This window comes from Cohnella cellulosilytica (assembly GCF_042431195.1).
In the GTDB taxonomy this organism is placed as follows: domain Bacteria; phylum Bacillota; class Bacilli; order Paenibacillales; family Paenibacillaceae; genus Cohnella; species Cohnella cellulosilytica.
The window spans coordinates 1-57,671 of sequence record NZ_JBHMDN010000042.1 but is presented as its reverse complement, the minus strand read 5'-3'; the positions used below and the strand labels follow the sequence as shown (position 1 = coordinate 57,671).

Sequence of the window (57,671 nt, the reverse complement as noted above, 5' to 3'; positions counted from 1 at the left end):
ATATCGCCGGAAGACAACGTAATCTCGCTGAACTTCACAACCTTGCCGGAGCTGTCCACTTCATACAATGCAATATGTTTGTTCGTTGTTGCGTCAACGCCCGAGATGTCGTTGCCCGCCGTATAGCTGCTCGCTCCGCTCGGCACGGCATCGCCGACATTTGGCTTCGGCGTGCTGCCGGACGTTACCAGCACCTTCAACTGGTTGCCGTCTCCCGCCGCCACTCCGGTCACCTTGGTCGTTCCCGGCTGCGCTCCCGGCTGGGCCGTCGGCGTCGTCCCGAAACCTGGGGCCGGAACAGTACCGCCTCCTCCCTCCGCCGCGTTTACGGTTAGCGTAAAGGATTGTGTAGCGTCGTCCGTCGGCGTCCCGTTAGAGGCCGTTACGGTGAAGGGATAACTGCCCGCACCGACAGTTCCGGCAACCGTTAGGAGACCGGTCGATGGGTTTATACTCACACCCGCCGGGGCGCCGTCCAGGGTATACGTAATAGTCCCGGTTCCCACAGCGATCACTTGGAACGTACCGCCAGAGCCAGACGTGACAGAAGTGCTATTCGGTGAAGTGATATTGGGCGCGCTCGCCGTTTTCACATTAAGCGTAAAAGATTGCGCAGCATCTTCCTCCGGCGTCCCGTTAGAGGCCGTTACGGTGAAGGGATAACTGCCCGCATCGACAGTTCCGGCAACCGTTAGGAGACCCGTCGATGAGTTAATGCTTACACCTGCCGGAGCGCCTGTCAGCGAATACGTGATCGTCCCGCTTCCCGTGGTGGCGTTCACCTGGAACGTACCACCCAAGCCGGACGTGACAGATGCGCTATCCGCCGAGGTGATCTTGGGCAAGGCGCTATAGAACACCGTGATTGGCACTGCCGAGCCGCTTGGCATAGTGAATGTTACAGAAGCATTGTACATATCTCCCGGAAGGATAACGCTGCTTGACCACATCATGAATTTGTAGCCTGCATTGGGATTGGCGGTCAGTGTGACAGTCCCCCCTGTTGTCGCTTTTGCCGGGCTTGCCTTGGGATTTCCGCTCCCTGCCGGATTAACGAAGAAGATAACGCTAGCCGATGCCACGGAAAGCCCAAAGCTTTGCGTAACGCTACCCTCTTCGTTTGAGGCCTTAACGGTAAAAGTGTGATATCCCACCGCGACAGTGTCGGCAATCGTCATAAGGCCCGATGATGGGTCAATGGTTACGCCCGCTGGCGCGCCCTCTAGCGAATAAGCGATGTTCCCGCCGCCCACGGCGCTCACCTGATACGTTCCGCCCTCGCTAAACGTAACATTTGTGCCGGCAATCGAGGTAATCTGAGGGGGACCGCTCGGCTCATTTACAGCAAGTGTAAAAGATTGCATAGCGTCTTCTTCCGGCGTTCCGTTAGAGGCCGTGACGATAAAAGGATAACTGCCCGCCGCGACAGTTCCGGCAACCGTTATAAGACCGGTTGATGAGTCAATGCTTACGCCAATCGGAGCATCAGTTAGCTTATACGTGATGGTTCCGTCTCCCGTAGCAGTCACCTGGAACGTTCCGCCAGAGCCGGATGTGACAGATGCGTTATCCGCCGAGGTGATCGTGGGCAAGGCGATATAGACCGCCGTGATATACTCCTTGGTTGAGCCGCTCGGCATGGTGAATGTCGTAGAGGGGTCTGACAGATTTTCCAAGGGAATAACGTTATTCGAATTCGACCATGTACTGAATTTGTAGCCGGCATTGGGGTTGGCGGTCAGTGTGACGGTATCCCCTGCGGCTGCGTTTGCCGGAATTGCCTTTGGTCTTCCGCCCCCTGCTGGCTCAACGACGAGGACGACACTGCCCTCGTCCACGTAGAGCCAAAAGTCTTGCGTATCCTCTCCCTCATCGTTAGAGGCCTTGACGGTGATATTATAAATTTTCACCGGAACAGTTTGGTCAACTGTTATAACGCCGGTCGATGAATCAACACTTACTCCTGTTGGAGCATTCACCAGCGAATAGGTGATGATCCCGCCGCCCGTAGCTTTCACTCGATGCGTTCCGCCCTCGCCGGACGTGACATGTGCAATTTCCGCCGAGGTGATATGGGGCGGACCGCTCGCAGCATTCACAGTTAACGTAAAAGATTGCTTATCGTCTTCCTCCGTCTTCCCGTTAGAGGCCTTGACGGTGAAATCGTAACTCCCCACCGCAACAGTATCGGCAACCATCATGACGCCGGTCGACGAGTTAATGCTCACACCCGCCGGAGCGTCCACCAGCGAATAGGCAATCTCGCCGCCCGTAGCGGTTACCTGAAATACACCTCCCAAACCGGACGTAACGGATGTAAAATCCGCCGAAGTAATCACGGGAGGGAGAGGAGCAAAATTTGCTGTAACCGCCACTTCCTTGTTCGGCATGTAGAAGGCCGTGCTTTCAGCGGTGGCGTCAGAGAACGTAATATTATCGTTACTTGTCCAGTTCGAGAATTTATATCCTATGTTTGCACTTGCGCTTAGATTGACCCACAATCCCGCATATTCCTCTGTTATAACTTGACCCTTTCCCGAAGAACGTGCCGTGGCGCTTCCGCCTGCCGTCGGACTGGCGGCCGTGGTGATCGAATGAGGGATTCCGATCTTGACATGGCCGTCGTAAATAATCATATTTATTCTTCTATCGTGGCTAAACTGATTGGAGTCAACGTATACTGCATTTTTCATGAGGTTTCGTAGTTCATCATCGCTAAATCCCGCATCCGTCCCGTCGAATAGCATATCGCCATCCTTAAACCAATCGTTGCCGAAGCCGGGATATAGCCCAATACCAGCAATTGCGTACGGTACGGAGGAATCTGCCAGTTTTACATACGAATTTAAACCATAGGTGATTGTCATGGCAGGATAAACATTAAACCCATTCCTGATACCAAACTTCATAGTGACATCAGTGACATTATCCTCCAACCACAGGTTGCCGACAGTGAGCGGTTCGATCATAGCCGAACCGTTGGTCTCTACTCTAACGTTTTGTACGAAGGTGCCGCCGATAAAATTTGCTGTGGCGCCGCTTTGCACCATCACATCGACTATGCCCTTTTCGCGGTCTTCATTGTTCTCATCCAGATCCCGAAGGCCAATCGTAATATTTGTAAAGTTCACTGTACCAGACTGTACCGAGAACATGATTCCGGTTAATCCTTCATTCCAATTTATCTTCGACGGTTGGTAGTAACCCAGAGGCTTTCCTTCATAGTCGTATGACCCTATTGTGATGCTTTTGTTCAAGTTGATTTGACTGGATATCCGCATGTCGGACAACACTCCGATAGTATCGCCGTCTGCTGCCTCCTCATACGCCTTCTCTATTGTGGCGTATGGATGCTCAAATGAGCCATCACCTGAGCTGTCGTTCCCCAGCGTGCTGACAAACACGACATTACTTTCTGCGAAAGCCGGAACGGCTGTCGCCGGCAGTAAACCGAATGACAAAACCAACGCCAGAAGCAGACAAAATATCCTTTTCGTTCTTTTCATATTAGCTAACCTCCCGTTGAATTTCTCTGATTTTTCTAAATGTAAGCAGCATAAGCGACTGCCTGCCGCCCGGAAATCCCCTATTCCCGCCTCGACATGCCCATGGCGCGGCTTGTAATCTTGCTCTTCCATAACCAACCTTTACCGCCTTTCTTGTCAAAGACAGCGTTAATATTTTACTTCCAGCTATCCTAGCACGAGCGAATAAACAAGCAATAAACAAACCTCGACAGCGATCGACGCACTAACCAAGGACTCGACCGTTGTTTACAATTTGTTTATTCCAATAAGCTAAGCTGATAGAATGGCACTAAAAGGGGGGTGCGACATTGCCCGGGAAAACACCGCTGAGCAGAGTGGCAACGATCGGCGCGATCAGTCTTCTGCTCGTCTCGCTTTTTATTCTCTCGCTGATGGCCAACGCCAGCGGTTCGCGGAATTCCCCGCAAGTGCGCGGGGGAACGCTGAGCCTTCACGACTGGAATCCCGATCGAACCCCCGTCGTGAAGCTGGATGGGGAATGGGAATTTTATTGGAATCGACTGCTGACTCCCGAGGATTTTCGCAAGCAGGGGAGAACGTTAATCGATAGCGCCTCCTACATGACGGTTCCCTCTACCTGGAACGGTCAAACCGTAAACGGCATCAAGCTGCCCGCCTACGGCGCGGCGACCTACCGAATGACGCTGACCGATCTGCCGGCCTCCGACATTTACGCCTTAAAGAAATCGAATATCCGATTTTCGAGCCGGATTTACGTGAACGGAGAAGAGCTGCTAACAGACGGGCGGCCGGACGGCGGAGACGACGCTTACGAGCCTGGCAATCGCCCCAGGCTGAACAGCTTTTACAGCGCTGGCGGCGATGTCGAGATCATCGTGCAGGCGGCCAACTACGACTATGTCAATTCCGGCTTCAGCATGCCCCTGTTGTTCGGCAAGGACGAGGCGCTGGTCTCGCTGCAGCGAAAAACGATCGCAAGGGAAATCGCCATTATGGCCATTCTCGGGACGCTGGCGCTGATTTACGTCATCTGCTTCGTCGCGGCCGCGATGTACAGCAGGAAGGATTATTCCCTGCTCATGCTTGCGCTTCTGTGCGTGTCGGCCGGAATTTACCACAGCCTGATGGGAGAACGTTCCCTGCTGCTGCTGATCCCGGACATCTCGTTCGTGACGCTGTACAAAATCAAAGACGTCGCCTCGGTGCTCACCTGCATGTCCGTAGCCTTGGCCTTTTATCACCTGCAAAAAAAGATCATTTCGTCCAGGCTGGTGCTCGCGACTGCGCTCGTATTTGGGGCGTTTGCGGTATTGATTGTGTTTTTTCCGATCAGCGCCTATACGCCCGTTCAATATTACATTGTCATCTCGTACCAATTGCTATTGCTCTGGCTTTTCGTCCGCAGCTCTTATCTTTACGTCAGGAGCAAGGACAGCCGCCGCTGGAAATCGTTCCTGCTCTGCATGGCGATTTTATCGATCAATCTGTATTCCATCGATACGATATGGTTTGCGCTGGGCCTGACCTCGTCCATGCAATTCAGCCAGCTCTGCATTATCGCGCTTAACTTGATCCTGCTCCTGCTCATCGTCCTGCGCTTCTTCGAGGCTTACCATACGATTAATGAAATGAAGGACCAATTGCTTCGCATGGACAAAATCAAAGACGATTTTCTGTCCAACACCTCTCACGAGCTGAGAACGCCGCTGAACGCCATCGTCAACATCTCCGAAACGCTGCTCAAGGGGGTAAGCGGCGAGGTGAACAGTGAACAAGCGCAAAATCTATCGCTCGTCGTCGGCAGCGGAAGACGGCTTACGCATCTCGTCAACGAGCTGCTCGACTACTCCAAGCTGAAGCACGGGGATTTGAAGCTGAACAAGAGCCGTCTGATTCTGAAAGCGTATGTCGAGTCGGTCATGCGAATTCATCAGTTCCTGCTGGAAGGGAAAAGTACGAGACTCGTCAATCGCGTGACGGAAGACCTGCCTCTCGTTCATGCGGACGGCACCCGGCTTACGCAAATTTTACATAACCTGATCGGCAATGCGGTCAAATTCTGCGATCGGGGAACCGTGGAGGTAAGCGCGTCGGTGGCGGGGGAATGGATCGAGATTCGCGTCAGCGATACCGGAATCGGCATCGAACCCCATATGCAGGAACGGATTTTCCTGGATTACGAGCAGGGAGATCACGCAGGAGCGCCCCAGTACGCCGGAACCGGGCTGGGCTTGAGCATTACCAAACGGCTTGTCGAGCTTCACGGAGGCCGCATCGGCGTCCGCTCGATTGTCGGACAAGGCGCCACCTTTACCTTCACGCTGCCCGTCGCCCCCGGCAAAACCGCCAAATCGCGAGCGGAGCCGCAAGCGGCGGACAAGTCTCCTTTTTCCGGCGGCCTGACGCACCAGGACTATCCTCTGCGCATCGAGGGCGAGCACAAAGAAGCCATTCTGATCGTGGACGACAACGCGCTGAATCTGCAAAGCATGATCAACCTGTTCAAGCTGGAAAATCAAACGGCCGTCGCCGTCAACCGCGGGGAATCGGCGCTGCAAGCCGTCTTCTCGCGGCAGGAGTTTTACCTCGTCGTGCTGGACATCGCGATGCCGGACCTGTCGGGCTTCGAGGTGCTGCGGCGCATTCGCGAACGCTTCTCCCCCTTCGAGCTTCCTGTCCTGATGCTGACGGCGAGAAGCCGGAGCGAGGATATTCGGCTGGCGATGGAGCTGGGAGCGAACGATTTCGTCGCCAAGCCGTTCGAGTCCGAGGAGCTGATGGCCCGGGTCAGAAGCCTGTCGAAGCTGAAGTCGTCCGTCAAGCTGGCCAGGGACGCGGAAATCGCCTTTTTGCGCTCGCAGATCAAGCCTCACTTCCTGTACAACGCCCTGACGGCAATCGCCGAACTGTGCATGACCCATCCGAGACAGGCCGAGGAGGTTACGCTGCAGTTGTCGCGTTACTTGCGCAGCAGCTTCGACTTCAAGCATCTTGACGCGATGACGACGCTGAGCGACGAGCTTTCGTTGGTTCGGGCTTACGTCGGAATCGAACAGGCCCGCTTCGGCGCACGGCTGCGCGTGGAATACGAGGTGGATGCCGATCCGAACCTGCTGCTCCCTCCTCTTATGATTCAACCCTTGGTGGAAAACGCGATTCGCCACGGCGTCATGTCCAACTCCAAGGGCGGCGTCGTCAGTCTTCTGGTCAAGGGGAACGCCGCAAACGGGGTCACCTTGCGGATTGAGGACAACGGACGCGGAATGAGCCCGCAGAAGCTGCACCGTGTGCTGAATCCGGACTCGGCGGCGAAAGGCATCGGCCTGTGGAACATCGCCCAGCGCCTGCGGCTTCTGTACGGCACGGACATGCGAATTGAAAGCCGGGAAGGCGAAGGCACGAGAATCGAAATCGAGCTGCCCGGCGAAAACGCGATAGCGAAAGGAAGCTGACGTATGCTGCGGATCATAGTGGTGGATGACGAGGAGCTCGCGGCGATGCGCTTGATGCGTATTCTGTCCGAGCGGAACGAGCCAAGCGAAGCCGTCATGTTTCTGGACCCTCTGGAAGCGTATGAATATGCCAAAGCGCACCCTGTCGACGTCGCTTTTCTGGACATTTCCATGCCCGATGTCAACGGGATGCAGCTGTCCAAGCTGCTGACGGACATCCAGGAGAAGATTAAAATCGTTTTTGTCACCGGATACGACGCCTATGCGGTGCGGGCTTTCGAGCTCAACGTCCTGGATTACATTATGAAGCCGATTACGGCGGAGCGGCTGGATGTCACGATGAAGAGGCTCGGCACGAGTCATTCGGAGAGCGCGGCGGTCAAGCCGTCGCTGGAGATATTCCTGTTCAACGGGATGACGGTGAGCCTGCGAACCGCCGCGGACACCAGAGAAGCCGTCAAGCTGCGGAGTCCGAAAACCGAGGAGCTGTTCGCCCTTCTGGTGTGCAAGCGAAGCGTGCATAGAGAGGAAATCGTCGATACGCTGTGGGACGGACTTGTGCCCGATAAAGCCTGGAAAAACCTGAATTCCACGCTGTATTACGTTCGGAAGGCGATCAATGCGGCCGAGCAAAGATGCGAAATCTCGGTGACAGGCAATGAAATCCGCATCGACTCGGATACGCTCTACTGCGATCTGTACGAATTCGAACGAATTCTGAAGGAAATCCGGCGCGATCCGGAACGGCATACGCCGCTGTTTAAGCGGGCGGAGTCGCTGTATACCGGACCGCTGCTGCGGGGCAAGGCGTACGAATGGGCCGGCGAGTACGCCCTCAGCCTCGAACGGCAATATACCGAGCTGCTGGAAATCCAGGCCCGGCATTACCGTCAGCGCGGGCAGCTCCTTCAGGCGCTGAACTGCTATGAAGAAATTCTCAAGCTGGACGCCATACGCGAGGACGTCCACGGCGAAATGATCCTCGTTTTCCTCGAGCTGGGCCGCAAAAACGACGCGCTCAGACAGTACCGACAATTGGAAACGATGCTGCGGGCCGAGCTGGGAATGGAGCCGGACGCGAAAATCAAGGAACTGCTGCAGTGAGGGACGTGACAGCTCGCGCGCGAACGACCGCATAGAAGCCTCGGACGAAAACAAAAAGGCTTGAAGCCTTCCCGCAGGGGGAGGACGCCAAGCCTTGCCCTTGTTTCGCTTAAGCCTTCAGAACGTCATGATCGACATAACGCTCGCCGTTCAGCTCGCTGACGACGTTGATCGCCACTTTGGCTCCGTCGCCCGCGGTGATGATCGTGTGCATGCTCACGCCGGCGATCGTGCCGGCCGCCCAGACGTTGGACAGGTTCGTTCTGCCGTCCGGCGCGCAATCGACGATCGTCTTGATGCGCGGCTCGGTGCCCGGCTTGGTCGCAACGCCGCTGGCCTCGGCCACGTCCGCGAACATTCCGGTGGCGATAATGACGTGAGTCGCCTCGTACGACTGCCCGTCCGCTTCGATCGTAACCGAACCGTCGCCGGATACCAGCTTAGTCGCTTTGCCCGTTACGAATTCGGCGCCGAATTTGGCAGCCTGCTTCTTGCCTACGGCAACGAGATCGGGACCGGTAATTCCGTCTACGCCGTAATGGTTTTCCAGCCAAGCGCGTTTCGTTACGCTCTGATCGCTATCGATCACCAGCGTTCTCTTGCCGGCCTTCGCGGTAAAAATCGCAGCGCTGGCGCCCGCCGGCCCTCCGCCGATAATGGCAACGTCGTACATCGCAATCACTCCTCAGGAAAAATTGGAAGCCTTACTTATTGTATCACGGGAATGAATCGCTTTCAAAAAGTAAGCCCCAAGAAGTGTGCCGACTGCTTGCGAATCAGATCAGCCCGGCTGCTCGCGGACAGGCGCGAAACCGGCTGCTTTGGCTGCTTCGGCTTCGAGCGGCCGAAACAGCCAAATCCGCTAGGGCGTGTATGCATACTCCGAGGAAAGCAGATGTTGCCGAATTTTCGTTCCATGCAAGGAACTTTTGTGAAGGCGTACCGAGGGTACGTCAAGCAAAAGTGACGCAGCAGGGGGCGAAAAGGCGGTGATAGATGCCTCTGAGCGGGTTTGCATACACGCCCTAATGCGCGACTTCCTCCAGCCTCTCCACGCCGACCGTCTGCACGTCCGTCGGGCTCTGGCCCACCTGCACGGTCGCCACGCCTCCCTCAACGTCCACATGCTCGATCCAGACCGGCTCGCCGCTGTCCAGTCGAACCTTGAACTGATCGGCCGACTCGTAAATTTCTTTTGCTCTGCGCGCGTCCATATTCAATCCTCCAGCGTTTCCTCGATTTCCGGCACCCATCCGTTATGCAGCGTGACCTGCCCGCCGCCCAAGCCTTCGTTCACCATCCGGTCGACGTCCATGTCGAACTCGTCCCTTCCTTCGTGAATCGAATCCTCAAGCGCCTCTTTATCGTCTTCGGAAGCCACCTCGGCATCTCCCTTTCGAATGTTGGATTCAATCCTTTCCAATATTCCCTGTCCGATTGTTTTCCATGCGAATGGGCAACTTAAGGGAAGAGTTCGCGAGTCGGCTTGCAGCGCCGAGAAACCTCAACAGAGAAGGAGCGTTAGCCATGCATACGGTCTGGAAAGGCGCGATCAGCTTCGGTCTGGTCCACGTTCCCGTTAAAATGTTCACCGCCACCGAGGACAAGGATATCCACCTGCGGATGATCCACAAAGCCTGCGGCACGCCGATCGCCAACGTTCGCACTTGTCCACACTGCGAAAAGGAGGTCGCCTGGGAGGAAATCGCCCGGGGATACGAGCAGGAGAAGGGGAAGTTCGTGCTGTTCGAGCCGGAGGAATTGGAGGCGATCAAGCCCGACAATACGAAGACGATCCAGATTCTCGATTTCGTCGACTTGACGGAGATCGATCCGCTGTACTATCAGAAAGCCTATTATCTGTCGCCCGACCAGGCCGGATCGGGCGCTTACAGCCTGCTGCTGGAAGCGATGCGCCAGTCCGGCAAAATCGGCATCGCCAAAATCGCCATCCGCAGCAAGAGCAGCCTCGCGGCGATCAGGCCCGTCGACAACTGCATCTGCATGGAGACGATGCATTACCCCGACGAGATTCGCTCGCTCCAGCTCGTGCCGAACCTGCCCGCGCAGGCGAACGTGAACGAGAAGGAGCTGACGATGGCCAAGATGCTCATCGAGCAGCTCTCTACCCCGTTCGAGCCGACGAAGTACACCGACGACTACCGCATCGCCCTGCAGGAAGCGATCCAGCGCAAAATCTCCGGCGAAGGCGCGGATATCGTCACCGCTCCGGACGTCGAGAGAACGAACGTTATCGATCTGATGGCCGCGCTGCAGGCCAGCCTTGAGGCGGCCAAGCCGACAGGCTCCGACGAAACCGGCGGCGACCGCGGCAAACCCAAGAGCCGCAGCACGCGCGGCCGCAAGAAAGAAGGGGCGGTGCCTTGACGCCATGAAAGCCGCGAATGCGACCCCGACGGCCGGGACCTTCTTCCCGTATCGGCCTGCCGCCGGCCTTAGGCCATGGAGCTAGAGCCGGTCATTCCGTTCGAGCCGATCGCGGTAACCGAATGGCCGCGGGAGGACGGCTGGATCGCCCAAATCAAATGGGACGGCGTTCGGATGCTGAGCTATTTCGACGGGCGGGAAGCGCGGCTGATCAACCGCCGACGCAACGACCGGACGCCGCAATATCCCGAATTCGCCGATCCGGCCGCCTTCTGCTCCGCCTCTTCGTTTATTCTCGACGGCGAATTTATCGCTTTCGACGAAGCGCGGCCTTCCTTTCAGGAGGTCATGAGAAGAGACGGCCTGCGCACGCAGACCGGCATCGCCGCGGCCGTTCCGCGAGTGCCCGTCACCTATATGATTTTCGACGTGCTCTACCTGGAGGGGCGGTGGACAACCGACCTGCCGCTGGCGCAGAGGCAGCGGCTGCTGGAGAACGTCGTCGTCCCGGGCGAACGCGTGCAGGTCTGCCGCAACTTTGACGATCCGTCGACACTGCTGGCGCAGATGAGAGCGCTGCGGATGGAGGGCATCGTCTGCAAAAGCCTCGACAGCGTCTACGGCATCGGACAGAAGGATAGCCGCTGGCGCAAGCTGAAGCTGACGCACGATCTGTATGCCGCGGTAGGCGGAGTCACTTATAACGGCCCCAGAGTCAATTCGCTGCTGCTTGGCTTGTTCGACGGGGACGGAGGGCTGCATTATATCGGGTATGCGGGAACGGGCAAGCTGTCTCAAGAGGATTGGCGAAGACTGACCGAGCGGATTCCCGCGCTGGCCGTGGAGCGAATGCCGTTTGCCGGCCGGCCGGACCGGGACAAGGACGTCACCTGGGTGCGGCCGCATCTGGTCGCGAAGGTGCAGTTCCTGAACTGGACGCAGGGCGGAACGATGAGGCAGCCGAGCATTCAGGCGCTGCTGCCCGAGCGTTATTTGGCGGAGTGCGGTGTCGGGCAGATCGGCGCGGAATAGGCGAAGTCCGACAGGTCGGAAAAGGAGGCTGCTGCAAGCATGGTCAAAACGAAAACCGTCGTGCGGCTGGGAGAACACGAGCTCGCCATCTCCCATCCCGACAAAACGATCTGGCCGGAAGCGGGCATCACCAAGCTGAAATACGTGCAGCTGTTGGCCGAGCTGGCGCCCTTCCTGCTTCCGTATGCGGAAGGACGCTATTTGACGACGATCCGTTATCCGGAGGGGATACACGGCGTATCCTTTTATCAGAAAAATGGTCCCGAGCCGATCCCCGACTACGTGCGGACCGCCAAGAGCGGCAGCATCAACTACGTCGTGCTGGATTCGGTGAGAACGCTGCTGTGGATGGGAAGCCTGTACAGCCTCGAATTCCACGTCTCCTCCGACGAGATCGGGCAGCCGCTGCCCAATACGTGGATGCTCGACATCGACCCGTCGGTCGGCGAAGAGCCGCGGATCATGGAAGCGACGGAGCATGTGCTGCAGGCGCTGGATTCGCTCGGCCTGAGCGCCATGGCCAAAACGTCGGGCGCGACCGGCGTGCAGGTCGTCATGCCGATCGAGCGCGGACCGGATTTCGACGCGCTGCGCCGCTTCGGCAAATTTCTCTCCGAGTATCTCGTCGCCCGCCATCCCCGGCTGTTCACGGTGGAACGGCTGAAGAAGGATCGCGGCGATCTGATCTATCTCGATTATTTGCAGCATTACGCCGGCAAAACGCTCCCCGCCCCATACTCCCCGCGTGCTCGTCCGAAGGCGACGGTCTCGACGCCGTTGACCCGCGACGAGGTGCGACGAGACGTCAAGCCGACCGACTTTCACCTGCTGAACGTGCCGCAGCGGCTTCGCGAGCGCGGAGACCCGCTTGCCGCCGCGCCTCGACAATCGCTCGGCCCGGTCATCGACCACCTGCTCGGAGACAAACGCAAATAGCTACAGCAGCGGAGACAGAATCCGCGCCATCGCTTCCTTGAACTTCTGCGTGCGCGGCCGCTCGAGAAACTTCTGCAGGTTGATCTCCTCGCTGTCCTGCAGGTCCTGCAGGAAATCCCGCTCCACCTGGGCGATCGCAGAGGGAGCGAACAGATGGGCGTTGATCTCGAAGTTGCTGTAAAAGCTGCGCAAATCCATGTTCGCCGAACCAACGACCGCCGCGAAGCGGTCGACGACCAGCGTCTTGGCGTGGACGAACCCTTTTTTATACTGCCACACCCTGACGCCTGACCGCATCATCTCCTCCGCGTAAGACAGCGTCGCCAGGTGGACCAGCCACGTATCCGGAACGTAAGGAATGATCAGACGGACGTCCATGCCGCTGACCGCGGCGTCGCGCAGCGCCATCGCCACGCTCGCGCTCGGGATGAAATAAGGCGTCGTCATCCAGATGCGCTCCTTGGCCGCGTTCGCCATCGCGAACACCGAATCGTGAATCGCGTCTCCCCGGCGGTTCGGACCGGCCGGCACGATCTGCACCGCTTCCTCCTCCGGAACGTCGTGCTCGGGAAAATACGACGGATCGTCCGGCTTGCCGCGCGTCGCGATTTCCCAGTCCTTCAGGAACACCTCCTGAAGCCAATAGACCGAATCTCCCTCCAGCTTCAGATGCGTATCGCGCCAATAGCCGAGCCGGGGATGCTTGCCGACGTATTCGTCGCCGAAGTTCAAGCCTCCGATAAAGCCGACCGTGCCGTCCACGACCGTAATTTTCCGATGGTTGCGGTAGTTCATCCTCTTCTTCAGGAAGGAGGGCCTGAGCGGGAAGAAGCACGCGCATTCCACGCCTCCCTCGCCCAAAATCCGGATGTAGGCGTCCTTAAGCTTGATGCTGCCGATCCCGTCGTACAGCAGCTTCACCTGTACGCCTTCGGCGGCTTTGCGCAGAAGCGTCTGCTGAAGCTGCCTTCCGATGCCGTCGTCCCGAACGATGTAAGACGAAATGTGAATGTGGAATTTCGCCTTGTCGATCGCCTCCAGCATCGCGGCGTACGTATCCGTCCCGTTGTTGAATACGGCCGAGCGGTTTCTCCCGGAGACGGGAAGCTCTCCCCGCTTGAGCAGCGTGCGGAACAGGCGCGGCTGCTCCGCAATGCCGGTGGGCGGCAGCGCGGCGGGATCCGTCACGGTTTTCGTCATCGCCAGCAGCTTCGCCCGACGGCGCTGATCCAGGCTGCCTCTGCGGCGCGCCTTTCGGCTTCTGCGATACTCCGTCGCCAGGAAGTAATACAGAATAAACCCGACGAACGGGAACAGAAACAGGATGAACAGCCACGCCGTCGCATGGGCGGGTCTGCGGAATTCCAGCAGCAAGATCGTGGCCGCCTGGAAAATAAAGACAAGCAGAAGCAGGCAAACGCCGAACGCAATCATATCCTCTTATCCTCGCGTCTCTTAATGATTTCAGGTATGAAAGGAAGCTTTCAAGAATAAATAGCAGTAGAACAAGGATGGACCCGACTTCTCGTATCCGAAAGGAGAGCCGATGGCACACAGACGACGGAAAGCGAAATGGTCGTTGATCCTGATCCGCGACGCCAATCGCCGGGTGAAGCAGTTCCGGGTGTCCGGGCGAACGATCGCGCTGCTCCCCGTAGCCGCCGCCCTGACGGTCGCCGGAGCGTTCGCGGCCCGGGAGCTGGAGGCGCTGCAGCGGCTTCACGAGCTGGAAGCGCTGCTCGACGCCGCAACCGCCCGGAGCGGAGCCGCGCTCGAGGCCAAGAACGGGGAAATTCGTTCCCTGAAGCAGGAGCTTGGCCAAGCGAACGATCAGGCCGAGCGGCTGCAGCAGCGAATGAACGAATTGGCGGTTCTCGAGGCCCGATTACGGCAGTTCATCGGCCAGTACGGCGACGGGCAGACGCTTCCCCAAGGGGAATCCGCCTCTGAGGTCGCCGCCTCTTACGCCGCGGCGGCGGCCGACAAGCTGACCGCGGCTTCGGCCCGGTTGACGATCGACGACATCGCGGAATTGTCGGAGATGCTCGGCGAGCTCGCAGATTCCATGGAAGCCAATCTCCGCAAGGCGGAGCGGCGGCAAAGCGAGCTGGACGCGATGCCGTCCGCCTGGCCGACCGTCTCGCGGCGCCTGACCTCGGGCTTCGGCTACCGCAGCGATCCGTTTACGAGCAAATCCGCATTCCACGCCGGAGTCGATATTTCGGGCGATGTCGGCGATCCGATCTACGCGGCCGGAGACGGCACGGTCAAGGAAGCCGGGTTCAATCGCACACGTGGTAATTATATCATCATTACCCATCGGACGGGTTTGGAGTCGCAGTATATGCATTTAAGCAAAATCGGAGTAAAAACCGGGCAGCGGGTCGAACGCGGCGACAGGATCGGAGAAATGGGCAACAGCGGGCGCAGCACCGGACCGCATCTGCATTTTCAGATCGTGGCCAGCGAGAAGCCGGTCAATCCGCTCCCCTATTTGCGACAGGTGAAGGAGGATTGAAAGCGATGTTCGGACGCAAGCGCAGGGCGAGAGTCACCGATACGCTGATCGGCGCAGGGACGGAATTTAACGGGCTGATGAAATCCGAAGCCGACGTCAGAATCGAAGGCGCTTATCAAGGAGACATCGAGAGCAAGGGAAATATCGTGATCGGAGAAAGCGGAGTGGCGAGATCGAACCTCGCCGCTCGCGAAGTGACCATCGCGGGCAAAGTGTACGGAGACGTACATACCTTCGGCAAGCTGGTCATCACCGCTACCGGGCAGCTTCACGGAAACGCCCAATCGGCGGTGCTGCTCGTGCAGGAGGGCGGCATTCTGAACGGCAGCAGCAGGATGGACAAAGGCGACAAGAAGCCGGCCGGCTCCGAGCTTACGGTCACCGGCGTCTCCGCCGGCGCCGTTCTCTCGGAGAAGAAAGCGAAGCAGGCGGGGTAATCCCTCGCCTGCTTCTTCGTTTTAGGAAGCCTGGGGACAAACATATATTTTATGCCGCAGCCGTTTCCAGGTGTGGAAGCTTGTTCGTTCGCTGAATATACTGCATCGAATTCACCCCATTTAAGAAGGGACTGATTTCCATGGCAACGGCGGCTCCACAGCCCGGAGACCCGAATGCGATCAACCTCAAAAGCCTGGGCGCCCAGGGCAACGGCGCGGCGGACGACAGTCAGGCCTTTCTCGACGCGCTCTCCGCGGCCGAGAAGCAGGCGAGAAGAAACGCGGCCCCGAGCTCGGACAGCAACCGGCTCGGCTCCGTCACGATCTATATTCCCGCGGGCACCTATGTCATTCGCAAGCCCGAAGCGCTGATCCGAAGCAGCTATGTCAACCGAACCGTCGGACTTTCCATTCAAGGCGCAGGCGCCGGGCTCACCCAGATTTTGTTTCAGCCTTCCGTACCCGGAGGGTATCTCATGGCCAACAACGACGCCTGGCTTAACGTAACGATCGCCGATCTCACCTTCGACTCGAACAACGCGAACAACTCCCTGATGGATTCCTATTCCACCGGCGGCGCCCAGAAATACAACTGGGAGCGCTGCAGCTTCACGGGGACCTGGAAATACATTCTCAATTTGCGGGGAACGAACAATAACAGCGAATATTCGTTCTACTCCTGCAACTGGTCGGGCTCCTGCAAGAAAATGCTTTACGTGGACGCCAAAGGCTCGGACCAATTCGTCAACTACAATTTCTTCGCGTGCAACTTCGAAATGGCGGAAGGAGATTTTATCCATCTGGAGAAAGGCGGCAACGTCAACATCTGGGGCGGCAGCCTGATCCATTACGGCAGCGGGGGCGTGTTCTTCAGGCTGCTGGGGGACAGTCACTTCTACGGAACCGAGAGATTCCTCTGCGCGGGGACGAGAATCGAGCATCGCAACGCCAACAGCCAGCTGATCGAATGCACCTGGCCAGGCGGCGCCGTAACCTTCCTGAACATCGACGCGACCAGCTCCATGAATCTTCGGCCGTACACCGTCCAGAGCGCGCTTTTCAAGAGCTCGAACAGCGAGATGCCGAGCATCAAATTCGACAACTGCCGGCTGATCGGCTCCCACACTTACAGCTATTTGGTCAACTCCTGGTCGAAACGGCACAACGTCGTCTACGAGAACTGCACCTTCGAGCAGCATGCCGACGTCAAAACGTTCCTTAACGTCGTCAGCGGCGACAAAACCGCCAACATCGGCGGCGCGCCGGTCGTCCACTTCCGCAATTGCCGCGGCGCCGGAGGGACGAACCCGTCGTGGAATCTCTGGGATTGCGATTACGGCTATTCGACGGCCGTGCTCGGACCGACGTCGCGGAAAGTTCTGTCGGTCAAAAACGCGGACGGCAAGCTGCCTTACAATCGCGCCCCGAAAGTCGAATTCACCCTGCCTCCGGGCGCGATCGTCACCGGCATTCGGCTCTATTGGCCCGCCAAAGCCGTCTCCTCGCAGAACAAGGCCTGGGCGTTCTCCGTACGTACGAGCGACGCCAGCCCGACCGTGCTGGCCCGAGCGTCCGGCGACAACAAGACGGCTCTTGCCAGCGGCTTTAACGTCGACACACCGCTGTTCTTTCCGTGCGACACGGATGCCAAACGGCGTCTGGTCCTCGAGAGCAACGATAAGGTCGACCAGGTGTCTAGCGCTTCGTTATGTCTGATAGAGTATATCGGCTAAAGGCGGCCGAGCCGGCCCGGTCGGCCGCGAAGGTCCGGCCCGGACTCCGACTCCGGCTTCCGCGAAGACTCTTGCGCAGGCTCCCGCCCCCGCTCCGTCGCGCAAACAGGTAAGCGAACAGGAGGAAGCTGGACATGTAGGCGAGCGCGTTCATCAGATCGCCCCGCAGCAGAAACACCTGGTAAGCCGATAGAAACGGCACAATGATCCGATAGATCGACATCGTCGACAAGCGTCTGCTCTCTTCGTACTTGCTCTGCAGACGACGGGAGACGAATCCGTAGACGGCAAACAGCAGGACGACGCCGGCGAGACCGCCGTTGAGATAACCTTCCGCCCACAGCGGACAGGACAGATTCGTATAGAAGTATCCCGAGGCCTCTCCCAGCAATTGCCCGGAGCTTAGCGGCTTCGCCTCCCACAGCGAGCGCGGCACCCAGAACAGCAGAGCTCCGAGCAGCTGCTTGCCGTGAGTCGTCCCGTTGGCCCCGACGTACTCGACGGCGTTCAGCGACATCTGGAAAGCGTCGTAATCTCCTTTCTGCACGAAAATGTCCGAGATTCCGGCCGTCTGAATATCGCCGTCCAGATTGTTGCGGAACAAATCCGTATAAGGGAAAACGACGATGAACAGAAGCAAATAACCCGCCGTCCACCCGAAGCGGCCGATCCTTCGCCACGGCACGAACAACAGACACAGCGTAAGCATCACCGAGCCGAACCAGTAGCGGGCATTGGAGATCGGATTCGAGACGACCAGGCAGAGAGCGAGCAGCAGCAGCGTCGTCAGCTTGGGCAGCGCGCTCCGGAACAGGCGGCGCTTCCACAGAGTCAGACCGAAAATCAGGCACACAAATACCGGAACTTTAATGAGCTGATCGGCGATCAGGCCCTGTGACTTCGTCTCGTAGACGTTTTGCAGCGCGTTGCGCGGCAGAAACAGGGAATGGATGCCGCCGGATTGAACGAGAAGCGCACCCGAGATCAGGATCGCCAGACCGGAGACAACCAGAAATCGCCGCGTTCCGCCCGGCTTCGCAAAATCGGCGGCCGGATTCCCCGGAGCAGTCGGCGAAGCTTTGGACGGCTTGCCGAGCAAGGTTCCCGCATGATAGGCGAGCAAGCCGGCCAAGGTCATCAGCTGTGCCGTCACAAGCGTTCCGTCTCCGTATGTGTCCGGCCACGGGAAGCGGCTCTCGGCCAACTGCACGAGCGGGACAAGCCCGAGAAATACGTAAGCAAACAGCCAGAACGTCATGTCGAGGATGCGCTCCTTGTTCGCGGCGACCGGGTAGCTCAGCATGGCCGCCGAATAGACGAGCACCGCCAAGCTCATGACGAGCGGGGCATCCAGCTGCCCCCAATCGCTCCTCGGCAGGAAGAGCAGCGGGAGAAGCCCTCCCGCTACGAGGAACAGAAGCGTCGCGTACATATACCGAAGGTTCATTTCATTCCCTGCGCCCATCTGTCTTTCTCCCTCCGCACCCAATCGAGAGCCGCGCCCGGAAGCGCCCTCTTCACCGCTTTCTTCGCCAGGCCCCCCAAGGTCACGGGAGGGCGGTAACGCCGCCAGGCCGTCAAATTCAAATAATGGTAATACTCGCTGCGATACGGATGCACATTGTCGTAATGCCACGGCTTCGACACCCCCGTGTAGTGCACGACGATCGGTTCCTCCGATCCGGCTTTGCGCGCGTTCGCCGTCAGCATGTTGCTCTGCAGATTCCATTCGGGCGGCAGCTCCAGCCATTCTCCGTGAAGCACGGCGTTCAGGGCGTCCTGATCGTGGAAAAGGAGGCGTTCGCCGTGCTCGGCCGCGTAGGCCAGCACGCGGTCCGTCAAATGCTCCTCGCGCCATCTCCTCAGGTTGAACAGAAGAACCCCCGCGTTAAAGTACGGGCTGGAGCTCGGAATCGCCAGCGCCTTCTTCCGGCACTGGCCGCCGATATCTTCGATGGCCGCCAGCGCGTAGCCGCGGAGATCCTCCTGCCAGATCGGGGTCAGATCGCCCAGAACGATAACGTCGCAATCCAGATAGAGCACCTTGTCGATCGAGTACCGGCGAAGCAGCTCCGGCACGAGAATTTTGCAGTACGTCGCCGGGCTCAGATGCCCGCCTACCCTGATTCCGTCCAGACGCCCGGGGGTCATCCTGATCCAGCGGATGCGAACCCGGCGATCCGACACCGTAGCCTCGAGAAGCTCGCGGCTGACTGCGGACAGTCCTCCGTCGACAATGTAAAAGCACGCCCGCGCGGGAGGAGGCAGATGCACGGCGGCGGAGACGAGCGCCGCCGCCAGGTGCTGGGCGTAGCCCTCGTCCGCGGCGGCGGCGATTGCGATCTCGTTAAGGGATGCTGCCAATGGCTTCCGCTCCTTTCCTGTCCGTTCTGCGAATTTTCCGAACCAGCTTAATCGTCGCTCTCCGCGCGAATACGCCCAGAGCCAGCCGCTCGCGCTTGGCGTCCACCAGAGTGGCCTCTCCCGCGAACGACAGCGTATGCAGACCGTCGGGATACGGTCCGGAACGATCCGGGGCCAGGCGGCGAACCGGCGTCTCGCGGAATTCCGTCGTCGTCAGGCGGTCGATGCGATTGATCCATACGGCGCCGCCATAAGTGCCCGAGCAATCCTGGGCGGGGCGGAACAGCGCTTCGCCGACCGCAAACGGCGTTCCCGCGGGACGGGAGGAGCGGACGTCCATCTTGACCGGATTGGCCGGATGCGGCTTCCACTCGCCGAGCAGCTCGTCGGAGTACCAAATATGCAAATGCGAATGCGGCCCTTCCTCCTGATCCGTGCAGATCAGCCACCACAGGCCGTCATGCCGGAACACGGTCGGGTCCACCGCTTGAAAATTCGGAATCAGAACCTTTATCTTCTTCCATTCGACCGGGAATCTCTCGGCGCGGTAGATGGCGGCTTCCCCGGCTTGATAGCATTCCGGGATGCAGTAGAGCCGCCCTTCCTCCTGTACGATGCAGGGATAGGACAGATGCACCGGCAGCTCAAGCACGGCTTGCTGCCACCGGGCTTCGGGATCGATCCGCAGCTCGCGGTCCAGCTTCAGGAAGGAGATTTTCCCTTTGCGCTCCACATGGTCCCATTCCTCGGCCACGATGCCCATTCCCTCCTCCAGCCGCACCGCGAACGGATCGGCCACGAAGCCCGCCCGCTCGGGCAGCCATTCGACGGTTGGTTCGCCTTGGCCGCGCATCACGGCGTCGATCGGCTGACGAATCACGCCGACGTTCCACTGCTCGACGACAAACCAGGCCGACAATCGGCGAGCCAGCTTGCGGTATCCGAGCAGGGCGGCCAGCCGAATCGCTTGAAGAGCGGTCGGCCCGGGGCCGGGTCGGCCGTTCTCCGCTTCGGACCGGACTTCTTCCTCCGCGGTATAGGACAACCTGCCGGAGAGGGCAAGCTCCCTGCAGACGGAAGCCGGCCAGGAGCGGCAAAACCGATAAAGCTCGTCCAGCTTCTCCCCGAAGCCGGCTCCGTACGAGGAGATGTGCCCCCGTTTCAAGAGCAGATCCCGCTCCGCGGTTCGGCCGACCCGGACCAGCGACACGGTCCCCGCCGGATCGTCCGCAAGCAGCAGGCGGAAGACGAACCCTGCCGCATCGTCCGACGCCTGTCCGTAACGGAAACGCCATAAGCCGAAGCGGGCGAGATCGGCCAATGCCCTGGACTGTCCGGCGCGGCGCAGGTCCAGGATCGCGTCCGGGGCAAGCGGAGACAAAGCGTCGGCAAGCTCCGCTTCGTCGACAAGCTCCAGTACCGGAAGGCCTTCTATTTCAGGCGCCTCCCGTACGGGCTTGCCCGTTTGCCGCGCCGTGCGCCGGAGCCACCCGGGAGACGCGGCCGGAGCGGCCGCCGCCCGGACCTCGGCGATACAGGAAATGCGGGCATGGGACGAAGCGGACAGAGCCCGAAGATATCCGATTTCCCCTTGATCCCAAGGGGCAGCATCACGCAAAACCGCTATTTTCAGCATGGCTTCCTCTCGTTTCCTTTCGGGAAGGATAAAGTCCGGATCGCAGCGCGACCGCCTTCCTTTTTAGATCGTTCAGCTTCTTGTTCTGCCTTGCGGCCACCTTCAGCCACGTGCAGAACGCCAGATAGGCGCTTTTGCCGTTTTTGCCGCACACGTAGAAATGATAATTTTTCCCCGCAGAGTCGGTCCAATAAAACTTGTGCTCCTGATCGCCTTCCTGAAAATCGAACTCCGTTGCTCCCCGAAGCGCGAAATGCTCGAGCATTCTGTGCGTCAAGATCATTCCCGTGCCGCTCTTGCCTCCCGGCCTGGAGTTCATCATTTCCCCGTAGATTTTATCGCCGAATTTGAAATCCAGGGAGATGCACTCGGCCTCCCCGTCAATCTCGACGCAGGAGAAGCCGAGTTGGCCGGCCCGGCTCATCCGCTCCAGCAGCTTCTCGAAAAACCGCTCGTATTGCGGGTCGTGAAACCTGCTGTCCTTCCATCTCGCTCTATTCCACTCGACCAGTTTCCGCCATAGTTCGGGGGAATACGGCAGGTCGATCCGAATATCGACCCGATGCTTTTTGCGCAGCCCGCGTTCTCTTCGCTCGATGTTATGCATCGCTTTTTTGTTCCTCTTGAGCATGCCTTGCAGTTTGACGTAGGTCGTCATGGCCGCCTCCGCCGCGAATACGGAATACCTCTCCTCCAACGCTTGCCGCAGCAGAAACGTCGACGAATGCTTGGAACTGAAGCTGGTCAGCTCCGCGAAATCCCAGCAGCCGCGGCGTTCGAACAGCGCGTTCCCGATCGACCGAAGAAGATCCCGGTTATGATACTCCCGATGCAGCAGAAAATGGTTGTAAGGCGTCGTTCCATGGTTGATCGGCCGGAGAGAACGGACCTTGAGCAGCCCCACTCTTCTCGGCTCGATGCACAAGGGAGCGATGCCTACGCACCGCTCCCCGTCGTATACCGCTATGACGAACAGCTCGGGCTCGGGGCCCCGCAGCGTTTCCAGACAGGAGAGCGTCCACTCCCAGCCGTCGTGAAGCTCCGCGCCTTCCGCTTTCTCGTACAATCGCTTCCATTGATCCTCCAGCAGCAGAAATTCCGCCGGCCGGGTAATGACTTCCGTGCGCATCGTTCAGCCCCCTCAGCCAGTAAAGGAAATCTCATGCGGCGGAGCCGGCGCCTTCAGCCGGCTCTTGAAGCGCTCGACCTCGGACGGGCTGCGCAGCACGCAGATCGATTTATCCGCCTCGAAAGCGCGGATTTGCCTCATGATTTTCGGCATTGTGGCCGTAGGGAACCGAAACACGAATTTCGCTCCCCTGAGCAGATCCTTGTCCAGCTTCTCGGTAATATAATTGCCGGGCGAGCTTCTTCCGTAATATTTAACGGTTCTCCGGGCATATCTCCAAAGGCACAAATACCTCGGCAAATTCAGAAAAACAATCGTGTCCGCTTCCGTCAGGCGCGGATCTTCGTCCTCGTAATGGTGGCCTTCGATGACCCAGCGCTCCTCGGCTACGATGGCCCGGATCAACGCCTCGGCCTCGGCCTTGCTTCGCGGCTTTCCGTCCGGCGTATGGGCCACATGATCCATGTGGTAGAAAGGAATGCCCAGCAGGCGGCCCAGCTCCCCGGCCAAAGTCGATTTGCCCGATCCCGGAGATCCGACGATCGATATTCGTTTCATAGGATGATCCTCCAACAGAGCGAATTTAGACGGCTTCCAGCGGTTTCTCTTTTCTCAGCAGCTGCCGCGAATAGCCGATGATCTGACTTCTGGGCTTGCTCATGACGAGAAACAGCAGCAGCGGCAGGAGCAGCAGCAGCGCCCACGGGAACGGCAGCAAGGGAGCGAACATGGCCGGGATGCAAAGCAGCGTGTAGAAGAACGGCTCCCGGTAATCGACGTTCAGGCTCACGCTGACGTCGCGGTGAATCGCGTAGTAGGTCGCAATCGCCGCCACCTCGGCCCAGGCGTAGCCGTTAAGACCGAAACGCGGCACGAGCAGGAAGGTCAGCAGCGCGAGTATTCCGACGTGCAGCAGGTTGAATCTCGTAACCTCCCAATTTTTCCCGTACACGTACAGCACGTTCATCTGCAGGTTGAATATGCCGTAGATCATATACTTGAATGCCAGATAAGGATAAATGACGAGGATCGCGTCCCAGGCGTCGTCGAACAGCAGCGGAACGACCCAATGCCCCAGCACCGCGAATCCGATCAGAAACGGCGCAATCGAGAAAATCTGCATCGTCATCGCTTCGTTCAGCGCCAGCTCCATCCTGCGCTTGTCCTGCTGAAGCTTCGCCAGAACGGAAAAGCTGACGCGCATAATCGTTCCGTTCACGACGCTGAGCGCCTGGATCAGCCGCAGCGCGATCGAGACGACCGCGACCCCTTCCGGTCCGGCGAAGCGGCCGACGATCAGCGGGCTGATCAGCGCCCGCAAGCCCCAGACGCGCTTGGAGAACGAATTGGCGATCCCGTATTGGAGCATCTCCTTCAGCGGTTTCCACGACCAATAGAGAGAAGGAACGTACCTCGCGTACCTGCAGCCGATAACGACGGCCGCCGCTCCCTGCACGATGTTCCCGACGACCGGCGCCCAGATTCCGAAACCCGCATAGGCCAGCGCCAATGCGACTCCGTAGTAGACGAATTGCGTGTGCATTTCCAGAAACGCGATTTGCTTGTAATTCAATTCTTTTTCCAGCATCGTCTGAGAAGGCAGCAGCAGCGCCGAAATCGGCAGCGCGATGAGCGTAATCAAGAACGGCAGCCGGATTTCCGGGCTGTGCAGCCAGCCGCTAAGAAAGGAGGAAAAGCCGATGCCCACCCCGATTGCCGCGAGCGAAGCCAGCAGAGCGAACGTAAACGCGAGATCGTAAAGACTTCGGCCGACGACCTCCTCCTTGCGGATAATATAATTCGACACGCCCATGAGCGCGATATCCGACATATAGCTGATCACGGTGCTGATCGTCACGTACAGGCCGTAATTCTCCGCGCCGATCAGCCTTGTGAGCAGCAGCATGCCGCCTAGCCCGACAGCGAAGCCGATCGCGCTTCGCGCGGCGAGATAGGACGTGCCGCGGACGATGCTGCTGCGCAAATTCGTATCCGCCAACCTAGATCACCGCGCTTCCCAAAGTATAAGACCATCGCTGCACATCTTCTTCTCGCAGAGGACTGCCCGTCTGGACCTCGATCAGCTCCGAATCCTCGAAAGCCTCGAAGCGGATCTGCTGCCGGGCCGGAATGCGTATGACGGAGCCCCGGCCGACGGTTTGAGGCGCGCCGTTCAGCAGCACTTCGCCGCTGCCGGATACAATCGTCCACGCCTTCTCGCGCCTGGGGGCGCACTCCGTATCGGTGCGCATTCCCGCTGCGATCGTCAGCCGCTTCGTGATGACCTCGTTATTTTCGTCAATCCGCTCGTAGTCCAGCACCCGGCTCGTTCCCCACTCGTATTCGACGTACATCGGAGATTGACCGGCGTCCAGCACCTCCTTCAGGCGCGGGCTCGCTTCCTTGTCCGTGACGAGAATGCCGTCCGGGCTGACCGCCACGACGATGTTGGACAGTCCGAGCACAGTGACCGGAATGTGGAGCTCGTTAATGAGGTGCGTATTCCGGCTGTCCGGACTGACCGTGCCTTTGCCGATCTGGGAGACGCCCATCTCCTCCGTCAGCGTGTTCCACGTCCCAAGATCCTTCCAATAGCCGTCGTAAACCATCATCGCGATGCTGCCGCAGGTTTCCGCGACTTCGAAGTCGAAGCTGGTTTTGGGCAGATTGCGATATTCCTCGACCAGCTTCGCATATTCAACCGGCATCCCCGAGCGGCGGATTCGCTCCGCCATGTACCCCAGCCTGAAGGCGAACACGCCGCAATTCCACAGCGCCTGGCGCTCCTCGATCAACCGGCCCGCGACGGCTTCCGCGGGCTTCTCGTGAAAGCTCGCCACCCGGTCGTAAGCTTGCGACCCGTCCGCGGCTTCGGGAACGATATAGCCATACTTCGTGGACGGATAAGTGGGCTTAACGCCGACCAGACCGAGATCGGCCGAGGTTTGGTCCAGCATCGTCTCAAGCTCCTTAAGCTTCTCGAAGAACGGGTCGTCCACATAAGGGTCCACCGGCAGCACGATGACGGCTTCGTCCGCGGCGCTCCGGCGAACGCTGTGCAGATAGGCGGCCGCGAGCGCGATCGCCGGATACGTGTCCCGGCCCTCCGGCTCGATCAGCAGCGGCACCTCGTCCCCGAGCTGCCTGCGGATCGCGTCGGCTTGCAGCGGCCCCGTCACGATCGTACATTCGTCCGCCAGACCCGCCGCGCTTAACTGCCTCCACACCCGTTGAACCATCGATTCCATCTCTCCGTCCGGGCTGCGCAAAATTTTCAGAAATTGCTTGGACCGCGCGGCGTTGGACAACGGCCACAGCCGCCTCCCCGATCCGCCCGACAGCAGTACGATTTTCAAGCGGATTCATCCCCCTTCGTGAAAAATTTCGCGCAGCGCCCGGAGATTGCCCAGACAGCGCTCCCGATAGGTTTTCCGGTAAGACCGGGCCAGGTTCTTCAGCAGAACGCCCGCGTAGAACACGTACTCTCTTCGGTCGAAGACGCGATGCTTCTTATATAAATAATTGCGGTTGGCGATCTGCATATAGCCGAATTTCCGGCCGTTCACTCTCGCCTTCGGGCTTTGCAAATGATAGAAATACGCTTGATTGCAGCAGACGAGACGACGGTCGCGGGCCACCCTCCTGGAGAAATCCCAATCCTCCATCCAGCCGTACAGGGCCAAATTCTCGTCGAAGCGCAGATGGCCGACCGCTTCCGCCCGATAGACCATATTGCAGCCGTACAAATCGGGGACGTCGATCAGCCCGTATACCGGGTTGCGCGGATTCCTGCGGTTCCCGTCGACCAGCGGAAAGCCGTTCATCCCCCCGATGCGCTTGCCCTTGTCCCGAGCGAACGCCTCGACGATCATCCGGAGATAACCCGCTTCCAGCACGACGTCGTCGTCGAAAAAGCCGATCAGCTCCGCGGAAGGACGCAGGGCGCCCAAGCCGATGTTCCGTTGAACCGTAACGCCCTTGCGTTCGGTACGAACGTAGACAACGCGCCAGGGCAGGGAATCCAGCACGGGCTTCAGCCGCGGATCGTCCGGCGCTTCGGAGCCGTCCACGACGATCAGTTCATCCGGGGGGAACGCTTGAATCCGCAGCGATTCCAGGAATCGGATCAATTCCTCCGCTCTGTCCTTGGTCGCGACGATGACCGAAACCTTCATCCTGAAAACTCCTTTTTTGGTTTAGCAAGCCGTCCAGAAGGCGGCCGTAGCTTGCGACGGAATCGCTTTTTTTCAAAAACTTCTCCAAATGCTCCCTTCCGCTTCTCCCCATTCGTTCCAGCCGGGCGGCGGACAGAGCCGCCATTCTCTCCAGCGTCCGCACGAACTCGGCATAGCTGCCGGGCTCGACGACGAATCCGCAGCGGCCCTCGACGACGATTCTTTCGGCTTCGCTTCCGCTCTCCAGCACGCCCAGCACCGGCTTGCCCGCGGCCAGCACGCCGTAGATTTTACTCGGAACGGATACGCCCTTGATCCCTTTTCGGCTGACGACCAGATGGACGTCGGCCGAGCCGAGCGTAATCTTAAGAGCGGCCTTCGGCTGAAACGGAAGAAACCGCACGTTGTCCATCCCGCGCTCCTTCGCGAAACGTTCCAATGCCGGTTTCACCGCCCCGTCTCCGATGAAGACGAACAGCAGGTCCGTTCGTTCGCGGAAAGGCCCGATCGCTTCCAGCAAATTTTCCAGATCGTAATAGAGTCCGATATTGCCGGAGTACATCACGACGAATTTTCCGTCCATTCCGTGGCCTCGGCGAAAGCGTTCCACCTCCGGATGCCCGCGGTCCAGCGGCACGATGTCCCGCTCGTCGGTCCAATTGGGAATGACCGAATGCGCGGGCACCCGGCCGCCCTTCAGCCGGCGGATCAACGTCTCCCGCATGTCTCTGCCGACCAGCACGACATGATCCGCGCCGCGGCAGGTCAGATTGTCGATGCGGCGAGCGATTCCGTACAGCCGCTTGCTGCGGGCATAACCGATCGCCTCGGCCTGCTCCGGGTTGAAATCCTGGATGTTGTACAGGTGGGCGCAGCCTTTCAAGCGCTTTCCGATCGCGCCGATCAAGCCCCCGAGCACGGGCGGCGTCGAGATCGTATAGATCAGATCGACGTCCCGCTCCCTCAGCAGCGCCGCGAGCGCGAACAGGAAATAGCCGGCGACGTAGCGAAGCCGGCTCCATTTGCTCCGCTTGTTCGGTTCGGCCAGCTTGATCCGCACGATCCGGATTTGCTCCAGCCGCTCTTCCCGGAAGCGAGGAGCGTCGGCTCCTTGCTCTCCCCCCGAATCGGCCGCGATCACCGTAATGCGATAGTCCCGCTGCAGCTCCCGGCACAGCTCCGTCATCAGCTGGCCCGTCGAGGCGACGTCCGGATAGAAATAATTAATGACGAATACGAGCTTCTTCATGCGCGGCCTCCCAGCAGACCCGGACGCAGCAGCTCTTCATATAGCCGCACCGTCTTGTCGACGTAGATTTCCCTTGTGAACTCCGCTCTCAGCGTCTCCTGGGCAGCCCGGCCCATCGCCTTGCAGTCGAGCCGGAGCAGCTCGTTCAAAGCGTCCTTAAGCTTGAGCGGGTCCGCCGGCGGAACGAGCAGGCCGTATTCTCCGCGCACCATCTCCGGCACGCCGCCCACGTCGGTCGCGACGACCGGCAAGCCCGCGTTCATCGCCTCCAGAATGACGGTCGGGAAAATATCGTAGACGGAAGGCAGCGCGAACGCGTCCGCTTCGGCGAGAATGCGGTCGACGTCCCTCCGCAGGCCCAGGAAATGAACGGAGCCGGACAGCCCCAGGGAGGCGGCCCTGTTCAGCAATCGCTCCTTGTACGGGAGGTCCTCCTCGAAGGCGACGTCTCCGACGATAACGAACTTGACGTCCTTGCGCTCGTCGAGAAGCAGCCGGGCGGCATCGATCAAATATTCGATGCCCTTCATCGGCGCCAGCCGGGCGACCGTCACAACCAGCTTCTCCTCCGGCCCGATCCCGAGCGCCTGGCGAATGGGGGAGGAGCCGGGGACTTCGGCGGCTTCGGCGGCGGAGCCGGCAGACTCCCGCAGCCGAATTCCATTGTAGATTTTGCGGACTTTGGCGGATTTCCGGCTGCGCCATTCGAACATGGACGCGCTCTGGTCGCACAGCACGATGACCAGATCGTTAAACAGATGATTCAGCCAGGCCATGAATTTATAGGCGAGCAGCGGCCGCCGGGGCAGCTCGTGAACCGTCTGAACGGTCGGGATGCCCATCCATTTGCCGAGCAGATTGCCGCCCATCGCCTCCATCTTGTGGGAGTGAATGAGCGCGATCTTCTCCTTGCGGACGATGGCGCGAAGCGCGCGCACGCTGGCGATCAGCCGGGCCAGATTAACGAAATAGTACGACCAGCCCCGCGGCTTGCCGAACACCGCGACGGGGGCGAATCTCACCTCCGCCCCTATAGCCTGATATTTCTCCGCGTACGGACTCGGTCCGGGCAGCACGACGAAGGGCCGAAAGCGGGACTTGTCGAGGCCGGCGACCAGCTCCAGCAGCACCGTATCCACGCCGCCGACCCGGCTTGCATAGGGCTGGATATATAAGATCGGAATCATGACATCACCTTCGGCCCGTAGAGTTGGCGTTGCTCCAGCATCGTCTCGAAGATTTCCAAATGCCGCTCGGCCATGCGAGCGACGGTATAGCCTTCCGCCTTGTTCCGCGCGGCCTGCCCGAAACGTTCGCGCAGGCTTTCGTCCCGCAGCAGCGCCCTGCAGCCGCGCGCGATGCCGGCCACGTCTCCGACCGCGGTCACGAAGCCGTTGACGCCGTGCTCGACGAGGCTGTAAGCCGCCCCTGCGCCGCGTGTCGTCACGATCGGCAGTCCGAAGGCCAGCGCTTCGTTCAGGACGAGTCCCCATATGTCGTAGCGGGTGGGCATGACGAAGACGTCGGCGCTTCGGTAGAACGACGTAAGCGTCTCGGCGTCCATAAATTCGAGAAGCTGGACGTTCCTCAGCCGCTTGTCGCGAATCGTTCGCTCGTAGCGCTCCTTCAGCGGCCCTCCGCCGATCAGCACGAGCGAGGTTTTGCCATTATCGAGCGAGCTGTACGCCGTCAACAAATCCTCGAAGCCCTTGCGTTCGATGAACTGCCCGACGGACAGAAGCACGCGCTCCTTCAGTCCGTGACGCCGCTTGAACTGCTCCTTCTCCTCCCGCGAATACGGACGCAGCTGTTCCTCCGTATACGCGGACGAGGAGAAGGGATATTCCCAGATCCGGCCGCTCTTCGCCCCGTAATGGAGCAAATAGGCGGTGCCGTTCCTTCCCGAGGATAACCAGCCGTCCGCCGCCGAGATGAAGCTCCTTTTCAGCCAATGCTTGATTCGATTCTCGTGCCCGGGGAAGCCCCCGTCCGTATTCAGCAGGAACGGCCGCTTCCTGGACTTCAGCCACCGAATGACGGTCATCTCCGTAGGAGAGCTGTAGCATCCCAGAACGTAGACGTCGAATTTCGATTCGCGAAGCTCCTTGCGCACCGTCCAGTTGAAGTGCTTGTCCAGGCCGAACGTCATTCCCGGCAGAAATTTGTAAGCGAAGCTCGCCCGGTCCAGCCGCACCTCCCACTGCCGATTGGCTTCGGTGGGGGCTTGGAACCAGACGGTCAGGCTGCAGCTTCGGGCGAGCTCGTTAAAGAAATCGATCCGGTAAGGCGAGGGAATATTCGTCACGTACAGTACGTTCATCCCGTCCCTCCTCCCAAAGCCGGAAGACGTCTCCCGGATTGCCCGTACAGCTTGAGATAATCTCCCGCCATTCTCTCCAGCGTCCAGTACGGATTCGGTCCCTGGCGCCTGCGATCGGAACGGGCTTCGATCAATTGCTCGATCTGCTCTGCCCACAGCTCGGCGTTCCTGGCGAGAATTCGGTTGCGCGCGCCGGCCTCGGAGAGCTTGCGATTGGACGGGATGTCGGAGCAGACCGCGGGAAGTCCGCAGCACATCGCTTCGAGCAGTGCCAGACCGAACGCCTCGACCTCCGAAGGAAACAGGAAGACGTCCGCGGCGCCCAGCAAGTCTCCGACGTTCTCGCGGGGGCCGAGCAGCCGGACCTGTTCGGCCAGGCCGTGCTCCTCCGTCAATCGGCGGACTTCCCGAACGTAGCGGACATCCTCGAAATTGCCTACCAGCAGCAGCATGAACTTCGCGCCCCGGCTTCTTAAGCGTTCGGCCACTTCCACGAGGAAATGCTGGTTTTTGAGCGGCACCATCCTGCCGACGTGAATGAGCAGAGCGGTATCGGCGGGGCAGCCCAGCGCTTCCCGCCATTTCGCCCGCTCCGCGGGAGACGACGGCGCATATCGCTGCGGATCGATGCCGTTTTCGATGATCGCGGTTTTGGAAGCCGACCGCGGGTATTTCGAACGGTACGCTTCCGCGACGTGCTGGGCGACGCAGACGACTTTGGTCACTCCGAGCAGGCTCAATCGCTCCAGCGTTCTGCTCTTCCAGTCCGGCCAGTCGTCCGTACCGTTATGCACCGTCGTCATCGTAGGGACTTTGCGTCCCCAGAGATTGGCGATTCCGGCGTACATGTTCGGCACCGGCCCGTGGGCGTTGACGATGTCGGGAGCGATATCCCGCAGAACCCGCTTCAGCCGGGCCATCGATCGGAAAGTCCCTTCCCCGGGCCGCTTGTTCAGCTCGACCAGCCGAATTCCTTGAAGCTCAAGCGTCTCCGCAAGCCGATCGCGCTTGACCCGATCCCTGGATTCGTAGATCGCGATCAGCCAGCATTCGATGGCCAAGCCGCGGAAGCGCCCGATCAGGTCGAGAACGATTTTCTCAGCCCCCCCGTACTGCAGGGAAGTAATCATAAACGCGATTTTCATAGCGCCGATATCCCTTCGATTGAATGAATTGAACTCTTTCCAGGTCGGCTTCGACCATCATGGCGATCAGGCTCTCGAAATCGACCTTCGGTCTCCAGCCCAGCTTCGTTCTGGCCTTGGCGCAATCTCCCAGCAAAATGTCCACCTCGGCCGGCCGGCAGAGTGACTTGTCCTGGACGACGAAGTCGCGGTAATCGAGCCCGGCGTACGAGAAGGCGATTTCCAGCAGCTCGCGGACGGAATGCGTCTCGCCGGTGGCGATGACGTAATCCTCGGGTTTATCCTGCTGCAGCATCATCCACATCGCCTCGACGTAATCTCCGGCATAGCCCCAATCTCTCAGCGCGTCCAGGTTGCCCATCTTTAACTCGGACTGCAGGCCGCTGGCGATTCGGGCCACCCCGTCGGTCACCTTGCGGGTGACGAATTCGATTCCGCGCCGCGGCGATTCGTGATTGAACAGAATGCCCGAACAAGCGAACATATCGTAGCTTTCGCGGTAATTCACCGTCATCCAATGCGCGTACACCTTCGAGACGCCGTACGGACTTCGCGGATAGAAGGGCGTCGTCTCCCGCTGCGGACATTCCGCGACCTTGCCGAACATTTCGCTGCTCGACGCTTGATAGTATCGAATCTCCGGCTTCGTCAGCCGGACCGCCTCGAGCAGGTTGGTCGCGCCGAGCGCCGTCAAGTCGCTCGTCAGCAGCGGCTGCGGCCACGAGGTGCCGACATAGGACTGGGCGGCCAGATTGTAGACCTCGTCCGGATCGGAGACGCGGACGGCCCGAATGAGCGAGCTCAAGTCCGTCAGATCCCCCTCGAGCAGCTCGATGTCGCCGAGTATAGGCTCGATATTTTCCAGATTGGGCGTGCTCGTTCTTCTTCGCAGCCCGTACACCCGATACCCCTTCTCCAGCAGCAGCTCCGCCAAATAAGATCCGTCTTGTCCGGTAATGCCCGTTATAAGCGCTCTCTTCACGATAGAATCCTTCTTTCTTCCGATTTGGCGGCGATATTTTCCAGAAACCATCGATAGGTGCCCGCAAGGCCGTCCCGCAGCGATATTTTCGCCCGCCATCCCAGACGCTCCATCCTGGAGCAATCCAGCAGCTTGCGCGGAGTCCCGTCGGGCATGTCTGGATTAAAGCGCAGCTCGCCCGAATAGCCGACGACGGCTTTCACGAGCTCCGCCAGCTCCCTGATCGTCAAATCCTCGCCCATGCCGATATTGACGATGTCGTCTTCCGGGTACGATTCCATCAGATGCACGCAGGCGTCCGCCAGATCGTCGGCATGCAGAAATTCGCGCCTCGGCCGACCGGAGCCCCAAACCTCGACGAACGGAGAACTCTGCTCCTTGGCTTCGTGCATTTTGCGAATCAGGGCGGGCAGCACGTGCGAGGTGTGGGGGTCGAAGTTGTCGTGCGGACCGTACAAATTCGTCGGCATCGCCGAGAGGAAGCTCGTGCCGAATTGGCGGTTGTACGCCTGGCACATTTTGATTCCGGCGATTTTGGCGATCGCGTACGCCTCGTTCGTCGGCTCCAATTCGCCCGTCAGCAAATATTCCTCCTTCAGCGGCTGCGGAGCCAGCTTCGGGTAGATGCAGCTGCTTCCGAGAAACAGCAGCCTCTTCACGAGCGTCCGGTAAGCCGCGTCGACGACGTTCGTCTGAATGCAGAGGTTGTCGCGGATAAATTCTCCCGGACTGTCCCGATTCGCCGCAATGCCGCCGACCTTGGCCGCCGCCAGAAAGACGTAATCGAACCGCTCTTGCCGGAAAAACTCCGCTACCGCGTGCCCGTCTCTTAAGTCGAGCTGGCTTCGCGTCCGCGTCACGATGCGTCGGAAGCCTCGGGAGATCAGGTTCCGCTCGATGGCGGAACCGACCAGGCCCCGATGTCCCGCCACGAATATTTTGGCGTCTCGCTCCATCCCGCAGCCTCCTTAATAAGCGTCTTTAGCCTTGAACATAACGACCACCGTTTTTAGGATCAGCTTGAAGTCCAGCCAGACCGAACGGCGTTCGATATAATCGAGATCCATCTCCACCATCTCCGCGAAATGAAGACGGTTCCTCCCGCTCACCTGCCACAATCCGGTACAGCCCGGCTTGACCTGCAGACGCAGGAGATCGTACCCGGTATACCGCTCGACCTCCTCCGGCAGCGGCGGACGCGGTCCGACCAGGCTCATGTCTCCCCGCAGCACGTTGAACAGCTGGGGCAGCTCGTCCAGGCTTGTCTTGCGCAAGAAGCGGCCGGTCCTCGTAATTCGCGGATCGTTCTTGATCTTGAACATGGCGCCTTCCACTTCGTTCAGATGCCGGATGCGGTCCATTTGCTTCTCCGCGCCGCCGATCATCGACCGGAATTTGTAGATCCGAAACGGCTTGCCGTCCTTGCCGAGCCGGGTCTGGGTGTACAGCGCCGGACTGGACGGCTCCTCCAGCTTGACCGCGAGCGCGATCAGCAGCATAAACGGCGCGAGCAAAGGAAGCGCGGCCGAGGTCAGGACGAGATCGACGATCCTTTTGACCCGATCGTATGCGGAGCGGGCGGTACGGGTCTGACTGAGCGTATAGGGAGTGTATGACGCGTAGGAAGTCGAAGCGATTTCCATATTGGCTTCTTTTGAATTTGGCATGATCGTTTCATCCTCGGAGATCCGTATTATAGTCGATAGGATTGAGCGGCCTGCAGCAGCTGTTCCATTTCCTTCAGAACCGGATATTTCAATTCATCGTTGCGCAAGGCGAAGTCCAATGTCGTCAGGATGAAGCCGAGCTTCTCTCCCACGTCGTATCGACGTCCGTGAAAATGATAGGCGTACACCTGATCCAGCTTCGACAGGCGCTGAATGGCATCGGTCAATTGAATTTCTCCCCCGGTTCCGACGACGTGCTCGTCCAGCAGCACGAAGATGTCCGGCGTCAAAATATAGCGGCCGAGTATGGCCAGATTGGAGGCAGCTGTCCCTCGCGGCGGCTTCTCGACGACCTCGGACACGAGGGACAGCCGTCCCTCGCCCCGCTCCGGCACGACGATGCCGTATCGGTGCGTCTCCTCGTACGGGACCGGCTGAACGCCAACGACCGATTTCTGCGTCTGCTGGAACTGCTGCATCAATTGCTGGAGACAAGGCGTATCCGCCTGAACGATGTCGTCGCCGAGCAGCACCGCGAACGGCTCGTTTCCGATAAATTTGCGGGCGCACCAAATCGCGTGTCCGAGCCCGAGGGGCATTCTCTGGCGAATATAGTGAATGTCCACCAGATTGGAGGACCGCTGAACCTCCTCCAGAAGCTGAAGCTTGTTTTTCTCGTACAGCGTATGCTCGAGCTCGAAATGACTGTCGAAATGATCCTCGATGGCGCGCTTTCCCTTGCCGGTCACGATAATGATCTCCTCGATGCCCGACTGCACGGCCTCCTCGACGATGTACTGAATCGTCGGCTTGTCTATGATCGGAAGCATTTCCTTCGGCATGGCTTTGGTCGCCGGCAAAAAGCGCGTGCCGAGACCGGCCGCCGGAATAATCGCCTTCTTCACTTTTTTCCACTTTCTCAACGTCAACCCCGCCTTTTCGCAGTTAATCATTATAAAAAGATCAAGATCGGCTTCTTGCCGCGAATCCACAGGCAGATTTCAGTCAAAGCGATACGGCGCCGGGCGCCGTTAACCGGGAACGTTCAAAAAGCCGCTCCTGATCCTTCTATATGCGAGCGTTCAATAAGTCGGTAATTAGTGGGGCATCCAACCCCTCCTCACGTCAAACCCTCGACGATTCACGTCTAAGGCGGAGAACCGCCCACAGCTTGACCGAGTGCCTGACAAGATAACGGCGGATCAGGCATTGCCGCCCCGAGCGGGTCGGGGACTGGTATTGGCGTCCGTTAGCCGGACAACCGTCAAATCTGCTGCTTGAAGCGTATCGGCAGCGGGTCTCCGGCAGCGCCGGCGGACACCGGAGCCGGGCGGGACGTCTTGCCGAGCTCGGACCGCTTGATTTTGGAAATCTCGGCCAGCGTCGGCTTGTCCAGGTAATGCCGAACGTCCTTCTCGTCCTTGAGCGTATCGTCCATATATTCCTTCAGGAATACGGCCGACACGGACGCGATCAACGACAGAATGAAGGCCAGCGCAAGCTTAAACGTCAATCCCAGGGAAATCGGCACGAGCCCGGAGGGATTGTTCGATTCGCTCAGAATCGTAACGTTGTCTACGTTCATGATCTGAGGAATCTCGTCCCGAAAGACGCGGCCAATTTCATTCGCCAGTGTCACCGCCCGAGCCGCCGATTCATCGCGGTAAGCGATGCTCATCACCTGCGAGCTCGAGGAAGAGTGCACGCGCGTCTTGCGAATCAACTCGTCGGCTGTCAGCCGGTATTCGGGATGCTTTGCCGCGACCTTCTGCATAATGACCGGCGTAGCGATAATTTCCTTGTACGTGTCGATCATCATGATATTGGAAGTAATCAGATTGGAATCCGGGCGCATCAGACCGTCGACTTGATTGGCGGTGTTCACGATCAGCTTGATGCTCGCTTCGTAGACCGGGCTTGCGTAGAGACGATCGTAGACCGCAGTGGCTCCGCAGCATAAGAGGACGATTCCGCAAATCAACCACCCTCTTTTCAACAGAATTCTCAAGTACTCTTTCATATCCGGCTCCATAATCAGCCTCCGATCGCCTTAATGAAACGAAATGTATCATCACATCTTTTAATCTATGCTACATTTTGTATCATGTCAAGCTTATTTTTAATTACATCTCGTAACGGTAGGAAGCCTTCTTTTTCTTCGTGCGATTAAGCACGGTGCCGATCACGTTGGACTGCATGTATTCCAGCTGGGCGATCGCTTTCCTGGCCAATTCCCGCTTCGTGGAACGGCATTGGAGAACGAACAGCACCCCGTCGACCTTCGCGCCGAGCACCTGCGCGTCCGTAACGGCCAGTACCGGCGTCGTGTCGAGCAGGACGAATTCGTACTCCTGCCTGAGTTCGGCGAGAAGCTCGTCCATTCGCTGCCCGGCCAGCAGCTCGGCCGGATTATGGGGAATCGTGCCGGAAGGCAGCAGGCTTAAGCCTTCGACATGGGTTTCCTGGACCGTCTGCCTGAGCGTGAATTGTCCCTTCAGCAGGTTCGACAGCCCCGCGCGGTTCGTCTTGTTGAAGTAGCAATGCTGCGCCGGTCTGCGCATGTCCGCGTCGACGATTACCGTTTTTTTGCCCATCAAAGCAAAGGCGGCGGCCAAATTCACCGCCGTCGTCGATTTGCCGGCCCCCTGCTCGGCGGACGTTACCAGCAGCGTTCGCAGCGGATGATCGACGGATGACCATTGAACGTTCGTCCGCAGCGTCCGGTAAGCTTCCGCGTGGACGGAAACGGGATTATCGACGGTAATGATGGCTCGGCGTTTCGTCATGGTTGCGCTAGTCATGATAGCCCTCCTCAATTTATGATACAATTCGTAACCTTCACCTCTTAAAAATACGCTACTATTTGTATCATGTCAACCTCTATTTCCTTTTCCCTCTGCCAGACCGGTACGTTCGGCCATAGAAAAAAGACGCCCGGCAGCCGCGATAAAAACGCGACCGTCAAAAGCGTCCAAACTGGCGTTAAGGTATCCGAATATTCCACCATCGCACACCGGTCTTTCGAGTAACGAATTCCTCTCTTCGCAGCTCCTCGTCCCGAACGAGCCGTTCCGCGTTTCGCATCCACAGCTCCGGCAGCCGGTCGCCCAATTCGCCGGCGGCCAGCGCATAGGCCGCCTCCAGCCTGTTCGGCCGAGAGCCCAGGTTGTGGGCATCCGAGGCCAACAGATGAACCCAGCCATTCCTGGCCATCGTCCAGGCGGCCTCCTGCACGGCTTTTCCGTGATGCCCCGTCAACGACGAGGCCGTAAGCTGCGCATATGCGCCTTCGCGCAAAAACGAATACAGCTTAAGCGGATCCTGCACGAACGGAAGATGCCGTTCCGGATGGGCGATGACGACGTGCAAGCCCCTTGCCCGGAAGGCGGCCAAATCCTCTCTGAAAGAGGCCGGCGTTCTCCGATGGGGAAGCTCGAGCAGCGCGTACCCGGTCGAGCCGAGCGTCTGCAGCCCCTCGACGGCGCGGTGCCAGGGCGCGTTCCCCTCCCAATGAAATTCCTGCCCTTCCAGGACGGTAACGGCAAGGTTCTCCTTCTCGGCCATCTGGTTGAAACGCCCGACGATCTCGCGGATTTTCTCCGGCGGATTGTCATAGGGCGCTCTCCGATGGTGAGGCGTGGCGATTATCGTGCGAACGCCCTGGGCCGCGGCGTTCCCCGCCATCTCCATGCACGTCTGCCACTCGGCCGGTCCGTCGTCGCACATGGGCAGCAGGTGGCAATGCGTATCGATCAAGGCACTCACTCCCCGCATTATTGAACGAGCTCCATCCGCAGCAGCTCCGTCCCGGCGCCGGCGGACAGACGTAGGCGATTCGTTCCTTCCGCAAGCTCGACGGACCGGATCGCCTCGGCCGCTTCTCCTTGCGTGGCGGACAGCCGCAGCGGTTCGGAGAGAGATCCGTTAACGCTCAAAGCAGCCTCGGCGTCTACCGCAGACCGGTAAACGAGCCGCAGCAATCGCACACCCGCGGCCGTCGAAGGCACGCTTGCCTCCAGCGACGCCTCCCCGGCCGAAGAGTCAGTCCCCTTCATTTCGTATTTGGCGGAGACGGGCGCCCATACGATCCGCTCGATCGAAGCGGGGAAATTCGCCCCGCCGATCAGTTCCAGACGATGAAGCCCTGCCGTCAGCTCCGCCGTAAACACCGACTTCCCGACGGGCTCGAGGGGCCCCGTCGCGGGCAGGAGGACGTCGAACGCGGAACCGTCGTCCCAGGAAGCTCGCACGGCTCCGGCCGTTAATCCCGGATTCTTGTAGTAGACGGTCACCGCGTAGGTTCCGTCACGATCGAACCTCATCCGGTCGAAGGCGCGCCTCGTTTCCAGAGCCGTTCTCTTCTCGACGCCCGTTCTCGAAGGCGATACTTGAATTCGGTCGATCGCCGGAGCCTCGTTATCCAAGGCGGTGAACTCAATGGAATTGGCGTTTTGACTCAGCTCCACGAACAGCTCGCGCACGCCCGGCTTATCCAGCCCTATTCCGGACGGAGGGAGCTCCACGATCTGAACCGGACCTTGGTTAACGCGCATGCCCAAACGGCCGGGCTCGTCCGACACATAGTGCAGCACGACTCTGTGCATGCCTTGGGCCGGCGCGGAAATTCGGGAGAACCGCACGCCTCCGCCTGCGGCCGCCTCCACTTTCCGGTAACCCGAGCATCCCGTGCATACCGTCTCCGTCGTTTGCCCCAGCTTGATCGCCGTTGCGCCTTCCGCCTCGTACGTGTCCCCCTCTTCGCCTTCAAGCTGCAGCGGAGTTTGCGACAGATGAATCGCCAGGCCTCCGTTTTCTCCGAGCGGAATGCGCAAAGTATCTTCCCTCGTCACCGTCCGGCTGCTCACGTCGATTTTCCAAGCCTCGTTCCCGTCTTGAAAAATCGTTGCCGTATAACGTCCCGGCCCCAGAAAAGACAATGGAATATCCGCTTCCCGGGCATCGGTCGAGACGGAGCCCACAAACCAGGTCTCCCCGCTGCGCCGAGCCAGCGTTACGTATTCCCCGGGGTAGCCTTCCACGAACCGCAGCTCGTCCCAGACGGCGGGAACGGCTTTCAGAAAATGGCGGCCGATCCAGTGCGCATACACATTCACGTTATCAGCAAAATGCTGAAGATGGGATTCGAACAGCACCGACAGAGCCAGCTGATTGGCAAACGTCGTCATGCCTTCCGCTTGCGACAGCGTAACCGGCGTATAGTCCATCGGTCCGACCACGCCCCGCGTGAAAGGAACGGTCGCCTCGTGGGTGGCCACCTGCGGCTTGCCCTCGATCTGCCATTCCGCTCCCCTCACCGCCTCCAGCGCGAGAATATTCGGCCAAGTCCGATTTTCACCCGCCGGCTTCGTGCTTCCATGAAAATCCAAAATCAAGCCCTGCTCGAACGCTTTGCGGGCGATTCGTTCGTAGCTTCTCATCGTCTCCGTATTGTCGTTTTCGAAAAAGTCGACCTTCAGTCCCGCAACGCCCCAGCTCTTCCATTCGGGGAGAAGACGATCCAGCTTGTCCTGCGTGTCCAGGTCTCTGGAGTGCACCCAGATGATCACGCCTACGTTTTTCCCCGCGGCGTACGGGATTAACGATTGAATTTCCCACTGTTCCCATTTGGAATCGACGGTCACGTATTCCCAGCCCATCCGGGAGGCGAAATCCACGTACCTCATCTGATCCTCGAGCTTCTCGTCCACATCCTCGGACCAATAGGACCACACCGCTCTCCCCGGTCTGATCCAGGAGATGTCCGCTTTGGGCGCAAGAGGCGGATTCAGGCTGTAGACGAGATTGGATTCCACGATTGTTCCCGGCCCATCGCCCACGATGACCGCACGCCAAGGCGTTCGGAGCGGACCGGAGGCATCGGCGCGCCCCTTCTGCTCTTCGGGAAACGCCAGCTTCAGCAAGCCGTCCCGACGCTGGCTTCCGACCAGCTGCGAAGCGGGATAGCCGCCCCCGGAATTAAAAACGCTCGCCTCCGTGATCAGAGCCCAGAAGCGATGATCCTCGGTCGAGAACAGCGCCGGCATCAAATACGAGTCTTCGTTGATTTCCCGTATCGCAAGCGGCTCGTAAGTGGCTTCGTAATGCGGCGCGTAATCCGCAAGCCACCCGATCGCGTCCGAGGGCAGGCGGAATCCGCTCTCTTCGCCGAGGACGACCTGCCGTCCCGTCCCGGGAAGCACGTACCGGAAAGCGATTCCGTCGTCGTAAGCGCGGATTTGCAATTGCATGACTTCGTTATTCTTGACGAAGTCGACCGTCCATTCGTTCGCCCGGACGGAATGCGGTTCGGTCTGAGCGCCGCCAATCCGATACGTCTCTTGAACGCGGCGGCGGCTCTCTTCGGCAAGCTTAGCGCCCGAGCTGAAATCGACCTTATCCGTAACGAGCCCGAGCGGGGAATTCGTCAGGACCGGAATATCACCGTAATACAGATCGTAGCACCACTTCCCGTCCGGCTGTTCCTCCAGCCGGAAGACGATTTGCCCGTTCGGGGACCGTATTTCCGGCTGCACGGGCTTTTCCTCGAATGCGGTCATTACAGCGCTCAACAGCATCATGAACCCATAGAACAATGCCAGCATGGTTCCTGCTCCCCTTTGCTTATCCCGTATCCGACCGATAATCTCCGCTGCTCTCTGCCATCTTCGCTGACCTTTGCTAACCTCTGCACCTTTGCCGACCTTCGCTGACCTTCGCTGACCTCTGCTGACCTCTGCTGACCTTCGCGGACCTCTGCCGATCTCTGCCACCTTCGCCGACCTTCGCGGACCTCTGCTGACCTCTGCCACCTTCGCCGACCTTCGCGGACCTCTGCTGCCGACCCTTTCTGACCTCTGCTGATGGCTTGGCCGATCCATTTGATACAAATTGTATCATTATTTCTCGGGAGTTGGCAACTACATAAGTTAAACCAAAAATAACGGTCTGACAGAACGTTAACGGGCCGAATAGGGTGGAATCGCGGGAATAGCGGTCTGGCAGACCGTTAACGGGCCGAATAGGATGGAATCGCGGGAATAGCGATCTGGCAGACCGTTAACGGGTCGAATATGGCGGAATCGCGGGAATAGCGGTCTGACAGAACGTTAAAGGACCGAATAGGGTGGAATCGCGGAAATAGCGGTCTGACAGACCGTTAATGGGCCGAACACATCGGCGGAATCGCGGGAATAGCGGGCTGCCCGGAAGCAAATTACAGGCAGCAATTCAGCCATGGCGAGGCTTCGTCGAATGCAAAAGAGCTGCCTCAGAGCAAGCAAGTACGCTTGCTTGTGAGACAGCTCCCGTTTCAGAGCGGCCGATTTGGAGCACAGTAGAGTGCGCAGTTGGTTGAAAAGCAGCAGGACCGCAGAGTCCTCAGGCTGCCACGTCCCGCTTCCGAAACACCGTCCAGGAGACGGCGTTGAAGAGGACGAAGTAGACGGCCAGAACTGCAAGCGAGAAGCCGAGCGTCATCGGGTGGCTGTAGATCGGTCCGCTGCCTCCGTCGACGTAGCCGGTCAGATCCAGATGGACGAAAAGAACGTACTTTACCCATGCCTTGTTCGCCAGCGCGAACAGGTTGGTAATCATGCTCCCCGCGAACAGGAAGACGATCGACAAGCCGATCGCCAGTCCGCCGCTGCGGAAAGCCGAGGACATCGTAAAGCCGAACGTCACGATCATAATGAGAGTAATGAACTGGAGCAGATAAAATCTCAGCGCATATTCCCAGTTGGACAATCCGGTTGACGACAGGGCGGAATCGCCCAGCCCGAAGATCAGCATGTTGAACAGCAGCGTCACAATAAACGCGGACACGGTAAAAAATAACGCAAACAGCAGCGTCGCTACATACTTGGACAACAAAATCGTCGAACGGCTCCAAGGCCGGATCAGCAGCAGCTTGATCGTCCCCCATGTGAACTCGCCGGCGACGCTGTCCGCGGCGACGACAACGGCGAATACGGTAATAAGGGAGTAGAGAATGTACGACTCCGTCATCATCATGCTCCAGCCGGACAAGTCGTTCCCGCCGGCCAGGTAGACCGCCAGAGACACGAACAGCGGGATGAGCAGGACAAAGCCGAACATGATCCACGTGCGGGTTCGGCGATAAATTTTCATATTCTCGTTCAGGATCAGGTTCATAAAGTTAGCCAATGGATTCACTTCCCGTCATCTCGAGGAATTGGTCTTCCAACGACTTCGTTTTCACGCGAATGCCGTAGACGTTGATTCCCGCTTCCACCAATTTGCGGTTCACGGCCGCGATCCCTTGGCGATCGGACGCCAGCGTGAGCAAGCCGTCCTCGATCCGGCCTCCGCCCTGACCCTCGAGAACGCCGAGCGCCGCGTCGGGACGATCGACGTCGAATTGGACCTCCTCCAGGGCGGCGTTCTCCCTAGCGGCGTCTTGTCCTCTGATCGAACGGACGTCGATGATCCGGCCGTTCTGCAGGATGGCGACCCGGTCGCACATCAGCTCCATCTCGGATAGCAGGTGCGAGGAGACGAGCACGGCCGTCCCTTCGTCCCGGGCCAGCTTGCGCAAATAATCCCTGAGCTCCCGGATTCCGGCGGGGTCCAGCCCGTTCGTAGGCTCGTCCAGCACAAGCAGCTTCGGCCGATGCATGACCGCCTGCGCGACGCCCAGCCGCTGCCGCATGCCGAGGGAATACTTCTTCACCTTGTCGTGAATGCGTCCTTGCAGTCCGACCAGTTCGATAACCTCTTGAATTCTCTCCTCCGTAACGGAAGGGTTCATCCGGGCGTAATGAAGCAAATTTTGATAACCTGTCAGAAACTTGTACATCTCGGGATTTTCCACGATGGCGCCGACATGAACGATCGCCTTGGGGTATTCCGTCTTGATGCTGTGCTCCGCGATGTGAATATCTCCCGCGGTCAAGCCCATCAAGCCGACGATCATGCGGATCGTCGTCGTTTTGCCCGAACCGTTCGGGCCCAGGAAGCCGAACACTTCTCCCGGCCGTACTTCGAAAGACACTCGGTCGATGATCGTCCGTCTGCCGATGACCTTCGTCACGTTCTGCAACCGGACGACAGGGGTCTGTGACATTCGCTTACCTCCGGCATGTTCAATTTGTTCCAGTTATATTATACCAACAATGCCGGTCCAATCCGAACCTTTACCTAAATTTAAAATAGGCCGCCCCCCGTCCGTTTTGTTCGACGAACGGAGGAGCCGGGATAGCAGCTTATCGGCGTTAGCCCGACGCGCCCGTCAGCAGCTTGCAATTGACGCAGCAGCCGAGCGGATACTGCGCGCGGTAAAACCCCGTGCGGAACAACAAACCGGCCTGCTCGATCGTCTTCAACTGCTCGCACTTCACGCAATAAAACAACACGGTCTGATTCTTCATCCGTATCCCTCCACGATCCGTTTCGTTTTAATTGGCGCCCAGGCCCTTCAGCATCTCCGACTGGATTCTGCGGCGTTCCTCCGCCGTAATCGTGTAATAATAAATTCCGTCGATCGTTTTCCCCTTCCCTTGCAAATACATAATATCGACGCTGCCGATCGCCGACCGATACTTCGCAACCAGGTCGAACATCTGGCCGGGAGCCAGATTCGTTCGCACGTATTCGGACAGATGGGACAGCAGCTTTGGAAGCTTCGTCACCGTTCCGGCATCGGCGACCCGGTCGATCGCGTCGGACAAAATCTGCCGCTGTCTCTGCGTTCGCCCGAAATCTCCTTGCGGATCCTGCTTGCGCATCCGGCTGTAGGCCAGCGCCGCTTCGCCGTCCAGATGCTGCTTGCCCGCCGGAAAGGAGTAGCCCTCGTAATCGAACGCCCGCGTATTATCGACGTCGACTCCGCCAAGCGTATCGACGATGCTGACGAGCCCGTCCATATTTGTTTTCATATAATAAGCGATCGGCACCCCGAAGGCTCTCTCCACCGCTTCGACGGACAACGACGTGCCGCCGAAGGCGTAGGCATGATTGATTTTGTCGTACCGGCCTGAATTCGGCATAAGTACTCTCGTATCCCTGGGGATGGACAGCGCAATCGCCCGGCCGCTGCGGGGCTGCACGGTCAGCAGAATCATCGTGTCGCTCCGCCCGCGGTCTCCCGGCCGCTCGTCCACTCCGAGCAGCAGCATGGCGAACGGCTCCTTGTTCGCCGTATTCGGGTTCCGCAGCCTGGCGACGTCTTCCTCGCCGATTTTCATCGGCTCCGATGGATTCGGGTCGAGCGTCCGAATCGGAATGACCGGCGCCTCATCTTCCGCTGCCGGTTCAATCTCCTCCGCCGCGTTTGCCGGGGCTTGCGGCGGCCGGCTTGCCGGCTCCTCCTCCGTCTCGAACACCGGATCGACCCACTCCGCGGACGGAAGCGGCTCGTACATGGCGTTCATCGTTCGCTGGGCGGATACCCACACGTATCCGCCGGTTGCCAGGGCGATCAACAACGCCGCAGCCATCGTATAGCCGAGCGCTCTAACGACTTTTTTCCGATTCGGTCTCATCGTTCCCTCTCCGTCTCCTACGAAGTCACGTCCAAATGCCTGAACTGGCCGTCGTCCTCGTCGCGGCGATCGGCCACCTTTTTGTACAGCGTATGAATATGCGGACTGGCCGCCAGCATCGACCGGATGTATTCGTCGAACCGATAGCGAAAAGCGTGCCGTTCCAACGCCGTCATTCGCCACTGTCCGCCGTAGAAGAACAGCCCGTCCTCTTCGCCGGCATGCAGCAGAACGATTCTGGGCTTCGCCGTATAATGACCGAGCTGCGCTTCGACTCTCCACTCCACATCGTCCCGCACCGGCAAGCGCAGATTAGTGGCAAAGCTGCAGCCTCCAAGGCCGATATCCCGCAGCAATACGCGCTGAGCGCGGGTTCGCAGCTCTCTGTCCCGCACCTGCCACAGCGTCAGCTCCACGTACAGGGGCGTTTGCGGCCGGAAGCGAAGATGCTCCCTTCTATTGACGGCAACCTGTTCGTCCATCGCTGAATCAAGCTCCTGACCGATACAAATTGTAACGAGAGATGCTCTCACTTTAAGATACAAAACGTATCAAGTCAAGAAAAAAATTGGAATTCGAACGATATGCCCCCGTTTATTTGCAATTTTACGTGGTAAATAATAAAATAGAGTAGCGCTCCTTGCGACATTTTGTCGCATTTAATGAAATTGCCTAGGTTCCATATTATGATGAAATCAAAGACCATCCTGGGAGGGATCTGATGAATATTGGTAGTCGTCTCGCCTTTCTAAGAGACCAACGCGGTTTAACTCAAGAAGAACTTGCTGCTTCCTTGGGCATTTCTCGCGCGGCGCTGTCCCATTACGAGAAAAGCCGCAGAGAGCCCGATACCGAGACGCTAGGCAAGATCGCCGATCTGTTCCAGGTTTCTATCGATTATTTGGTAGGCAGAACGCCTCATCCCCAGACCACTCTGGACCCCGAGATCCGTCAATTCGCCGACGAGCTGGAGCTGTCGGACGAGCAGATTCTCGATCATTTCGCTTTAACGGTCGACGGACGCAAGCTGACCGCCGAGGAGGCGCGCCGCTTCATCGCCTTCGTGCGGGCCGAACGCAATATGAACAACGGATAAAAACGATTTACATACAAAAAAACCTCGCGAACGGATGCTGTTATCCGCCCTTCCGAGGTTTTTTCATGCAGCCTCTATGTCGTGAACTTGGAACTTCGACCTTCGATTCGCGCCGCGAATTCATCCGGCCACTTCTCCTTATGTATGCCCAATTGTTCCAGAATCCTGCGGATGTCAACTTCCAATGGCTGCTTGCGTGCGCTTTGATCCATCGGTATTCCTTTCTCCATCTCCGCCCTCATACCCTCTCTCGATCCCGGATTGCCAAACTAAATCTAGTATAGGATGTAGGACTTGCGGAGGGTGTCGACCGATGTAAGCGTATCCGTTTTTTTATTCGGAGGTTTTGTCGAAAAGGCCCCTCTTCCGCGAAAAGCCTGTAAACCGGACGAATCCGGCCAAGCCAAAACGCCTTCGGAGCCCCGGGAACCGCATCCGAGCAGCGAACGAAGCTCCCAACCAGGGGGCCGATGCCGGGGAAGCTTGATGAGCTTGACGAAGACGAGGAAGGCAGCGATAAACGTACAGAATGGAAAAAGCGGCGGAGGCGCAAGCGCTCCCGCCTGCCGCTTCCGCCGCGATAACCGATGTCCATTAGTTGCCGCCGACGCGGGACAGATCGCGCATGTTGGCCTCGAAGGCCGCCAGCATCGCTTGCTCCCCGCTTAAGCCCCGGGCTTTCGCGTCGGCGATCCGCTCCATCATCCGCTTGTAGTCCTTCGGTATGACTTTGACGAACCGGCTTACGAAGCCGTCCCAATCCTCGAGCACCCGGCGTCCGAGATCGCTGTCCGTATATTGGACGTGCTTGGCGATCATCAGACGGACCTCGGCGATCTCGTCTTCCTCTTCCAAATATTCCAATCCGACCATCTCGTAGTTGCACCGTCTGGCGAATTCGCCGTCCCAATCGACGATGTAGGCGATACCGCCCGACATGCCCGCCGCGAAGTTGCGTCCCGTCCTGCCGAGCACGACAACCCGTCCGCCGGTCATATATTCGCAGCCGTGATCGCCCACGCCCTCCACGACGACGTTAACGCCGCTGTTGCGCACCGCGAACCGCTCGCCGGCCGCTCCGCGAATGTAAGCTTCGCCGCTGGTCGCGCCATAGAACGCGGTATTGCCGATAATGACGTTGTCCTCCGCCTGGAACGTCGCCCGGGGGGACGGATAGATCGCGAGCTTGCCGCCGGACAGCCCTTTGCCGACGTAGTCGTTGGCGTCTCCCTCCAGCGTCAGCGTCATTCCGCTTGGCAGGAACGCGCCGAAGCTCTGCCCCGCCGTCCCGACGAAATGGAACTTGATCGTATCCTCCGGCAGCCCCTCCTTGCCGTAACGCCGAGTCACCTCCGAGCCGACGATCGTGCCGACGACGCGGTTCGTGTTCTTGACCGGGAAAACTCCCGCGACGCGCTCGCCTCGCTCGAGCGCCGGAGCCGCCGCCGCGAGCAGCGATTGCATGTCCAGCGATTCTTCAAGCAGATGGTTTTGCGCCTTGGCGTTAAAGCGGAAGGAGCCCTTCGGCAATTCCGGCATATACAGGAGCGGCGTCAGATCGATGCCTTGCGTCTTGTAATGCTTGATCGCGTGCTTGACGTCCAGCCGGTCGACCCGTCCGACCATCTCTTCGACGGTGCGGAAGCCGAGCTGGGCCATAATTTCGCGGAATTCCTCGGCGAGGAATTTCATGAAATTGACCACGTAGTCCGGATCGCCCATGAACTTCTTGCGCAGCTCCGGATTTTGCGTCGCCACGCCCACCGGGCAAGTATCGAGCTGGCAGACGCGCATCATCACGCAGCCGAGCACGACCAGCGGAGCGGTGGAGAAGCCGAATTCCTCGGCCCCGAGCAGCGCGGCGATCGCGATGTCCCGTCCCGTCATCATTTTGCCGTCGGTCTCGACGGTGACGCGGTCGCGCAGATTGTTCAGAATGAGCGTCTGGTGCGTCTCCGCGAGGCCCAGCTCCCACGGCAGACCCGCATGGCGGATCGAGCCGATCGGGGAAGCTCCCGTTCCTCCGTCGTACCCGGAGACGAGGATGACGTCGGCGCGCCCTTTGGCCACGCCGGCGGCAATCGTGCCGACGCCGACCTCGGAGACGAGCTTGACGTTGATCCGTGCCCGCGGGTTGGCGTTCTTCAGATCGTGAATGAGCTCGGCCAAGTCCTCGATCGAATAGATGTCGTGGTGAGGCGGCGGGGAGATCAGCCCTACGCCCGGCGTCGTGCCCCGAACTTCGGCGACCCAAGGGTACACCTTGCGGCCCATCAGCTGGCCGCCTTCGCCCGGCTTGGCGCCCTGCGCCATCTTGATCTGAATCTCTTCCGCGTTGGACAGATAATAGCTCGTGACGCCGAAGCGGCCCGATGCGACCTGCTTGATCGCGCTGCGGCGGGAGTCGCCGTTCGCGTCCGGCACGTAGCGCGCGGGATCTTCCCCGCCCTCGCCGGAATTCGACTTGCCGCCGATTCGGTTCATCGCCACGGCCAGCGCCTCGTGCGCTTCCTTGCTGATCGAGCCGAACGACATCGCTCCGGTCTTGAACCGCTTAAAGATCGATTCGACCGGCTCGACCTCGTCAAGCGGCACCGGCGGCTGATCGAACTGGAACTGAAGCAGCGAACGAAGCGTACGGATCTGCTTGTATTCGTCCTGCACGAGCGCGGAGTATTTCTTGTACGTCTCGTAGCTGCCCGTGCGGGTCGCCATCTGAAGCGTATGAATCGTCTGCGGGTTGAATAGATGCTCCTCGCCGCCCTTGCGCCACTGGTAAGCGCCGCCGGAGTCCAGCTCGCGCTCGGCGCCGACCTGCGTCGAGAACGCCCGGTTATGCGCCGCCAGCGTCTCCCTTGCCAGCGTCTCCAGGCCGATGCCTTCGATTCGGGAAGCCGTGCCCGCGAAAAACTGCTCGACCACCTCGGTGTTTAAACCGACCGCTTCGAAAATTTGCGCGCCGCGGTAGGATTGAATCGTGGAGATGCCCATTTTGGACAGCACCTTCACAACGCCCTTGGTCGCCGCTTTAATAAAGTTTTTGATCGCTTTCTCATGCGAAATGTTGCGGATCATGCCTTGGCGGATCAAGTCGTCGAGCGTCTCGAACGCCAGATACGGATTCACCGCGCTTGCGCCGTAGCCGACCAGCAGGGCGAAATGATGAACCTCGCGCGGCTCGCCGGATTCGAGCAGAATGCTGACCTTCGTCCGCGTGCCTTGACGGATCAGATGGTGATGCAGCGCCGATACGGCCAGCAGCGACGGAATCGCCGCGTTGTCGGCGTCGATGCCTTTATCGGACAAAATGAGAATGTTATGCCCTCTGGCGATGACCCGATCGGCCGCCTCGCACAGCAGCTTCAGCGCGTCGCGGAGCCCCTGCTCCCCATCCTGCGAAGGGAAGAAGATCGGCAGCGTAATCGACTTGAATCCGGGGCGATGCACGTGCCGCAGCTTCGCGAACTCCTCGTTCGAGAGAATCGGCGTATACAGCCGGATATGACGGCAGCTTTCCGGCTCCGGGTTCAGCAGGTTCCGCTCCGGTCCGACCGTCGTATACGTGGAGGTAACAATCTCCTCGCGGATCGCGTCGATCGGCGGGTTCGTCACTTGCGCGAACAGCTGCTTGAAATAGTTGAACAATCTTTGCGGCTTCTCCGACAGCACGGCCAGCGGGGCGTCATAGCCCATGGAAGCGAGCGGCTCGACGCCGGACAGCGCCATTGGCTCGATCACCTTGCGCACGTCTTCGAACGAGTAGCCGAACGCCTGCTGACGCATCTGCACCGTCTCGTGGTCCGGCTCCGGAAGCTCCGGCGCTTCCGGCAAGTCGCCCAGATCGACGAGATGGTCGTTCAGCCATTCGCGGTACGGATGCTGCGTGACGATCGAACGCTTCACTTCCTCGTCGGAGATGATGCGGCCTTCCTTCGTATCGACGAGCAAAATCCGTCCCGGACGCAGCCGGTCCTTCAACACGATATCCTCCTGGGGAATCTCGATGACGCCGGCTTCCGACGCAAGCACGATCAGATCGTCCTTCGTCACGTAATAGCGCGCCGGACGCAGGCCGTTGCGGTCGAGGATGGCGCCGATCTGCACGCCGTCCGTAAAGCCCACCGCGGCCGGGCCGTCCCAGGGCTCCATCAGGCAGGCGTGATATTCGTAGAAGGCTTTCTTCTCTTCGTCCATGTACTCGTCGTTCTGCCACGGCTCCGGCACCGTCATCATCGCCGCGTGAGCCATCGAGCGTCCGGCCAAATACAGAAACTCGAACGTATTGTCGAACATCGCCGTATCCGAGCCGTCCGGAGCGATGATCGGCTTGATCTTCTCCAGGTCGTCGCCGAACAGCTCCGATTGGAACAGCGTCTGGCGGGCATGCATCCAGTTGATGTTGCCGCGCAGCGTATTGATCTCGCCGTTGTGAATCAAATAATGGAACGGATGCGCACGCTCCCAGCTCGGGAACGTATTCGTGCTGAAGCGCGAGTGGACGAGCGCCATCGCCGTCTCCAGCCGCGGATCGTGCAGCTCCGGGTAGAACAGCCCGACCTGCTCCGTCGTAAGCATCCCTTTATATACAATCTTCTTGCTCGAGAAGCTCGGAAAATAAAACATGTCCGCGCCCTCGATATCCGCATAGCGAATGGCCAGCTCCGCGCGCTTGCGGATGACGTACAGCTTGCGCTCGAACGCCAGATCGTCCGTCAGGTCGGCCGAACGCGCGATAAATCCTTGCCGAACGAACGGCTTAACCTTGCGCGAAGATTCGCCCAGCGGCTCGTCGTTCGTCGGAACGGTGCGCCAGCCGATCATCGTCTGGCCCTCCTCGGCGACGATCGCCTCGACGATTTCCTCGTGCTTGCGGCGAACGGCTTCCTCCTGCGGCAGGAACGTCATCGCCACCGCATATTGGCCCTCGTCCGGCAGGGAGAGCCCCAGCTTCTCCGCCTCCGCCCGGAAGAAGCCGTGCGGAATTTGCAGCAAAATTCCGGCCCCGTCCCCGGTGCTCGGCTCGCTGCCCTGGCCGCCGCGATGCTCCATATTGAAAAGCAGCGTCAACGCTTGCTCGACGATGTCGTGCGATTTCTTGCCTTTAATATGAGCGACAAACCCCATGCCGCAAGCGTCCTTCTCGAAGCGCGGATCGTACATTCCCTGTTTGACGGGCAGGCCTTTGCGCATCTCTACCATGTATATCAACCTTTCTGTGTGCAATATAGGAAAATAGGTCAAACGGCTTCAAATCCCGTTCCGTTTCACCTAATATAAGTAGTGGAAGGAGCAGTCGGCTCGCGGGGTCTGCTGCAACGACAATCCCGAAGGAGGAAAAAAATCATATGCCGCTCTTATTGCGTCGCTCATTCACGCTCATAACCTTGGCTGCCGCACTGCTGGCAGCCGTCCTGCCCACGGCCGCGCTCTCGCCGGCTTCGGCCGCCTCGCCGGAGGCCTACCGAATCGTCGTGCTTGGCGATTCCGTCAGCGTCGGGTACGAACCGATCGAGGAAATCAAAAACGGGACGGCAGCGCCCTATGGCTATGCAGATCGCCTGCTCGAACAGTCCTTGTTCCGGACCCGCTCGACGCTGGCCAACTACGCCATTCTGGGACTGACGGCTCCCGGACTTGCCAATCTGCTTCAAGGAGCGGCGGACGGCAAAACGCTTCAAGCCGCCGACCTGCAAAACTTCTCGTCCTTCGACCCCCGCGTCGTCGCGTATGCCGATGGTGTAGCCGGCAGAACGCGCGAGCTGGCGGCCGACTTGGCCAAGGCGGACCTGGTCGTCCTGACGATTGGCGGCAACGACTTCAGCCCGCTTATCAAGGCGGCCGTCGAAGGCCAATCTGCAGCGTCCGCAAGTCAAATTATACAGGACGGCTTCGGAATGAGAATGAATGATTATACAGAAGATTTGGATAAAGTGATGGTTGGCCTGCACGCGCTGGCTCCGGACGCCCGCATCGTGATGTCCGATCAGTATTTGCCTCTGTTCAAGGGGCACGAGCTGTATCCGCTGCTTCTGGACAAGGTCAAGGAGCTGTCCAAAGCTTTGGACTTATTCGCCGAATCGACGAACGAACGGGGCATCCCGCTGAAAGTCGCCCACGTGTCCGGCAAATTCGCCGGCAAGGAAAGCTCTTATACTTATTTTAACCTATTCGACAACTTCGACATTCATCCCAAGCAGCCGGGCTACGAAGCGATGGCCCAGGCGTTCGCGGAGACGATCTGGGACGACGGCTATCGCAAGCCCGCCCCGCGCGCGGAGGAAGTTCCGGTATCGGTCGTCATCAACGGCAAGGAGCCGCCGAGCAAGCCGACCTTGATCAAAGGGACGACGTTCCTGGCACTGAGGGACGTCGCGAACGCGGTCGGCGCCGAGCTGAAGTGGAATCAAGCGAAGAAAACCGCCACTTTCAACAAAAGCGGCAAAGAAGTCGTCGTCACGATCGGCTCCAATACGGTCTACGTCGACGGGATCGCCCGGCCGCTTCAAAATCCGGCCTACTTCCAGAAGGAGGGCAAAGACGTCAAAACCTACGTCCCGCTCGCCATCGTCAGCGACAGTCTGGATTATCAAGTCGTGTTCCGCAAACCGATCATGACCGTATTTATCAATTCCTGATGCTATAACGCCAGGGCGTGTCTGCATACTCCGAAGCGGGTTTGCATACACACTCTAGCATGCCCCGTTGCCGAATAATCGCCGCAAAAAAAAGAACTGTCTCATAACTCGAGTTATGAGACAGTTCTTTTTCTATATCCGTATTATTTAACCGTGACACGAATTGTTACCGTCTTGCCCCCGAAGGAGCCTTTGATCGAGACGGTGCCCTTGCCCTTAACCGAGATTTTGCCGTCCGCGACGGTCGCTACGGACGCTTTGGAGCTCGTCCACGTCGCCTTCGTCGTTACGTTCTCGGTCTTGCCCGTCTCGTACAGCGCCGTAAGCTGGACGCTCAGTTGGCTGCCCACGGCCGCCGCCTTGAAGGAGGTGTCCGAAGCGGTCAGCTTCGTCAGCTTGGCCGTTACGACGTAAGGGACCTCCAGCGTCTTGCCCTGCACCGTCGCCGTCAGCTTGCCGCTTCCTTCGGTCAAGCCTTTCACGGACGCGCCCTTGATCGATACATGCTCTTCGTTGGACGCCTTCCAGGAAACTCTCGAGCCCAGCGACACCTTCTTACCGCTCTTCGTCGTTCCCGTCACCTTGATCGACTTCGATTTGTTTAGCGTAACGCTGACCGTGGTCGGCGCGATCTCGAACGACGTGAACTCCTCCTCGACCGTTACCTTCACTTTGACCGTTTTGTTCAAATACGTTCCGGTCAATGTCGCGTTGGCGGCGAGCAAGCCCTTCATCGTATCCTTCTTGACGAGCAGATTCGGCGTCGAAGACTTCCAGACGATCTGGTCGGCAAGCTCCTCGCCGGACACCTCGTCGCCGTTCTCGTAAATGAGCCTGATCTTCGGCAGCTCGGCTTCTTTGCCGATGACGACGCTCATCGTATCCTGCTCGGGAATAAGCGCCAGTATTTTATTGTGCACCGTGACGTCAACCGTCGCTTCGATATTCTTGCCTTCGACGCTCTCGATGGTGGCCGTCAGCACGGCCTTGCCCGGACCTTCCGCCTTCCACTTGCCGTCCTCGATCGAGACGACGTCCGTATTGCTGGAGGTCCACTGGGCCAGCTTGCTTACGTCCTTCGTCTCTTCGGCGACCGTCGTTCCCGTGAGGCCCGGCAGCGTACCGTCGTCGTCGACGTACACGTCCATCTCCGTCTTGTCGACCTTGAACGATTCGATCGTCGGGAACACCGTCACCGAGACCGACCTGGACAAGCCCAGATAAGAGACATTGATCGTCGCCGTGCCCGTACCGTTAGGCTGCACGTACACCTTGTCGTTTTCCTGGCGAATGACCGCGACCGCCTGATCGCTGTCGGAGATTTTCCATTCCGCAAGGCTCGTGACATTCTCCGGACCGTTCTCCAAATTTCCGCTGTTGGCCGTCGCCGTCAGCTCCACCCTCGAGCCGTACAGCGTGACGTAGATCGAATTGTTCGGAGAAATCTTCAGCGCTTCGTACTGCGTCTTCACAATGACCGTTATGGTCCCGGAAGCGCCGTTGTGCTTGGCCGTAATGACGGCCGTGCCCTTGCCGACGGCGGTCAGCTTGCCGTCCTCGTCGACTTTGACGACGGCGGCGTTGCTGCTCGTCCAGTCCGCATCGTCCGTAACCGTCTGCTCCGTTCCGGAATTCAGCGTCGCGACGGCTTTCAACGCCTGCACGGGTCCGCCGATATACATCTCGACCGGACCTTGCAGCGTGGTGTCATCCGCAGACTTGAACTTGATTTCCTTGTAAGGCGACTTGATCTTCAGCTCGATCGAGTCCGTCTTGCCCTTGCTCTTGGCCGTGATCTTCGCTTCGCCGGCGGAGACGAGCTTGACCTTGCCCTTCTCGACCGTGGCGACGTTGGCGTCGGAAGTCGTCCACGTCGCGGTGGAGGTGACGTCTTCGGTCGAACCGGTGCCGCGGGTGCCGGAAGCTTTCAATTGAAGCTCTTCTCCGAGCTCAACCTCCTTCTTCTCCGGCGCGTCGGACGAATCCAGCTTCAGCTTGAGCTCTTCGAAATAGGGTTCCGAGGTGACCATGAACGTATCCGTCTTCTCTTTGTACCTGACCGTGATCGTAGCCGAGGAGACGGCGCCCGTGGCGGTAACGACGCCCTTGGATACCTTGATTGCCGAGGAGGTCGAGGACCAGGTCGCGTCCTCCGTCACATTTTTCTCCCCCGATATGGACATGCTGGCATAGGCGTTCAAAATAATCGAGTTGTCGTCTACGTAAAGCTGACCGGGCTCCTGCTCGGAGGTGGTAATGTAGACGGAATTGACGACGTCGTCGGCCGCCGCGGCCACGCCGCTGAACGAGCCCCCGACCAGCGCAAGCGCGAGAAGAACGGCGAGAATACGATTATAAATGACTCCGGGACGTGTCGGCACAGTCGGACGTTTCGCTGTTTTGCTCCACATATTCATCTGTAAGCGGATCCTCCATAAGCATCATTCTTTTTTAAACACTCTATCTCTATAACGGCTTTCCCGGTTCGATCTTGAAGGTGAAAACGGAAATTTCCCGCTTTTTTCACGCAAAAAAGCCGACTTTAGGCCCATTAGCCTAGAAGACGGCTTTCGTTTCGGCTTCGTTTCTTTACAGCCCGTAATCTTTGCGCAGCGTCTCGAGATTGTCCAGACACCGCTCGGCCCACCTCTTTAACCGGTCGGTCCGTTCCTGCTCGGCGGCGAGCGCCGCCCTTAACGATTCGCGATAATCGGGAATCTCTCCCGCATACGGCTTGGCCGTCTGAATCGGCACCCACACCTTCTCGGTATGCGCGAGCGCCCGGCGCTCGTGGAAGATCGCGACATCGGGATCGTAGGAGCTGTGCAGATCCCCCTGCGTCGGATGACGCAGCACCGCCAGCACCCGAACGAGCGCCCTCCGGTCGTCCCGATCGATCGTTTCTCCGAGGTAGTCCCCCGTTTTATAGCTGATTTTCACGATTTCCTTGCCGGCTTCCGTCTCATTCATAGCCGCAGACCTCCTATTCGACAGGTTTCATCTTATTGTACCACTTGTCCCTTGTCCCGCTTCGGCGTAATATGGTAATAGGAAAAGTGGAGGAATATTGCTGATGCGTAAAAAGAGAGTTCTGCTGCTTTCCGAAGGTTTCGGTACCGGACATACGCAGGCCGCGTACGCGCTGGCCATGGGGCTGCGGCAGCTAGCGCCCAAAATTCAGACGAGGGTCATCGAGCTCGGCACTTTCCTGAACCCCGTCATCGGCCCGATGATCTTGTCCGCCTACCGCAAAACCGTAAGCAAACAGCCCAAGCTCGTCGGGAAAATGTACCGAAGCGGTTATCATAAATCCTTGAACCGGGTCACGCAGTTCGCGTTGCACCGCATTTTCTATAATCAGGTTTCGGACGTCGTTCGGCAGCTCAAGCCGGATTCCATCGTCTGCACCCATCCGATCCCCAACGCCGTCGTAAGTCGGCTCAAAAGGCTGGGACTGGACGTACCTTTGTATACGCTGATTACGGATTACGACGCGCACGCGACGTGGACGAACCCCGAGGTGAACATGTATCTGGTCAGCACGCCCGCGGTGCGGAACAAGCTGATCGCTCGCGGCATTCCGGCGAAGTCCATCGAGGTGACCGGCATTCCGGTCCATCCGAACTTCTGGCACCCTCACGACAGAGCCGAGATTCTGTCACAGTTCCGGCTGCGCGACATGCCGACGGTGCTCATTATGGGGGGCGGCTGGGGACTTCTGTACGGAGAGGAGCTCGTCGAATATATGACGACCTACGCCGACCGGATTCAGATTATTCTATGCATGGGCAACAACGACAAGGCCAAGGAAAAGCTGCTCGCGGATCCCCGGTTCCAGCATGCGAACGTTCATGTGATGGGCTTTACGAAGGAGATCAGCAAGCTGATGGACGTCTCCGACCTGCTGGTGACGAAGCCGGGAGGCATGACCTGCACCGAGGGGATGGCCAAAGGCATTCCGATGCTGTTCTACGAGCCGATTCCCGGCCAGGAAGAGGAGAACGCCGAATATTTCGTCACCCACGGCTTCGGCGAGCTGATGACGAGCAACGAGGCGATCGACCGCTGGTTTCGCCTCATTCAGGAGCCGTACGCGGCCGACCAGCACCGGGATACGCTGCTGGCTCTGCGCAACGCCGAATACAACCCGGCCAAATGCTCGGAGGCCGTCCTCGCGCTGATGCAGTGACGATCTCCGGCAGCGGCTGCGGCTGCGGAACAATGAAGGGGCTGTCCCTTAAGCGATTCAAGCTGCTCTTAAAGATAATCGACGAACCAGGCGGAAAGGGATGTCCCCTTTTCCTTTGTCCATCGATTATCTCAAGCAGCTCCGCTTAGGGACAGCCCCTTGCTCGGTGCCGGGTTACATCGTTATTGCGCAGGCGCCTCTTCCGGCAGAACGGAAGTTTCGAACACTTCGCCGGTGCTTTCGTCAATCAGATTGAAAACAACTTTAATGTCTGCTTCCTCTACTCCCGAATAGACCTGGTACATCAAGCTTTGCATGGCAAGCCCGAAGATCACCAGTCCGTCCGCGCTCTCCTCCGACTCGTAAGCGGCTTTGTCTACCGTAATGCTGTATTCCTGGAAGGTGGCTTCGTCATAGGACAGATCCCTGATCGAAGTCGAGGCTTGATCGGCCGATTCAACGCCCTCGATTACGCTCAGCAGCTCCGAGTGGTACTTCTGCAGCAGCTTATCCAGATTTTCCCGGGAGATGACCGCCGTTACGCTCCCGTCCCCGTTTTCCGTAATGCTGGCAGCGCCCGCTTCCTTCACCTCTGCGGTCATGCCTTCTACGTCTCCGGACTCGTTCAAGGAAGCCGGGAAGACGATGCTCACTTCGTCCGTGTCGGCGGCGACGCTTCCTTCGGCGTCGGAATTCGTCTCGGCGCTTGGACTTGCCTCTGCGCTCGGGCTTGCTTCCGGGCTGCCGCCTGTCGCGGCGGCAGTGTTATTTTCCCCGTTGTTGCCGGAACATCCCGCCAGCAGTAAAGCCGCAGTCAAAATCAAAATCGAAACCTTCTTCATTGTCTCTCGCCCCCTTTTCATTTGAATGCCCCTCCCTCTTATAGCTCGCTTTTCACAGGGATAGTCCATTCGTCTGAAATTATAGAATAGCGCAGGCCCCTTAAATAGTGTCTTTTATCACGGATTATGTCATATGACAAAATGAATGATTTCGGATCTACATCCATTTTTATACATCTATCACAAACTTCTCGAAGAACGGTCTCGCAAAAACTGTGGCTGACCAATTGGCGTACCTGACACTCGCCGGAATCTTTTGAAGTAAAGGTGTACGAAATCGATTAGCCTCCGCTGCGACTTTACCCGTTCTCCGACAGGCGACTCCTCCGAGCCTTCAGGCTCCAGAATCGGTCGAAGCCGCCCAGTAACGGCCTCCCTGACCGTTAAAAGCGGGCAGTTGCTCGAATGGGCCTGCGTAGCGGTCTGTCAGACCGTTAAAAGCGGGCAGATGCCCGAACTGGCCTGCGTAGCGGTCTGTCAGACCACTAAATGCGGGCAGTTGCTCGAATTGGCCTGCGTAACGGCCTGTCAGACACTAGCCATGCGTAAAACCTGACATAAAAAAAGACAAGCTATATGTTACTAATTATGGTAATTGTTAATTGTTTTACCTGTCCATCCATAAAAAAATCTC

At 58.8% G+C, this 57,671-nt stretch carries 45 protein-coding genes (1 of these 45 running past the window's edge); 11 read left to right on the top strand and 34 right to left on the bottom strand.

Annotated elements, in window-relative coordinates; translation table 11 throughout:
* A protein-coding gene (locus ACFFT4_RS26710; protein WP_378052087.1) for a putative Ig domain-containing protein crosses the window boundary here: on the bottom strand, positions 1-3,506 show its 5' portion. Its footprint begins 2,221 nt before the window's first position; the window shows 3,506 of its 5,727 coding nt (coding positions 1-3,506); it begins with the start codon at positions 3,504-3,506; the stop codon falls past the left edge of the window.
* A gap of 329 nt (positions 3,507-3,835) precedes the next feature.
* On the opposite strand from ACFFT4_RS26710, the gene ACFFT4_RS26705 reads away from it, so the two are divergent.
* Together ACFFT4_RS26705 and ACFFT4_RS26700 are read left to right on the top strand one after the other, a co-directional pair.
* Entirely contained in the window at positions 3,836-6,961 is a 3,126-nt protein-coding gene (locus ACFFT4_RS26705; protein ID WP_378052086.1) for an ATP-binding protein, read from the top strand.
* A 3-nt stretch (positions 6,962-6,964) separates the two neighbouring features.
* Positions 6,965-8,065 (top strand): response regulator, encoded by a 1,101-nt coding sequence (locus ACFFT4_RS26700; protein ID WP_378052085.1) that lies wholly within the window; start codon positions 6,965-6,967, stop codon positions 8,063-8,065.
* Between the two features lie 109 nt (positions 8,066-8,174).
* On the opposite strand, the gene ACFFT4_RS26695 is transcribed toward ACFFT4_RS26700, so the two are convergent.
* The 3 genes from ACFFT4_RS26695 to ACFFT4_RS26685 form a co-directional block, all read right to left on the bottom strand.
* A complete protein-coding gene (locus ACFFT4_RS26695; RefSeq protein ID WP_378052084.1) occupies positions 8,175-8,738 on the bottom strand; it encodes an FAD-dependent oxidoreductase in 564 nt (187 codons plus the stop codon).
* Positions 8,739-9,090: 352 nt separating this feature from the next.
* Positions 9,091-9,279: an H-type small acid-soluble spore protein gene (locus ACFFT4_RS26690; RefSeq protein WP_378052083.1), complete on the bottom strand. Its 189-nt coding sequence runs from the start codon at positions 9,277-9,279 to the stop codon at positions 9,091-9,093.
* 2 nt (positions 9,280-9,281) lie between these two features.
* A complete protein-coding gene (locus tag ACFFT4_RS26685) occupies positions 9,282-9,446 on the bottom strand; it encodes a hypothetical protein (protein WP_378052081.1) in 165 nt (54 codons plus the stop codon).
* Between the two features lie 146 nt (positions 9,447-9,592).
* On the opposite strand from ACFFT4_RS26685, the gene ku reads away from it, so the two are divergent.
* The 3 genes from ku (at position 9,593) to ligD (ending at position 12,421) form a co-directional block, all read left to right on the top strand.
* Complete coding sequence (gene ku, locus ACFFT4_RS26680) at positions 9,593-10,453, top strand: non-homologous end joining protein Ku (RefSeq protein WP_378052080.1); 861 nt, start codon at positions 9,593-9,595, stop codon at positions 10,451-10,453.
* Positions 10,454-10,528: 75 nt separating this feature from the next.
* Positions 10,529-11,485, top strand: coding sequence for an ATP-dependent DNA ligase (locus ACFFT4_RS26675; protein WP_378052078.1), 957 nt, complete (start codon positions 10,529-10,531; stop codon positions 11,483-11,485).
* 39 nt (positions 11,486-11,524) lie between these two features.
* Positions 11,525-12,421 (top strand): non-homologous end-joining DNA ligase, encoded by an 897-nt coding sequence (ligD, locus tag ACFFT4_RS26670; RefSeq protein WP_378052077.1) that lies wholly within the window; start codon positions 11,525-11,527, stop codon positions 12,419-12,421.
* Here ligD and cls read toward each other — a convergent pair whose 3' ends face one another.
* The gene (gene cls, locus ACFFT4_RS26665; RefSeq protein WP_378052076.1) at positions 12,422-13,855 is read right to left on the bottom strand and encodes a cardiolipin synthase; all 1,434 of its coding nucleotides are present in this window, start codon (positions 13,853-13,855) and stop codon (positions 12,422-12,424) included. It lies immediately after the preceding gene.
* A 112-nt stretch (positions 13,856-13,967) separates the two neighbouring features.
* Here cls and ACFFT4_RS26660 point away from each other — a divergent pair, with 112 nt between their 5' ends.
* From ACFFT4_RS26660 to ACFFT4_RS26650, 3 genes are all read left to right on the top strand, one after another.
* Entirely contained in the window at positions 13,968-14,939 is a 972-nt protein-coding gene (locus tag ACFFT4_RS26660) for a M23 family metallopeptidase (protein WP_378052075.1), read from the top strand.
* Positions 14,940-14,944: 5 nt separating this feature from the next.
* Positions 14,945-15,376, top strand: a complete 432-nt coding sequence (locus ACFFT4_RS26655) for a bactofilin family protein (protein ID WP_378052074.1) — start codon at positions 14,945-14,947, stop codon at positions 15,374-15,376.
* A 140-nt stretch (positions 15,377-15,516) separates the two neighbouring features.
* Positions 15,517-17,109 (top strand): glycosyl hydrolase family 28-related protein, encoded by a 1,593-nt coding sequence (locus ACFFT4_RS26650; RefSeq protein ID WP_378052073.1) that lies wholly within the window; start codon positions 15,517-15,519, stop codon positions 17,107-17,109.
* Here ACFFT4_RS26650 and ACFFT4_RS26645 read toward each other — a convergent pair.
* The 25 genes from ACFFT4_RS26645 to ACFFT4_RS26525 all read right to left on the bottom strand — a co-directional run bounded on the left by ACFFT4_RS26645 (position 17,072) and on the right by ACFFT4_RS26525 (position 44,757).
* Entirely contained in the window at positions 17,072-18,574 is a 1,503-nt protein-coding gene (locus tag ACFFT4_RS26645; protein ID WP_378052072.1) for a hypothetical protein, read from the bottom strand. The two genes, ACFFT4_RS26650 and ACFFT4_RS26645, sit on opposite strands and share 38 nt — an antisense overlap.
* The gene (locus tag ACFFT4_RS26640; protein WP_378052071.1) at positions 18,553-19,473 is read right to left on the bottom strand and encodes a glycosyltransferase family 8 protein; all 921 of its coding nucleotides are present in this window, start codon (positions 19,471-19,473) and stop codon (positions 18,553-18,555) included. The genes ACFFT4_RS26645 and ACFFT4_RS26640 overlap by 22 nt, the downstream gene beginning before the upstream one ends.
* Positions 19,457-21,109 carry a glucosamine inositolphosphorylceramide transferase family protein gene (locus ACFFT4_RS26635; protein ID WP_378052070.1) on the bottom strand — a complete coding sequence of 551 codons (1,653 nt, stop codon included), beginning with the start codon at positions 21,107-21,109 and terminating at the stop codon, positions 19,457-19,459. The genes ACFFT4_RS26640 and ACFFT4_RS26635 overlap by 17 nt, the downstream gene beginning before the upstream one ends.
* Positions 21,084-22,238 (bottom strand): GNAT family N-acetyltransferase, encoded by a 1,155-nt coding sequence (locus ACFFT4_RS26630; protein ID WP_378052069.1) that lies wholly within the window; start codon positions 22,236-22,238, stop codon positions 21,084-21,086. Before ACFFT4_RS26630 ends, ACFFT4_RS26635 begins: the two co-directional genes overlap by 26 nt.
* A gap of 12 nt (positions 22,239-22,250) precedes the next feature.
* The gene (locus tag ACFFT4_RS26625) at positions 22,251-22,796 is read right to left on the bottom strand and encodes an AAA family ATPase (RefSeq protein WP_378052068.1); all 546 of its coding nucleotides are present in this window, start codon (positions 22,794-22,796) and stop codon (positions 22,251-22,253) included.
* Positions 22,797-22,821: 25 nt separating this feature from the next.
* Positions 22,822-24,237, bottom strand: coding sequence for an oligosaccharide flippase family protein (locus tag ACFFT4_RS26620; protein ID WP_378052067.1), 1,416 nt, complete (start codon positions 24,235-24,237; stop codon positions 22,822-22,824).
* A gap of 1 nt (position 24,238) precedes the next feature.
* On the bottom strand, positions 24,239-25,594 hold the full coding sequence (locus ACFFT4_RS26615) for a sugar phosphate nucleotidyltransferase (protein WP_378052066.1): 1,356 nt from the start codon (positions 25,592-25,594) through the stop codon (positions 24,239-24,241).
* A gap of 6 nt (positions 25,595-25,600) precedes the next feature.
* Complete coding sequence (locus ACFFT4_RS26610; protein WP_378052065.1) at positions 25,601-26,413, bottom strand: glycosyltransferase family 2 protein; 813 nt, start codon at positions 26,411-26,413, stop codon at positions 25,601-25,603.
* Positions 26,319-27,662 carry a glycosyltransferase family 4 protein gene (locus ACFFT4_RS26605; RefSeq protein ID WP_378052063.1) on the bottom strand — a complete coding sequence of 448 codons (1,344 nt, stop codon included), beginning with the start codon at positions 27,660-27,662 and terminating at the stop codon, positions 26,319-26,321. The genes ACFFT4_RS26610 and ACFFT4_RS26605 overlap by 95 nt, the downstream gene beginning before the upstream one ends.
* Positions 27,659-28,849 carry a glycosyltransferase family 4 protein gene (locus tag ACFFT4_RS26600; protein WP_378052062.1) on the bottom strand — a complete coding sequence of 397 codons (1,191 nt, stop codon included), beginning with the start codon at positions 28,847-28,849 and terminating at the stop codon, positions 27,659-27,661. The genes ACFFT4_RS26605 and ACFFT4_RS26600 overlap by 4 nt, the downstream gene beginning before the upstream one ends.
* Positions 28,846-29,982, bottom strand: a complete 1,137-nt coding sequence (locus tag ACFFT4_RS26595; RefSeq protein WP_378052061.1) for a glycosyltransferase family 4 protein — start codon at positions 29,980-29,982, stop codon at positions 28,846-28,848. Before ACFFT4_RS26595 ends, ACFFT4_RS26600 begins: the two co-directional genes overlap by 4 nt.
* The gene (locus ACFFT4_RS26590; RefSeq protein ID WP_378052059.1) at positions 29,979-31,127 is read right to left on the bottom strand and encodes a glycosyltransferase; all 1,149 of its coding nucleotides are present in this window, start codon (positions 31,125-31,127) and stop codon (positions 29,979-29,981) included. The genes ACFFT4_RS26595 and ACFFT4_RS26590 overlap by 4 nt, the downstream gene beginning before the upstream one ends.
* Complete coding sequence (gene gmd, locus ACFFT4_RS26585) at positions 31,081-32,109, bottom strand: GDP-mannose 4,6-dehydratase (protein WP_378052058.1); 1,029 nt, start codon at positions 32,107-32,109, stop codon at positions 31,081-31,083. Before gmd ends, ACFFT4_RS26590 begins: the two co-directional genes overlap by 47 nt.
* Positions 32,106-33,065, bottom strand: a complete 960-nt coding sequence (locus tag ACFFT4_RS26580) for a GDP-L-fucose synthase family protein (RefSeq protein ID WP_378052056.1) — start codon at positions 33,063-33,065, stop codon at positions 32,106-32,108. Before ACFFT4_RS26580 ends, gmd begins: the two co-directional genes overlap by 4 nt.
* A gap of 12 nt (positions 33,066-33,077) precedes the next feature.
* Entirely contained in the window at positions 33,078-33,776 is a 699-nt protein-coding gene (locus ACFFT4_RS26575; RefSeq protein ID WP_378052055.1) for a sugar transferase, read from the bottom strand.
* Positions 33,777-33,802: 26 nt separating this feature from the next.
* Entirely contained in the window at positions 33,803-34,699 is an 897-nt protein-coding gene (gene galU, locus ACFFT4_RS26570; protein ID WP_378052054.1) for a UTP--glucose-1-phosphate uridylyltransferase GalU, read from the bottom strand.
* 341 nt (positions 34,700-35,040) lie between these two features.
* Complete coding sequence (locus tag ACFFT4_RS26565) at positions 35,041-35,808, bottom strand: YveK family protein (protein ID WP_378052053.1); 768 nt, start codon at positions 35,806-35,808, stop codon at positions 35,041-35,043.
* A gap of 91 nt (positions 35,809-35,899) precedes the next feature.
* On the bottom strand, positions 35,900-36,577 hold the full coding sequence (locus ACFFT4_RS26560; RefSeq protein WP_378052051.1) for a CpsD/CapB family tyrosine-protein kinase: 678 nt from the start codon (positions 36,575-36,577) through the stop codon (positions 35,900-35,902).
* 181 nt (positions 36,578-36,758) lie between these two features.
* Entirely contained in the window at positions 36,759-37,532 is a 774-nt protein-coding gene (locus ACFFT4_RS26555) for a tyrosine-protein phosphatase (RefSeq protein WP_378052050.1), read from the bottom strand.
* Between the two features lie 17 nt (positions 37,533-37,549).
* Positions 37,550-40,378 (bottom strand): glycoside hydrolase family 97 N-terminal domain-containing protein, encoded by a 2,829-nt coding sequence (locus tag ACFFT4_RS26550; RefSeq protein WP_378052049.1) that lies wholly within the window; start codon positions 40,376-40,378, stop codon positions 37,550-37,552.
* A 775-nt stretch (positions 40,379-41,153) separates the two neighbouring features.
* A complete protein-coding gene (locus ACFFT4_RS26545) occupies positions 41,154-41,948 on the bottom strand; it encodes an ABC transporter permease (protein WP_378052048.1) in 795 nt (264 codons plus the stop codon).
* Positions 41,932-42,858 (bottom strand): ABC transporter ATP-binding protein, encoded by a 927-nt coding sequence (locus ACFFT4_RS26540; RefSeq protein WP_378052046.1) that lies wholly within the window; start codon positions 42,856-42,858, stop codon positions 41,932-41,934. The genes ACFFT4_RS26545 and ACFFT4_RS26540 overlap by 17 nt, the downstream gene beginning before the upstream one ends.
* A 148-nt stretch (positions 42,859-43,006) precedes the next feature.
* Positions 43,007-43,162 carry a hypothetical protein gene (locus ACFFT4_RS26535; protein ID WP_378052045.1) on the bottom strand — a complete coding sequence of 52 codons (156 nt, stop codon included), beginning with the start codon at positions 43,160-43,162 and terminating at the stop codon, positions 43,007-43,009.
* A gap of 27 nt (positions 43,163-43,189) precedes the next feature.
* Positions 43,190-44,275 (bottom strand): LCP family glycopolymer transferase, encoded by a 1,086-nt coding sequence (locus ACFFT4_RS26530; protein ID WP_378052043.1) that lies wholly within the window; start codon positions 44,273-44,275, stop codon positions 43,190-43,192.
* Positions 44,276-44,292: 17 nt separating this feature from the next.
* Positions 44,293-44,757, bottom strand: coding sequence for a hypothetical protein (locus tag ACFFT4_RS26525; RefSeq protein ID WP_378052041.1), 465 nt, complete (start codon positions 44,755-44,757; stop codon positions 44,293-44,295).
* 239 nt (positions 44,758-44,996) lie between these two features.
* Between ACFFT4_RS26525 and ACFFT4_RS26520 the strand changes: the two genes are divergently transcribed.
* The gene (locus tag ACFFT4_RS26520; protein ID WP_378052040.1) at positions 44,997-45,371 is read left to right on the top strand and encodes a helix-turn-helix domain-containing protein; all 375 of its coding nucleotides are present in this window, start codon (positions 44,997-44,999) and stop codon (positions 45,369-45,371) included.
* A 594-nt stretch (positions 45,372-45,965) separates the two neighbouring features.
* Here the strand turns inward: ACFFT4_RS26520 and gltB are convergent.
* Positions 45,966-50,570 carry a glutamate synthase large subunit gene (gene gltB / locus ACFFT4_RS26515; protein ID WP_378052039.1) on the bottom strand — a complete coding sequence of 1,535 codons (4,605 nt, stop codon included), beginning with the start codon at positions 50,568-50,570 and terminating at the stop codon, positions 45,966-45,968.
* Positions 50,571-50,716: 146 nt separating this feature from the next.
* Between gltB and ACFFT4_RS26510 the strand changes: the two genes are divergently transcribed.
* The gene (locus ACFFT4_RS26510; protein ID WP_378052037.1) at positions 50,717-52,006 is read left to right on the top strand and encodes an SGNH/GDSL hydrolase family protein; all 1,290 of its coding nucleotides are present in this window, start codon (positions 50,717-50,719) and stop codon (positions 52,004-52,006) included.
* Positions 52,007-52,149: 143 nt separating this feature from the next.
* Here the strand turns inward: ACFFT4_RS26510 and ACFFT4_RS26505 are convergent, their stop codons facing one another.
* On the bottom strand, positions 52,150-54,423 hold the full coding sequence (locus ACFFT4_RS26505) for an Ig-like domain-containing protein (protein ID WP_378052036.1): 2,274 nt from the start codon (positions 54,421-54,423) through the stop codon (positions 52,150-52,152).
* 172 nt (positions 54,424-54,595) lie between these two features.
* Positions 54,596-54,976 carry a kinase-associated lipoprotein KapB gene (gene kapB / locus ACFFT4_RS26500; protein ID WP_378052035.1) on the bottom strand — a complete coding sequence of 127 codons (381 nt, stop codon included), beginning with the start codon at positions 54,974-54,976 and terminating at the stop codon, positions 54,596-54,598.
* Between the two features lie 103 nt (positions 54,977-55,079).
* Here kapB and ACFFT4_RS26495 point away from each other — a divergent pair, with 103 nt between their 5' ends.
* Positions 55,080-56,195: an MGDG synthase family glycosyltransferase gene (locus ACFFT4_RS26495; RefSeq protein WP_378052034.1), complete on the top strand. Its 1,116-nt coding sequence runs from the start codon at positions 55,080-55,082 to the stop codon at positions 56,193-56,195.
* 182 nt (positions 56,196-56,377) lie between these two features.
* Here the strand turns inward: ACFFT4_RS26495 and ACFFT4_RS26490 are convergent, their stop codons facing one another.
* Positions 56,378-57,037, bottom strand: coding sequence for a hypothetical protein (locus tag ACFFT4_RS26490; protein ID WP_378052033.1), 660 nt, complete (start codon positions 57,035-57,037; stop codon positions 56,378-56,380).
* Between the last annotated feature and the right edge of the window lie 634 nt (positions 57,038-57,671).

Coding starts and splice junctions, on each gene's coding strand:
- ku (WP_378052080.1), top strand. CDS start 9,593: ATGCATACGGTCTGGAAAGGCGCGATCAGCTTCGGTCTGGTCCACGTT.
- ligD (WP_378052077.1), top strand. CDS start 11,525: ATGGTCAAAACGAAAACCGTCGTGCGGCTGGGAGAACACGAGCTCGCC.
- ACFFT4_RS26635 (WP_378052070.1), bottom strand. CDS start 21,109: ATGCTGAAAATAGCGGTTTTGCGTGATGCTGCCCCTTGGGATCAAGGG.
- ACFFT4_RS26575 (WP_378052055.1), bottom strand. CDS start 33,776: ATGCCAAATTCAAAAGAAGCCAATATGGAAATCGCTTCGACTTCCTAC.
- ACFFT4_RS26660 (WP_378052075.1), top strand. CDS start 13,968: ATGGCACACAGACGACGGAAAGCGAAATGGTCGTTGATCCTGATCCGC.
- ACFFT4_RS26645 (WP_378052072.1), bottom strand. CDS start 18,574: ATGGGCGCAGGGAATGAAATGAACCTTCGGTATATGTACGCGACGCTT.
- ACFFT4_RS26525 (WP_378052041.1), bottom strand. CDS start 44,757: ATGGACGAACAGGTTGCCGTCAATAGAAGGGAGCATCTTCGCTTCCGG.
- ACFFT4_RS26510 (WP_378052037.1), top strand. CDS start 50,717: ATGCCGCTCTTATTGCGTCGCTCATTCACGCTCATAACCTTGGCTGCC.
- ACFFT4_RS26535 (WP_378052045.1), bottom strand. CDS start 43,162: ATGAAGAATCAGACCGTGTTGTTTTATTGCGTGAAGTGCGAGCAGTTG.
- ACFFT4_RS26605 (WP_378052063.1), bottom strand. CDS start 27,662: ATGAAGAAGCTCGTATTCGTCATTAATTATTTCTATCCGGACGTCGCC.
- ACFFT4_RS26595 (WP_378052061.1), bottom strand. CDS start 29,982: ATGAACGTACTGTACGTGACGAATATTCCCTCGCCTTACCGGATCGAT.
- ACFFT4_RS26560 (WP_378052051.1), bottom strand. CDS start 36,577: ATGACTAGCGCAACCATGACGAAACGCCGAGCCATCATTACCGTCGAT.
- ACFFT4_RS26490 (WP_378052033.1), bottom strand. CDS start 57,037: ATGAAGAAGGTTTCGATTTTGATTTTGACTGCGGCTTTACTGCTGGCG.
- ACFFT4_RS26700 (WP_378052085.1), top strand. CDS start 6,965: ATGCTGCGGATCATAGTGGTGGATGACGAGGAGCTCGCGGCGATGCGC.
- ACFFT4_RS26690 (WP_378052083.1), bottom strand. CDS start 9,279: ATGGACGCGCGCAGAGCAAAAGAAATTTACGAGTCGGCCGATCAGTTC.
- kapB (WP_378052035.1), bottom strand. CDS start 54,976: ATGAATGAGACGGAAGCCGGCAAGGAAATCGTGAAAATCAGCTATAAA.
- ACFFT4_RS26630 (WP_378052069.1), bottom strand. CDS start 22,238: ATGCGCACGGAAGTCATTACCCGGCCGGCGGAATTTCTGCTGCTGGAG.
- gltB (WP_378052039.1), bottom strand. CDS start 50,570: ATGGTAGAGATGCGCAAAGGCCTGCCCGTCAAACAGGGAATGTACGAT.
- ACFFT4_RS26530 (WP_378052043.1), bottom strand. CDS start 44,275: ATGAGACCGAATCGGAAAAAAGTCGTTAGAGCGCTCGGCTATACGATG.
- ACFFT4_RS26540 (WP_378052046.1), bottom strand. CDS start 42,858: ATGTCACAGACCCCTGTCGTCCGGTTGCAGAACGTGACGAAGGTCATC.
- ACFFT4_RS26695 (WP_378052084.1), bottom strand. CDS start 8,738: ATGTACGACGTTGCCATTATCGGCGGAGGGCCGGCGGGCGCCAGCGCT.
- ACFFT4_RS26675 (WP_378052078.1), top strand. CDS start 10,529: ATGGAGCTAGAGCCGGTCATTCCGTTCGAGCCGATCGCGGTAACCGAA.
- ACFFT4_RS26625 (WP_378052068.1), bottom strand. CDS start 22,796: ATGAAACGAATATCGATCGTCGGATCTCCGGGATCGGGCAAATCGACT.
- ACFFT4_RS26520 (WP_378052040.1), top strand. CDS start 44,997: ATGAATATTGGTAGTCGTCTCGCCTTTCTAAGAGACCAACGCGGTTTA.
- ACFFT4_RS26580 (WP_378052056.1), bottom strand. CDS start 33,065: ATGGAGCGAGACGCCAAAATATTCGTGGCGGGACATCGGGGCCTGGTC.
- ACFFT4_RS26550 (WP_378052049.1), bottom strand. CDS start 40,378: ATGCTGGCATTGTTCTATGGGTTCATGATGCTGTTGAGCGCTGTAATG.
- ACFFT4_RS26650 (WP_378052073.1), top strand. CDS start 15,517: ATGGCAACGGCGGCTCCACAGCCCGGAGACCCGAATGCGATCAACCTC.
- ACFFT4_RS26495 (WP_378052034.1), top strand. CDS start 55,080: ATGCGTAAAAAGAGAGTTCTGCTGCTTTCCGAAGGTTTCGGTACCGGA.
- ACFFT4_RS26600 (WP_378052062.1), bottom strand. CDS start 28,849: ATGATTCCGATCTTATATATCCAGCCCTATGCAAGCCGGGTCGGCGGC.
- ACFFT4_RS26610 (WP_378052065.1), bottom strand. CDS start 26,413: ATGAAGGTTTCGGTCATCGTCGCGACCAAGGACAGAGCGGAGGAATTG.
- ACFFT4_RS26590 (WP_378052059.1), bottom strand. CDS start 31,127: ATGAAAATCGCGTTTATGATTACTTCCCTGCAGTACGGGGGGGCTGAG.
- cls (WP_378052076.1), bottom strand. CDS start 13,855: ATGATTGCGTTCGGCGTTTGCCTGCTTCTGCTTGTCTTTATTTTCCAG.
- ACFFT4_RS26565 (WP_378052053.1), bottom strand. CDS start 35,808: ATGGAGCCGGATATGAAAGAGTACTTGAGAATTCTGTTGAAAAGAGGG.
- ACFFT4_RS26655 (WP_378052074.1), top strand. CDS start 14,945: ATGTTCGGACGCAAGCGCAGGGCGAGAGTCACCGATACGCTGATCGGC.
- ACFFT4_RS26505 (WP_378052036.1), bottom strand. CDS start 54,423: ATGAATATGTGGAGCAAAACAGCGAAACGTCCGACTGTGCCGACACGT.